Annotated in this window: 49 protein-coding genes (1 of these 49 only partly in view); 17 read left to right on the top strand and 32 right to left on the bottom strand. The window is 73.2% G+C overall.

The genetic code is table 11. The annotated features are described in order from the left end of the window. The 5 genes from FM112_RS15680 to FM112_RS15660 all read right to left on the bottom strand — a co-directional run. A protein-coding gene (locus FM112_RS15680; RefSeq protein WP_087009316.1) for an ABC transporter substrate-binding protein crosses the window boundary here: on the bottom strand, positions 1-1,240 show its 5' portion. It extends 29 nt beyond the left edge of the window; the window shows 1,240 of its 1,269 coding nt (coding positions 1-1,240); the start codon lies at positions 1,238-1,240; the stop codon falls past the left edge of the window. 53 nt (positions 1,241-1,293) lie between these two features. After that, positions 1,294-2,064, bottom strand: a complete 771-nt coding sequence (locus FM112_RS15675; protein ID WP_087009314.1) for an SDR family oxidoreductase — start codon at positions 2,062-2,064, stop codon at positions 1,294-1,296. 9 nt (positions 2,065-2,073) lie between these two features. Then, entirely contained in the window at positions 2,074-3,525 is a 1,452-nt protein-coding gene (locus FM112_RS15670; protein ID WP_087009311.1) for an aldehyde dehydrogenase, read from the bottom strand. Positions 3,526-3,600: 75 nt separating this feature from the next. Then, positions 3,601-4,791: an iron-containing alcohol dehydrogenase gene (locus FM112_RS15665; protein ID WP_176386879.1), complete on the bottom strand. Its 1,191-nt coding sequence runs from the start codon at positions 4,789-4,791 to the stop codon at positions 3,601-3,603. A 144-nt stretch (positions 4,792-4,935) separates the two neighbouring features. Next, on the bottom strand, positions 4,936-5,634 hold the full coding sequence (locus tag FM112_RS15660; protein WP_087009307.1) for a GntR family transcriptional regulator: 699 nt from the start codon (positions 5,632-5,634) through the stop codon (positions 4,936-4,938). A 225-nt stretch (positions 5,635-5,859) separates the two neighbouring features. On the opposite strand from FM112_RS15660, the gene FM112_RS15655 reads away from it, so the two are divergent. Continuing rightward, a complete protein-coding gene (locus FM112_RS15655) occupies positions 5,860-6,636 on the top strand; it encodes an SDR family NAD(P)-dependent oxidoreductase (RefSeq protein ID WP_087009304.1) in 777 nt (258 codons plus the stop codon). A 13-nt stretch (positions 6,637-6,649) separates the two neighbouring features. Beyond that, positions 6,650-7,390, top strand: coding sequence for an SDR family NAD(P)-dependent oxidoreductase (locus FM112_RS15650; protein WP_087009302.1), 741 nt, complete (start codon positions 6,650-6,652; stop codon positions 7,388-7,390). An 87-nt stretch (positions 7,391-7,477) separates the two neighbouring features. Here the strand turns inward: FM112_RS15650 and FM112_RS15645 are convergent, their stop codons facing one another. Further along, positions 7,478-8,188 carry a GntR family transcriptional regulator gene (locus tag FM112_RS15645; RefSeq protein WP_087009300.1) on the bottom strand — a complete coding sequence of 237 codons (711 nt, stop codon included), beginning with the start codon at positions 8,186-8,188 and terminating at the stop codon, positions 7,478-7,480. Between the two features lie 53 nt (positions 8,189-8,241). On the opposite strand from FM112_RS15645, the gene lhgO reads away from it, so the two are divergent. Beyond that, positions 8,242-9,462 (top strand): L-2-hydroxyglutarate oxidase, encoded by a 1,221-nt coding sequence (lhgO, locus tag FM112_RS15640; RefSeq protein WP_087009298.1) that lies wholly within the window; start codon positions 8,242-8,244, stop codon positions 9,460-9,462. A gap of 254 nt (positions 9,463-9,716) precedes the next feature. On the opposite strand, the gene FM112_RS15635 is transcribed toward lhgO, so the two are convergent. Together FM112_RS15635 and FM112_RS15630 are read right to left on the bottom strand one after the other, a co-directional pair. Next, positions 9,717-10,394, bottom strand: a complete 678-nt coding sequence (locus FM112_RS15635; protein WP_254910543.1) for a GntR family transcriptional regulator — start codon at positions 10,392-10,394, stop codon at positions 9,717-9,719. A 146-nt stretch (positions 10,395-10,540) separates the two neighbouring features. Then, a complete protein-coding gene (locus FM112_RS15630) occupies positions 10,541-11,062 on the bottom strand; it encodes a VOC family protein (RefSeq protein WP_087009296.1) in 522 nt (173 codons plus the stop codon). 138 nt (positions 11,063-11,200) lie between these two features. Here FM112_RS15630 and FM112_RS15625 point away from each other — a divergent pair, with 138 nt between their 5' ends. The 4 genes from FM112_RS15625 to FM112_RS15610 all read left to right on the top strand — a co-directional run bounded on the left by FM112_RS15625 (position 11,201) and on the right by FM112_RS15610 (position 17,303). Then, on the top strand, positions 11,201-13,387 hold the full coding sequence (locus FM112_RS15625) for a thiamine pyrophosphate-dependent enzyme (RefSeq protein WP_087009294.1): 2,187 nt from the start codon (positions 11,201-11,203) through the stop codon (positions 13,385-13,387). Beyond that, positions 13,387-14,838 (top strand): 2-oxo acid dehydrogenase subunit E2, encoded by a 1,452-nt coding sequence (locus FM112_RS15620; protein WP_087009292.1) that lies wholly within the window; start codon positions 13,387-13,389, stop codon positions 14,836-14,838. Before FM112_RS15625 ends, FM112_RS15620 begins: the two co-directional genes overlap by 1 nt. A 195-nt stretch (positions 14,839-15,033) precedes the next feature. After that, complete coding sequence (locus tag FM112_RS15615) at positions 15,034-16,215, top strand: ATP-binding protein (RefSeq protein ID WP_087009290.1); 1,182 nt, start codon at positions 15,034-15,036, stop codon at positions 16,213-16,215. Between the two features lie 125 nt (positions 16,216-16,340). After that, on the top strand, positions 16,341-17,303 hold the full coding sequence (locus FM112_RS15610; protein WP_087009340.1) for an arsenic resistance protein: 963 nt from the start codon (positions 16,341-16,343) through the stop codon (positions 17,301-17,303). A 53-nt stretch (positions 17,304-17,356) separates the two neighbouring features. Here FM112_RS15610 and FM112_RS15605 read toward each other — a convergent pair whose 3' ends face one another. After that, on the bottom strand, positions 17,357-18,559 hold the full coding sequence (locus FM112_RS15605; protein ID WP_254910542.1) for an MFS transporter: 1,203 nt from the start codon (positions 18,557-18,559) through the stop codon (positions 17,357-17,359). A gap of 222 nt (positions 18,560-18,781) precedes the next feature. Between FM112_RS15605 and fdhD the strand changes: the two genes are divergently transcribed. Next, positions 18,782-19,633 (top strand): formate dehydrogenase accessory sulfurtransferase FdhD, encoded by an 852-nt coding sequence (fdhD, locus tag FM112_RS15600; RefSeq protein WP_087009286.1) that lies wholly within the window; start codon positions 18,782-18,784, stop codon positions 19,631-19,633. Next, positions 19,627-21,939: an FdhF/YdeP family oxidoreductase gene (locus tag FM112_RS15595; RefSeq protein ID WP_087009338.1), complete on the top strand. Its 2,313-nt coding sequence runs from the start codon at positions 19,627-19,629 to the stop codon at positions 21,937-21,939. Before fdhD ends, FM112_RS15595 begins: the two co-directional genes overlap by 7 nt. 726 nt (positions 21,940-22,665) lie before the next feature. On the opposite strand, the gene FM112_RS17345 is transcribed toward FM112_RS15595, so the two are convergent. The 5 genes from FM112_RS17345 to modA all read right to left on the bottom strand — a co-directional run bounded on the left by FM112_RS17345 (position 22,666) and on the right by modA (position 28,534). After that, entirely contained in the window at positions 22,666-23,550 is an 885-nt protein-coding gene (locus FM112_RS17345; protein ID WP_176386878.1) for a type IV toxin-antitoxin system AbiEi family antitoxin domain-containing protein, read from the bottom strand. A gap of 296 nt (positions 23,551-23,846) precedes the next feature. Next, on the bottom strand, positions 23,847-24,947 hold the full coding sequence (locus FM112_RS15580) for a DUF2207 domain-containing protein (protein WP_176386877.1): 1,101 nt from the start codon (positions 24,945-24,947) through the stop codon (positions 23,847-23,849). Between the two features lie 682 nt (positions 24,948-25,629). Then, a complete protein-coding gene (locus FM112_RS15575) occupies positions 25,630-26,976 on the bottom strand; it encodes a sulfate/molybdate ABC transporter ATP-binding protein (RefSeq protein WP_176386876.1) in 1,347 nt (448 codons plus the stop codon). Next, positions 26,973-27,782 (bottom strand): molybdate ABC transporter permease subunit, encoded by an 810-nt coding sequence (modB, locus tag FM112_RS15570; RefSeq protein WP_087009275.1) that lies wholly within the window; start codon positions 27,780-27,782, stop codon positions 26,973-26,975. Before modB ends, FM112_RS15575 begins: the two co-directional genes overlap by 4 nt. Beyond that, on the bottom strand, positions 27,779-28,534 hold the full coding sequence (modA, locus tag FM112_RS15565; protein ID WP_217874632.1) for a molybdate ABC transporter substrate-binding protein: 756 nt from the start codon (positions 28,532-28,534) through the stop codon (positions 27,779-27,781). Before modA ends, modB begins: the two co-directional genes overlap by 4 nt. A 145-nt stretch (positions 28,535-28,679) precedes the next feature. On the opposite strand from modA, the gene FM112_RS15560 reads away from it, so the two are divergent. Genes FM112_RS15560 through FM112_RS15540 form a run of 5 tightly spaced genes read left to right on the top strand, consistent with a single transcriptional unit; the run spans position 28,680 to position 32,522 of the window. After that, the gene (locus tag FM112_RS15560) at positions 28,680-30,191 is read left to right on the top strand and encodes a HesA/MoeB/ThiF family protein (RefSeq protein WP_087009273.1); all 1,512 of its coding nucleotides are present in this window, start codon (positions 28,680-28,682) and stop codon (positions 30,189-30,191) included. After that, the gene (gene glp, locus FM112_RS15555; protein WP_087009271.1) at positions 30,188-31,429 is read left to right on the top strand and encodes a gephyrin-like molybdotransferase Glp; all 1,242 of its coding nucleotides are present in this window, start codon (positions 30,188-30,190) and stop codon (positions 31,427-31,429) included. The genes FM112_RS15560 and glp overlap by 4 nt, the downstream gene beginning before the upstream one ends. Beyond that, a complete protein-coding gene (moaC, locus tag FM112_RS15550; RefSeq protein ID WP_087009269.1) occupies positions 31,426-31,956 on the top strand; it encodes a cyclic pyranopterin monophosphate synthase MoaC in 531 nt (176 codons plus the stop codon). The genes glp and moaC overlap by 4 nt, the downstream gene beginning before the upstream one ends. A 43-nt stretch (positions 31,957-31,999) precedes the next feature. Then, complete coding sequence (locus FM112_RS15545; RefSeq protein WP_087009267.1) at positions 32,000-32,299, top strand: DUF6457 domain-containing protein; 300 nt, start codon at positions 32,000-32,002, stop codon at positions 32,297-32,299. Then, the gene (locus FM112_RS15540; RefSeq protein WP_087009265.1) at positions 32,292-32,522 is read left to right on the top strand and encodes a MoaD/ThiS family protein; all 231 of its coding nucleotides are present in this window, start codon (positions 32,292-32,294) and stop codon (positions 32,520-32,522) included. The genes FM112_RS15545 and FM112_RS15540 overlap by 8 nt, the downstream gene beginning before the upstream one ends. Before the next feature lie 618 nt (positions 32,523-33,140). Here the strand turns inward: FM112_RS15540 and moaA are convergent. The 5 genes from moaA to FM112_RS15515 form a co-directional block, all read right to left on the bottom strand. Continuing rightward, positions 33,141-34,217: a GTP 3',8-cyclase MoaA gene (moaA, locus tag FM112_RS15535; protein ID WP_087009262.1), complete on the bottom strand. Its 1,077-nt coding sequence runs from the start codon at positions 34,215-34,217 to the stop codon at positions 33,141-33,143. After that, on the bottom strand, positions 34,217-34,636 hold the full coding sequence (locus FM112_RS15530) for a molybdenum cofactor biosynthesis protein MoaE (RefSeq protein WP_087009260.1): 420 nt from the start codon (positions 34,634-34,636) through the stop codon (positions 34,217-34,219). Before FM112_RS15530 ends, moaA begins: the two co-directional genes overlap by 1 nt. Next, positions 34,633-35,205 (bottom strand): isochorismatase family protein, encoded by a 573-nt coding sequence (locus FM112_RS15525; protein ID WP_087009258.1) that lies wholly within the window; start codon positions 35,203-35,205, stop codon positions 34,633-34,635. Before FM112_RS15525 ends, FM112_RS15530 begins: the two co-directional genes overlap by 4 nt. A 114-nt stretch (positions 35,206-35,319) precedes the next feature. Then, positions 35,320-36,693: a D-alanyl-D-alanine carboxypeptidase/D-alanyl-D-alanine-endopeptidase gene (locus FM112_RS15520; RefSeq protein WP_140400727.1), complete on the bottom strand. Its 1,374-nt coding sequence runs from the start codon at positions 36,691-36,693 to the stop codon at positions 35,320-35,322. Positions 36,694-36,828: 135 nt separating this feature from the next. Continuing rightward, a complete protein-coding gene (locus FM112_RS15515) occupies positions 36,829-38,022 on the bottom strand; it encodes a YbfB/YjiJ family MFS transporter (protein WP_176386875.1) in 1,194 nt (397 codons plus the stop codon). An 89-nt stretch (positions 38,023-38,111) separates the two neighbouring features. On the opposite strand from FM112_RS15515, the gene FM112_RS15510 reads away from it, so the two are divergent. Both FM112_RS15510 and FM112_RS15505 read left to right on the top strand, forming a co-directional pair. Further along, complete coding sequence (locus FM112_RS15510; protein ID WP_087009252.1) at positions 38,112-38,963, top strand: universal stress protein; 852 nt, start codon at positions 38,112-38,114, stop codon at positions 38,961-38,963. A gap of 56 nt (positions 38,964-39,019) precedes the next feature. Continuing rightward, the gene (locus FM112_RS15505; protein WP_087009250.1) at positions 39,020-39,859 is read left to right on the top strand and encodes a universal stress protein; all 840 of its coding nucleotides are present in this window, start codon (positions 39,020-39,022) and stop codon (positions 39,857-39,859) included. Between the two features lie 76 nt (positions 39,860-39,935). On the opposite strand, the gene FM112_RS15500 is transcribed toward FM112_RS15505, so the two are convergent. Continuing rightward, entirely contained in the window at positions 39,936-41,549 is a 1,614-nt protein-coding gene (locus FM112_RS15500; protein WP_217874630.1) for a GMC family oxidoreductase, read from the bottom strand. A 42-nt stretch (positions 41,550-41,591) separates the two neighbouring features. After that, entirely contained in the window at positions 41,592-43,094 is a 1,503-nt protein-coding gene (locus FM112_RS15495) for an aldehyde dehydrogenase (RefSeq protein ID WP_087009248.1), read from the bottom strand. 161 nt (positions 43,095-43,255) lie between these two features. Between FM112_RS15495 and FM112_RS15490 the strand changes: the two genes are divergently transcribed. Continuing rightward, positions 43,256-44,257 carry a LacI family DNA-binding transcriptional regulator gene (locus FM112_RS15490; protein WP_087009246.1) on the top strand — a complete coding sequence of 334 codons (1,002 nt, stop codon included), beginning with the start codon at positions 43,256-43,258 and terminating at the stop codon, positions 44,255-44,257. 7 nt (positions 44,258-44,264) lie between these two features. Here FM112_RS15490 and FM112_RS15485 read toward each other — a convergent pair whose 3' ends face one another. From FM112_RS15485 to FM112_RS15435, 11 genes are all read right to left on the bottom strand, one after another. Continuing rightward, positions 44,265-45,431, bottom strand: coding sequence for a DUF993 family protein (locus FM112_RS15485; protein ID WP_087009244.1), 1,167 nt, complete (start codon positions 45,429-45,431; stop codon positions 44,265-44,267). Beyond that, entirely contained in the window at positions 45,428-46,279 is an 852-nt protein-coding gene (locus tag FM112_RS15480) for a sugar phosphate isomerase/epimerase (protein WP_087009242.1), read from the bottom strand. The genes FM112_RS15485 and FM112_RS15480 overlap by 4 nt, the downstream gene beginning before the upstream one ends. Then, on the bottom strand, positions 46,276-47,421 hold the full coding sequence (locus FM112_RS15475; RefSeq protein WP_087009240.1) for a Gfo/Idh/MocA family protein: 1,146 nt from the start codon (positions 47,419-47,421) through the stop codon (positions 46,276-46,278). Before FM112_RS15475 ends, FM112_RS15480 begins: the two co-directional genes overlap by 4 nt. Further along, complete coding sequence (locus tag FM112_RS15470) at positions 47,421-48,770, bottom strand: FAD-binding protein (RefSeq protein WP_087009237.1); 1,350 nt, start codon at positions 48,768-48,770, stop codon at positions 47,421-47,423. Before FM112_RS15470 ends, FM112_RS15475 begins: the two co-directional genes overlap by 1 nt. Positions 48,771-48,879: 109 nt before the next feature. Then, complete coding sequence (locus FM112_RS15465) at positions 48,880-50,031, bottom strand: glycerate kinase (RefSeq protein ID WP_087009235.1); 1,152 nt, start codon at positions 50,029-50,031, stop codon at positions 48,880-48,882. Then, a complete protein-coding gene (locus tag FM112_RS15460; RefSeq protein ID WP_087009233.1) occupies positions 50,012-51,094 on the bottom strand; it encodes an alcohol dehydrogenase catalytic domain-containing protein in 1,083 nt (360 codons plus the stop codon). The genes FM112_RS15465 and FM112_RS15460 overlap by 20 nt, the downstream gene beginning before the upstream one ends. 8 nt (positions 51,095-51,102) lie before the next feature. Further along, complete coding sequence (locus tag FM112_RS15455) at positions 51,103-52,128, bottom strand: aldo/keto reductase (protein ID WP_087009231.1); 1,026 nt, start codon at positions 52,126-52,128, stop codon at positions 51,103-51,105. Positions 52,129-52,156: 28 nt separating this feature from the next. Beyond that, entirely contained in the window at positions 52,157-53,161 is a 1,005-nt protein-coding gene (locus tag FM112_RS15450) for an ABC transporter permease (RefSeq protein WP_087009229.1), read from the bottom strand. Further along, positions 53,162-54,688: a sugar ABC transporter ATP-binding protein gene (locus tag FM112_RS15445; RefSeq protein WP_087009227.1), complete on the bottom strand. Its 1,527-nt coding sequence runs from the start codon at positions 54,686-54,688 to the stop codon at positions 53,162-53,164. Beyond that, on the bottom strand, positions 54,689-55,723 hold the full coding sequence (locus FM112_RS15440) for an ABC transporter permease (protein ID WP_087009225.1): 1,035 nt from the start codon (positions 55,721-55,723) through the stop codon (positions 54,689-54,691). It abuts the gene before it with no gap. A gap of 25 nt (positions 55,724-55,748) precedes the next feature. After that, complete coding sequence (locus tag FM112_RS15435; RefSeq protein ID WP_087009223.1) at positions 55,749-56,858, bottom strand: sugar ABC transporter substrate-binding protein; 1,110 nt, start codon at positions 56,856-56,858, stop codon at positions 55,749-55,751. Positions 56,859-56,898: the final 40 nt, after the last annotated feature.

Genomic DNA, 56,898 nt, shown 5'->3' with positions numbered 1-56,898 from the left:
GCTCGGCCACGGCGACCTCGGACGGGAAGACCGTCCGCAGCTCCCCGTCCTGCCACTGCATGATGTAGTGGTCCGCGAGCGTGTTCTGGTTGTGCTCGTCGAGCTCGTACCCCCACGCGGCGACCGAGGAGCCGACGGGCGCCTTGAACGAGGTCGCGGCCTCGTGGAAGCGGTCCGGGTCGTCGTCGCCCGCGAGCGAGTCGAGCATGTCGAACACCCAGCTCGCGCCCGTGTAGTTGACCTGCGGATAGCCCGCGTCGGGCATCTTGCCGTAGGCCTGCTGGTACCGGTCGAGGAACTCCTCGATGCCGGGCGCGGCGTCGGGGTTGATGAGCGGCTGCGGGAAGTCGGCGTCGAAGACCCCGTCCGCGATGTCGCCGAGCGCCTCGCGGAACTCGGAGAGCGTGTAGCCGCCACCGCAGCCGATGAAGGCGCCGACCTTCACGCCGGCGTCGCGCATCTGCCGGCCGAGGAGCACCGCGTCGGCCGCGTAGGAGACGGCGACCACGACGTCGGGCTGCGCGGCCTTGATGCGCGCGACCGTGGAGGAGAGGTCGGTCTGCTTGGCCGAGTAGGCCTCGTGCTCCGAGATCGTGATCCCGTGCTCGGTCGCGGCCGCCTCCGCGGAGGCGGTCACCGACTGGCCGTAGTTCGAGTCCTCATAGACCATCATCACGTTCAGGTCCGCCGGCGGCTTGCCGAGCTGGGGCGCGAGGTACTCGGCGGCGAAGCGCAGCGCCTGCTGCGTCATCTTGTCCGAGGCCGCGTTGATGCGGTACACGCGGTCGTAGCCGCGCTGGGTGATCTCGGCCGCGACCGCGCCCAGCTCGACGAACGAGTTGCCGGTGCGGGCGAAGACCTCGCTCGCCGCCGTCGAGAGGGCGGAGCCGTAGGTGCCGAGGCCGAGCTTGATGTTGTTGTTGAACACCAGCCGGCGGGCCTCGCTCACGGCCGTGTTGACGTCGGGCACGTCGGCGAGCACGACCTCGAGGCGCTTGCCGCCGACGCCGCCGCGCTCGTTGCGCTCGTTGACGGCCATCTGCACGCCCTCCCAGGAGCTCTGGCCGAGCAGGGCGTTGGTGCCGCTCAGCGGCATGAGCACGCCGATGCGCAGGACGTCGTCCGTGGTGCCGGGAGAGGCGCAGGCCGCGAGCGACGGCCCGGCGATCGCGGCCAGCGACGCCAGCCCGCCGAAGCGGAAGAGATCGCGCCTGGAGAAGGCGGTATCCCGTAGTGACATGGGAACTCCGTTGTTCGAATAGGGGGTGATCGGTGGATGGGCGGCGGGCGCGGCTAGGCCGCGGTCCAGCCGCCGTCGACGGCGATGAGCTGTCCGGTGAGGTACTTCGAGGCGTCCGAGAGCAGGAAGACCGCGGCCCCGGCGAGCTCGTCGGGGTCGCCGAAGCGGCCCATCGGGATGCGCGCGAGCATCTCCTCGTAGCGCTTCGGGTCCGAGAACACCGCCTCGGTGAGCTCGGTGCGGTAGTAGCCGGGGGCGATCGCGTTGGCGCGGATGCCGCGGCCCGACCACTCGGTGCTCAGCTGGCGGGTGATGCCGTAGATGCCCGACTTGGAGGCGGTGTACGCGGCGATGTTCGGCATCGAGATGAGGCTCGTCAGGGAGCCCACGAAGAGGTGGCTGCCGCCGCGGCCCGCCTCGAGCTGGCGCCTGCCGATCTCCTGGCTGAGCGCGAAGGGCGCCGTGAGGTTGACGCGGACGACCCGCTCCCACTCCGAGGCCGAGAAGTACTCGGCCTCCTCGCGGTGCTGGACGCCGGCGCCGTGCACGACCAGGTCGATCGGCGCGCCCGCCGCCTCCTCGGCGAGGTCGACCAGCTCGGCGACCGCGTCGGTGCGGCTCACGTCGAAGGCGATGCCGAGGCCGTCGATCTCCCGCGCGGCGGCCTCGACGGCCGCCTCGGTGCGCGCGACGAGGACGACCCGCGCGCCGGCGTCCGCGAGGCCCCGGGCCATGCCGAAGCCGAGGCCGCGGCTGCCGCCGGTGACGAGCGCGGTCTTCCCCTCGAGCGAGAAGCGGTCGTGCAGTGAGGTGGGTTCGGTCATCGGGAACTCCTAGCGGGTGCGGATCGCGGCGGTCTTGACGCGGGTGTAGAACTCGAGCCCGACACGGCCCTGCTCCTTGTAGCCCGAGCCGGAGTCCTTGAAGCCGCCGAAGGGGTGGTGGATGTCCCAGCCGCTCGTGGGCTGGTTCACCGAGACCTGGCCGGTGTCCACCGCCGCCACGAACTCGCCGGAGGCGGCGAGGCTCGTCGTGAAGATGGAGGAGGAGAGCCCGTAGGCGGAGTCGTTCACCGCGTCGATCGCCTCGTCGAGCGTGTCGAACTCGACGATGCCGAGGACCGGGCCGAACACCTCGGCGCGCCAGATCTCGTGCTCGGTCGAGATGTCCAGCAGGGTGGGCTCGACGAAGGCGCCCTCGGCCGCTGCGGGACCCTCGAGCTCGCGGCGGGCCACCACCGTGGCGCCCTCCTCGAGCGCCCGCGAGACGTGCGCGCGGATGGACTCCTGGGCGCGGAAGTCCACGACCGGCCCCATCGTCACGCCCTCGCCGTCGGCGGGCGCCACCACCAGGCCGCGCACCCGCTCGGCGAGCAGCTCGCGCACGCGGTCGGCGACCTCCCGCTGCACGAGCAGCCGGCTCGTGGCGGTGCAGCGCTGGCCGGCCTGCCCGAAGGCGCCCGCCGCGACGGTGGGGATCGCGACGTCGAGGTCGGCGTCCGCCATGATCACCGAGGCGTTCTTGCCGCCCATCTCGGTCTGGATGCGGATGTTGCGGCCCGCGAGCTGCCGCTGCAGGCCCAGCCCGACCTCGGTCGAGCCGGTGAAGGAGACCGCCTTGACGGCCTCGTGCTCGAGCAGCGCGTCGCCGATCTCGCCGCCGCGGCCGGTGACGGTGCCGAGCACGCCCGCGGGCAGGCCCGCCTCGTGCAGGATCTCGGCGAGCTTGAGCACGATGAGCGGCGTGACCGTGGCCGGCTTGATCACCACGGCGTTGCCGGAGATGAGCGCCGGGCCGAGCTTGCGGCACGGGGTGAGCAGCGGGTCGTTCCACGGCGTGATCAGCACGACGACGCCGAGCGGCTCGACGATGCGCATCGCCACCGTGTGCTCGCGGCCGTCGTGCAGCAGCCCGCCGAACTCGTCGCGGCCCATGCCGCCGTAGAACTCGAGGAACTGCGCGGACTTCTCGACCTCGCCGGCCGCGTCGGCCCGCGTCTTGCCGAGCTCGGCCACGATCGTGTCGCGGAGCTCCTCGGCGCGCTCGCGCATGATCCTCGCGGCGGCGAGCAGCACGGCTCCGCGCGCGAGGCCGTCGGCCGCGCGCCAGGTCTTCGCACCGCGCGCGGCGGCGTCGAAGACGGGGCCGAGGTCGGCGGCGCTCATCGAGGGCACGCTCCCCACGACGGCGCCCGCCGTCGAGGGGTCGGCGACCTCGATGCGGTCGCCGCTCGAGGCGTCGACGAACTGGCCGTCGACGAGGTTGTTCAGGTGACGTGCGGTCATGGCGTTCGAATCTCCATCGATCGTCGGTGCCGGTCGGCCGCGGCGCGGCGCCGGATGGTCGGGGGCGGTGGCGCGTCAGCGCGCGGTGACGGCGAAGGCGCGGTCGAGGTCGCCGGTCTCGACGGCCGCGAACAGGTCGCGAAGCCGCGGCTCGTCCATGGGCTCCGGGTTGGTGGGGCGCTGGTACTCGGCGTTGCAGTAGCTCGCCATCCCGTCCACCTCCTCGGCGCCGATGCGCGCCTCCGCGAGCGTGGTCGGGAGGCCCATCCGGCGCGCGAGCGCCTGCACGGCCTCCGCCGCGTCGCGGAGCGAGCCGCTCTCGCCGCCGGTCAGGGCGAGGGCGATGCGCCGGGCCAGCCGCTCGTCGATGTTCTGGTTGTAGGCGATGCAGTAGGGCAGCGCGAGCGCGCACGAGACGCCGTGCGGCATCGGGGTGGCGTGGGCGAAGGTGTAGGCGATCGAGTGGCCGACCACGACGCCCGCGTTGAGCGCCTGGCCGCCGAGGTGGGAGCCCCACATCGTCAGCCCGAGCGCCTCGCGGTCGCCCTCGAAGGCGCGCTCGAGGTTCGCGACGAGCAGCTCCATCGCGTGGAAGGAGGCGTGCGCCGAGAGCATCGACGCCTTGGTGGACATGAGCGCCTCGACCGCGTGCGCGAGGGCGTCGAGCCCGGTCGCCGCGATGATGCGGGGCGGCAGCGAGTCCACGAGCAGCGGGTCGAGCACCGCGACCGGGGGCACGTAGCGGTCGCACATGCTGGCGCGCTTGGCCCCGTCGACGGTCACCATCGCGATGTTCGTCGCCTCGGAGCCGGTGCCCACCGTGGTCGGGATGAGGATGTGCGGCGCGAGCTCGAGGGTCGGGTCCACCGGGCCGATCCAGTCGGCCGAGGCGCCCCCGTGGCGGAGGATGAGCGCGATGATCTTCGAGGAGTCCAGCACCGAGCCGCCGCCCACGCCGATCACGGCGGCGGCGCCGGCCTCGCGGGCCTCCCGGGCGATGGCGTCGACGATCTCGGCGGTCGGCTCCGCGCCGAATCCGCCGCGCTGCAGCACGGTCGCACCCGCCTGTTCGAGCGAGGCGCGGATGGGGTCGATGTGCCCCGCGTCCGCCACGGCGTCGTCGACGGCGAGCAGCACGGCGCCGCCGTCGTAGCCGGGGAGCCGGTCGAGCAGCTCGGGCAGGCGCTGGGCCGCGCCCTCGCCGCCGATCACCTTGGCGGGGCTCAGGTACTGGGAATCGGTTCGGGCTCGGGGCCACCAGGACATCGTCGTCGAGACCTTTCGGTGTGGGTCGGCGGGAGTGCGGGAGCGGCTAGGACCCTGCTTTGGATCCATTCGCTGCATGCAGCACTCATTTCGATATATGAAACCACCCCCGGCGGGTGCGGTCAACCCATGCGCCCGGCGGAGTCAGTACCGGCGGCCCCGCAGGCCCGCCGGCCGCGGCTCGTGCAGCCACGGGCTCCGCTCCGCGATCCGCCTCGTGCGGCGGATGTGCAGCCGCACCATCTCGCCGAGCCCCTCCCCGTCGCGCTCCGCCAGGTACGAGCAGATGAGCTGATGATCCGCGATCGTCGCGGTGAAGTCGGATTCGAGGAAGCCGGGCACGATCGCGAAGCGGTAGCACTGGGCGCGGTTGCTCAGCTGCTCGATCCGGTCGAGGTACCCGGGGAAGTCGGCCCCCGCGTAGGTCGCGAGGTGGAACGCGCGGTCGACGCGGTGGAACTCGTCGAGCCGCTCGGGGATGCCGGTCACGGCGTGGAGCTCCTCCGCGAGCGCGAGCACCCTCGCGATCTGCGCATCCGTGATGCGCTCCGCGGAGACCCGCGCCACGAGCGGCTCGAGCGATTCGCGCAGCCGGTAGATGCGGATGAACTCCTCGGCGTCGAGCTCGGCCACGCGGGCGCCGACCCGCGGCTCCAGCACCACGAGCTGCTCGGCGGCGAGCTGCTGCAGCGCCGCCCGCACGGGCATCCTGCTCGAGTCGAAGCGCTCGGCCACCGCCTCCTGCCGGATGCGCTGCCCGGGCTTGAGCTCGCCCTTGAGGATGCGCTCGCGCAGCGCCGCGGCGATGCGCTCCCCCTCGTTGCCGGCGCGTTGCAGTGCCATCGCTCCCCCGTCCCTCGCCCGTGCGAGGCCGCCTTCGGCCCCGCATCCAGTATTCCGGAACAACCTTCGATTTCCGTGATTTAGGATCCAAAACGTACACTCGTCCTCTGCACCCGCATCCGCCCGGACGCGGTCCCGCCCGCCGGCCGGCCCCGGGGCGCCCGCGACGACGCGGCCGCGGCGCCCGTGCACGAATCCCGACCGCCCCCGACGAAGGAGTCCCACTTGACCGCACCCACCCCTCCCCGCGTCCTCGCCGTGACCGGCGGCGCGAGCGGCATCGGCCTCGCGACCGCGACGCACTGGCTCGCGCAGGATCCGGCCGCCCGCGTCGTGCTGCTGGACCTGCGCCCCGACACGCTCGACGAGGCGGTCGGCCGGCTCGGCGACCGCGCCCGGGGCGTCGCGACCGACGTCACCGACCGCGCCTCCGTGGACGCGGCGTTCGCGTCGATCGCCGAGACCGAGAGCGCCCTGCACGGACTCGTGAACTGCGCGGGCAACTTCAGCCCGGCGACGACCACCGAGCTCGAGGACGAGGACTGGGGGCGGCTCATCGACATCCACCTCGGCGGCACCCTCCGCGCGAGCCGCGCCGCGCACGACCTCCTCGCCGCGACGCGCGGCGCGATCGTGAACCTCGCCTCGGTGGCCGCCGTGCTCGGCATGCCCCGGCGCGCGAGCTACAACAGCGCCAAGCACGGCATCGTGGGCCTGACCAAGTCGCTCGCGGTCGAATGGGCCGCGCACGGCATCCGGGTCAACGCGGTGGGCCCCGGGTACGTGCTCACGCCCTCCACCGCGATGCTCAAGGAGCGCGGCGAGCTCGACACCGCCCCGCTCGAGCAGCGCATCCCCGTCCGGCGCCTCGCCGGCGCAGAGGAGATCGCGAAGCCCATCGCGTGGCTGCTCGGCCCCGATGCGAGCTATGTGACCGGCCACACCCTGATGGTCGACGGCGGCATGACCGTGGCCGGCGAGTGGTACCCCGACGAGCGATAGGAAGCAGCACGACATGACCTACGACTTCAGCGACAAGACCATCGTCATCACCGGCGCGGCCGGCGGCATCGGCTCCGCCCTCGCGCGGATGCTCGTGGCGGACGGCGCGAGCCTCGTCCTCCACGACCTCGACGCGGCCGGGCTCGAGGCGCTCGCCGCGGACCTCGCGGCGCCCGAGCGCATCCGCGCCGTGGCCGGCGACATCGCCGATGCCGGCGTCGTCGACGCCCTCGTCGAGGCGGCGCGGGCCCTCGGCGGCGTCGACGGCCTCGCCCCGGCCGCCGGCATCTACGAGGAGGTGGCCTTCGCCGACATGACCGAGGCGCAGTGGCGCCGCACCATGACGATCAACCTGGACGCGGTGTTCTCCCTCACCCGCGCGCTCCTCCCGGTGCTCAACGATCGCGCCTCGATCGTGAACTTCGCCTCCATCGCCGGCGAGCGCGGCTCGGCGCGGCACGCGCACTACGCGGCGACCAAGGGCGCGGTCGTCGCCTTCACCCGGAGCCTCGCGCTCGAGCTCGGCCATCGCGGCATCCGCGCGAACTGCGTGGCGCCCGGCATCATCGCCACCCGGATGACCGAGACCGCGATCTCGCAGCAGGGCGAGACGTGGGAGCAGCAGACCGCGCTGCGCCGCAACGGCCGCCCCGAGGAGGTGGCGACCGCCGTCGCCTTCCTGCTCTCGGATCACGCCGCCTTCGTCTCCGGCGCGCAGCTGGATGTGAACGGCGGCCTCTACATGGCGGGCTGATCTCGGTCGCCCACTCTTGCACGTTGCATGCAACACGTGCGAGAGTGGGCGCACCGAATCCATGACCGAAGCTGGAGGCGCCCCGTGCTACTCGCGCAGCCAATCGAGCCGGCGGATCGCCCCCTCGCGGGCGAATTCGCCGTCCTCGGCGGTCTCCTGCCGGATGAGCAGGTCGGCGGTGTTGAGGATGTGCCGGTTCATGGCCCGGCCCGCGGCTTCGGCGTCGCCGTCGACGACGGCGCGCACGAGGTCCGCGTGGTCCTCGTAGCACTCGCGCGCCGTGCGGCTGCGCGGCACCGTGCCGACGCCCGTGCGGAGCACCATGCTGCGCTGGTCGTGCAACAGCCGCGAGGCGCGGGCGTTGCCCGCGATCCGCAGCAGCAGCGTGTGGAGGTCGCGGTCCACGCGCAGGGTCGCGTCCGCGTCCTCCGCCTCGGCGGCCTCGCGGAACCGCTCGTAGCACTCCCGCAGCCGCTCGATGTCGGCCTCCGACCGCACCATCGCCGCACGGCGCGCGAGCGGCACCTCAAGCATGAGCCGCACCTCGAATCCCTCGAGCAGCGAATCGATGCTCGTGGGCAGGATGCGGATGCCCCGGTTGCGCTCGACCTCGACCATCCCGATCCGCGCGAGCTCCTGCGCCGCCTCGCGGATCGGCGTCCGCGACACCCCGATCTCCTCCCCGAGCTCGGTGGCCGAGTAGCGCTCCCCGACCTCGAGCTGTCCGGTCATGATCGCGCGGCGGAGCCGCTCGGTCGCGAGCTCGCTCAGGCTCGGCGGACGAGAGATCGATTCCATCCCGCCAGTATCCCCCATCCCTCGCAGAGCATTCGTAGAACAGGAACCGCACCATGCCCGCTCCCCGCTCCATCGCCGTCGTCGGCGGCGGCATCATCGGCACCGCAACCGCCCGCGAGCTCCACCGCCGCTTCCCGGACTCCCGGGTCGTGCTGTTCGAGAAGGAGCACCGCGTCGCGGGCCATCAGACCGGCCACAACTCGGGCGTCGTGCACGCGGGCCTGTACTACGAGCCGGGCGGCCTCAAGGCGCGGCTGACCCGGCGCGGGGTCGACCTGCTCCGGGAGTTCGCGGAGGCGAACGACGTGCCCTACGAGGCCTGCGGCAAGGTCGTCGTCGCCACCGACGAGCTGGAGCGCGAGCGGCTCGACGACATCCACCGGCGCGCGAAGGCGAACGGCGTGCCGGGCGTGCGGCTCGTCGACCGGGCCGAGCTGCGCGAGATCGAGCCCCGCGTGGAGGGCCTCGCGGCGGTCCACTCCCCCGAGACCGCCATCATCGACTACGGCCGCGTCACCGCGGCGCTCGCGCGGGACTTCGCCGCGAACGGCGGCGAGCTGCGGATGTCCACCGAGGTGGAGCGCATCGTGGACGACGGCGCCACCGTGATCGTCGAGACGAACCGCGGCGGCGATCGCTTCGACGCCGCGGTGGTGTGCGGCGGGCTGCAGTCGGACCGCATCGCGCGCGCCTCGGGCGCCGAGCGCGACCCGGCCATCGTGCCTTTCTTCGGCCAGTACCTGCTGCTCGAGGAGCGCTTCAACGGCGCCACGAACGGCCTCGTCTACCCGGTGCCGGATCCGGCGTACCCGTTCCTCGGCGTGCACATCACCCGCCGCGTGGACGGCAACGTGATGATCGGCCCCAACGCCTTCCTCTCGTTCGCGCGCGAGGGCTACCGCGACTGGTCGCTCAATCCGAAGGACCTGCTCGCGGTCGCCGCGAACCCGGGATTCTGGCGCTTCGCGGGCAAGAACATCGCCTCGGCGTTCGAGGAGTTCGGCGGCGTGCTCTCGACGAAGCGCTTCCTCAGCGGCGCGGCGAGGTTCGTGCCGGAGCTCGCCGATGCGAAGGTCACCCGCCTCACCCGCGGCGTCCGCGCCCAGGCGATGAACTCCGACGGCACCCTGGTGGACGACTTCGTCATCCAGCGCTCGGGCCGCAGCATCTTCGTGCGCAACGCGCCCTCCCCCGGCGCGACCAGCTCCCTCGCGATCGCGGAGCACCTCGCCGACCACCTCTCGGAGGAGCTCTCGCTGGGCTCCGGGCGCTGAGCCGCCCGCGCGGGTGCGGGTGCGGGTGCCGGGCGTGGGCGCCGCATCCGGCCCCGCGCCCGGCCTCTTCCCCGGTCCCGGCTTCTTCCCCGAGGCCGCGCCGCCCAGCTTCGTGCCGCCCAGTCTCGTGCCGACCGGCCTTGCACGGACCGGCCTCGTGCCGCCCGGATCGGGACGGATAGCCGCGTCGAGGCGCGATGACGCTCCGGCGGGCTATCCGTCCCAGTCGGGGCGCCGGCGCCGCCCGGGGACGGCTAGGCCGTGAAGATCTCGGGGTGCTCGGCGAGCTGCAGGCGCGTGCGGCGGATGTGGAACGCGAGCACCGAGCCCGCCTCCTCGGCGTCGCCCGCGGCGATCGCGGCCACGAGCAGCTGGTGGTCGTGGTCCACGACCTCGTCGCCCTCCGCGCGCACGAGGACGGCGAACGCCCGCCGGTAGTGCTGGGTGCGGTTCCACAGCCGGCGCACCTGCTCGCCGAGCCAGATCGTGCCCGCGCCCGAGTAGGTGAGCGCGTGGAATTCGGTGTCGAGCCGCAGGAACTCCTCGGGCGAGACCGCCCCGCCCATCGCGTCGGCGAGGCGGCGCAGCTCGTCGACGACCTCGGGCGTGAGCCCGGGGATGCTCATCGTCAGCAGGAGCGGCTCGAGCCGCTCGCGCACGCGGTAGAGCTCGTCGCACTCGGCGTGGTTGAGCCTCGCCACCCAGGACCCTTTGTTGGGCACGTTGGTCACGAGCCCCTCGGCCTCGAGCAGCCGGAGCGCCTCGCGCACCGGCACCCGGGACGCCTCGAAGCGCTCCGCCAGCTCCTCCTGCCGCAGCCGCGAGCCCGGGGCGAAGCCGCCCTCGAGGATCGCCTCGCGCAGCCGCCGGGCGACGTGGCTGCCGGCGCTGCCGTGGGCGACGCGGTCCGCTCGTGGAATGGAAGTGCTCACAGCACCAATCTAGCGGCGCGGCGCCCGGGCCGTCGCGAACCGGGCGCCGCCGGGAACCGGGCGGTGCCGCGAACCGGGCAGCGCCGCGAGCCGAACCGCGCCGCGAGCCGAACACCGACCCGGCGTGCGCGGAGGAGCAGCGGGGATCAGCGGGCCGGATGCGCCGGATGCCAGAGCAGCACGTCGGCATCCGCCTCGTAGGCCTTCCCCTCCGGGTAGCTCACGAGCTCGAACTGCAGCCCCCACGGGGCCCGGAAGTAGACCCAGCGCTGGCCGGCCGCGGCCTCGGCGCTCGCCACCGGCTCCCCCATCACCTCGACGCCCTCGCCTCGCAGCCACGCGACCGCGGCATCGATGTCGTCGACGTAGAAGGCGAGGTGATGCCCGCCGATGTCGCTGTTGCGGGGCTGGGGGCGCTGCCCGTCCGCCGAATCGTAGGCGAACAGCTCGATGTTCGAGCCGTTGCCGAGCCGGTAGAAGCGGATGTCCGTGATCGTGGTCCGCGGGTGCACGCCGAGCTGCACGGCCATCCAGTCGTCCTCGGCGGATTTCCCGCCGAGCTCGTAGATCGGCACCGCGCCGAGGATGCGGGTGAGGAATTCGTGCGCCTCGGCCATATCGGGAACGGTGATGCCGAAGTGGTCGGTACCGCGGATGCCTGGGATCATGCCTGCTCCTGTCGCTGCTCGTTCGTGCGCGCCTCGCCGTCGTCGTTGCTCTGGAGCGCGCATGTCGCCTAAGATTGTATCCAATCAAGCGGAGCAGTCACCCCGCGAGGGAAGATCGACCACGAAGGCGAGGCAAGGATGCCCACACGAATCCCGCTCGAGACCGGAGTCCCCTGGGTCCGGCTCGAGACCACTCCCGAAGACTGGGAGGCCGCAGACCCCCAGCTGCTCGCCAACATGCTGGGCCGGCTCCACCTCGTCCGCGCGTTCGAGGAGGCCGTCCTGCAGCTCGCCGGCGAGGGCCTCGTCCACGGCCCGGCGCACTCGAGCATCGGCCAGGAGGGCGGCGCGGTTGGATCCATCCTGGGTCTGACCAGCGAGGACGGCGTGAGCGGCTCGCATCGCGGCCATCACCAGTTCCTCGCGAAGGTCATCGGCCACGTCGCCCCCGACCTCGACCTCGGGGCCCTCGTCGGCCCCGAGCTGCGCGAGGTGCTGCAGCGCACCCTCGCCGAGATCCTCGGCCTCGACCAGGGCTTCTCGCACGGCCGCGGCGGCTCGATGCACCTGCAGTGGCTCGAGGCCGGCGCGCTCGGCACCAACGCGATCGTCGGCGGCGGCGCCCCGATGGCCGCGGGCAACGCGTGGGCCCAGCGGCGCGCCGGCACCGACGGCGTCACGATCAACTACTTCGGCGACGGCTCGAGCCAGATCGGCTCGGTGCTCGAATCCTTCAACCTCGCGGCGGCGTGGAAGCTCCCGGTGGCCTACTTCATCGAGAACAACCAGTACGCCGTCTCGACCCACGCGGCCGAGATCGCCGCAGACACCCGGTTCTCGATCCGCGGTCAGGGCTTCGCCGTCCCCTCCTGGCAGGTGGACGGGATGGACCCCCTCGCCGTGCACCTCGCGACCCAGGAGGCGCTCGAGCGGATGCGCGCGGGCGAGGGCCCCGCGATCATCGAGGCCGAGGTCTACCGCTTCTTCCACCAGAACGGCCCCTTCCCCGGCAGCGCGTTCGGCTACCGCAGCAAGGACGAGGAGCAGGAATGGCGGCGGCGCGACCCGCTGCAGCGGGTGGCCGACGAGATGCAGCGGCTCGGCCGCATCGACGAGGAGGGCGTCGCCGCCGTCCGCGCCCAGGCCGTGGATGCGATGCGCGGCATCGTCGAGGCGCTCGTCGAACCCGACCCGGAGTCGAAGACCGGCGCCCGCCGCATCCGCCCCGAGCTCTGGCCCGACCCCGCCTTCGTGGACGTCGGCATCCGCTCCTCGGGCGAGGAGCTCGAGCCGCTGCGCGCGGCCGAGCCCGCCGAGGCCCAGGAGTGGCGCGACATCGCGTTCGTCGACGCCGTGGCCGAGGTCATGGGCGAGCGGATGGCGGCGGACGACCGCATCGTCGTGATGGGCGAGGACGTCCAGCACCTCGGCGGCGGCACGAACGGCGCCACCAAGGGCCTCGTGGACCGGTTCGGCGCGGAGCGCGTCATCGGCACCCCCATCAGCGAGAACGGCTTCTTCGGCCTCGCCACCGGCATCGCGCTCGACGGGCGCTACCGCCCAGTGGTGGAGTTCATGTACGCCGACTTCATGTGGGTGGCCGCCGATCAGGTGTTCAACCAGGCCGGCAAGATCCGCCACATGTTCGGCGGCGAGAGCGACGTGCCGCTCGTGCTCCGCTCCAAGGTCGCGATGGGCTCGGGCTACGGCTCGCAGCACCTCATGGACCCGGCCGGCATCTACGCCGCGCACCCGGGCTGGCGCATCGTCGCCGCCTCCACGGCGGCCGACTACGTGGGCCTCATGAACGCGGCGCTCGCGCTGAACGACCCGGTGCTCGTGATCGAGCACGTGGACCTCTACGGCAAGAAGGACAGCGTGCCCGCGGGCGGGCTCGACTACGTCATCCCGCCCGGCAGCGCCGCGGTGCGCCGCGAGGGCTCGGAAGCCACCGTCCTCACGTACCTGTCGATGGTCGACCGCTCCCTCGAGGCCGTGGAGCGGACGGGCGTGGACGCCGAGGTCGTCGACCTGCGCTGGCTCGACCGCGCCTCCCTCGACTGGGACACCATCGGCGAGTCGATCCGCAAGACCGGCAACGTGCTGATCGTCGAGCAGGGCGCGCGCGGCACGTCCTACGGCGCGTGGCTCGCCGACGAGATCCAGCGCCGCTACTTCGACTACCTCGATCAGCCGATCGAGCGGGTCACCGGCGGCGAGGCCTCGCCGTCGATCTCGAAGGTGCTCGAGCGCGCCGCGATCGCCGGCACCGAAGAGGTCGTCGCGGGGCTCGAGCGCGTGCGCCAGGCCTGGGGAGGGAACTGATGTCGGAGCTCATCCGGATGCCGCAGCTCGCCGCGGGAGGCGAGGATGCGACGATCGTCGCCTGGCTCGTGCAGGCGGGCGACGCGATCGCCGTCGGCCGGCCGCTGGCCGAGATCGAGACGGAGAAGGCCGTCGTGGAGTACGAGGCCCAGCACGAGGGCGTCTTCGCCGGCGCCCTGGTCGAGGCCGGGTCGCCCATCCCCGTGGGCACCGGCATCGCGGTGATCGCCGCGGAGGGCGAGTCGACGGCGGACGCGCTGGCGGAGCACGCGCCGGTCGGGGCGGACGGCTCGGACGGTTCGGACCGACCGGACGGGTCGGGCCGACCGGACGCCGACTCGGCGCCCGAGGCGGATGCGCCCGCGCCCGAGCGCCCCGCGGATGCGCCCGCACCCGAGCGCGCGGCGACCCCGGCCGGGGCCGCGACGGACGCCGCCGCGTCTGCCGCCGCCGCGTCTGCCGCCGGCGCGCGCATCTTCTCGAGTCCGCTCGCGCGCAAGCTCGCGAAGGAGGCGGGCGTCGACGTCGCCGAGCTGACCGGCACCGGCCCGAACGGCCGCATCGTGCGCCGCGATATCGAGCGCCACCTCGCGGAGGGGCCCGCGAGCGCCTCCGTCCCGGCCGCTCCCGCCGCCGGGCACGCCCTCACCGAGTCCGCCCCCTCCGAATCCGCCCCTGCGGATCCGGCCCCCACGGGCCAGGCCGCCGCGGGGCCGGCCGCCACGGGGCCGGCCGCCGTGTCGGGCGCACCGGCGCCGGGCACAGACCGGCCGCACGAGGACATCCCGCACACCGGCATGCGCCGCGCGATCGCCCGGCGGCTCACCGAGAGCAAGTCGAGCGTGCCGCACTTCTACCTGAAGGCCGACCTTCGGGTCGGCGCGCTGCTGGATCTGCGCGCGCGGCTCAACGAGGTCTCGCCGGTGAAGATCTCGGTGAACGACCTCGTCGTGAAGGCGGCAGCCGCCGCCTTCGTCGAGGTGCCCGAGGCGAACTCCATCTGGACCGACACGGCCGTGCGCCGCTTCGAGGCCGTCGACATCGCGGTCGCCGTGTCCGTGCCGAACGGGCTCGTGACCCCGGTGGTGCGGGACGTGCAGCGCAAGTCGCTCTCGGCGCTGAGCGCGGAGATCCGCGAGCTCGCCGGGCGCGGCCGCGAGGGCCGGCTCAAGCAGCACGAGCTCGAGGGCGGTTCGTTCTCGGTGTCGAACCTCGGCATGTACGGCACGGAGGAGTTCTCGGCCATCCTCAACCCGCCGCAGTCGGGCATCCTCGCCGTCGGCGCGGCCGCCGACCGGCCGGTCGTGGGCGAGGGCGGCGCGCTCGAGGTCGCGAAGGTCATGACCGTGACCCTCTCGGCCGATCACCGCGTGCTCGACGGGGCGCTCGCCGCCCAGTGGCTCGCGGCGTTCGTGCGCCGCATCGAGGAGCCCATGTCGCTGCTGGTGTAGCGACCGCCTGCCTGTCGGGGACGAATGGCCCGGCGGAACCCTCATCCGGTTCCGCGGGGCCATTCGTCGCTTTCCGGGTTCTTCGCAAGCCCCGACCGTCGCTCCGCCCCCGATCGGACAGTTGGCCGTTCGCCTGCACAGTGTCAGAAGCCGATAAATAAAAAAACTAAATACCAACGGAGGGACGCCGCTGACGTGATCCGCAACCATCAGCCCAGTCCGTTCAACCCCGGATACGGACGCAAACCCGCGGTATTCGGCGGGCATCGGCAGGCGATCAGCGAACTCTCCGCCGTCTTCGAGACCCTGGATTTCGGAGAAAACCAGTCGGTTCTCGTCTCAGGACTTCGCGGAGCCGGCAAGACGGCCATGCTGTCGCTGCTCCAGGACCATGCTATGGGACACGGCTGGCTCGTCATCAGCGATGATGCGAGCCGTGGCCTCATGGACCGAGTGATGAAGTCGACGATTCCCAGGATCCGCAATGCCTTGTCCGAACCCGCGCACAACCGGCTGTCCTCGTTCAGCATCGGGCAGTTCGGAGTCTCGTGGGAGCAGGCTGGAGCCGCACGGGAAGCCGCGCCTCTGCTTCGGCACGACCTGAAAGCGCTCTCGGATGCGCTCGAAGGCCGCGGAGGTCTGCTGATCACGATCGATGAGGTCTCTTCCGGCAGGACACGGTTGCGAGAGCTGTCGCGTTTCGCTCTCGAAATCCAGCATGCCCTCACCTCAGGAGCGAACATCATGGTCGTCTTCGCAGGCATCCAAGTCGACCTCAACGAGCTCTTGAAGCACGAGCACAACACGTTTCTGCGCCGCTCGCGCCGGCTCGACTTCCGTCGCCTCACCCCGGATGAGACGAGGTATGTGATCGCCGAGACCACCAGCCTCGGCGGACGGTCCGTGGCACCGGCGGCACTCGACCATCTGACCTCGATCTCACAGGGCTACCCCTACCTCATCCAGTTGGTAGGCGACTACGCATGGCGCCGCACACCCGACGCCCCCGTCATCTCGATCGAGGATGCCGACTACGCTTTGGAGCGCGGGATCAAGGCTGTGCAGGACCGCGTCATCAGCAGGGTCTACGACGATCTGTCCGAGAGGGACAAGGACTTCCTCAGAGCGATGGCGCAGGACGAAGGCCGGACGCGCATCGCGGACCTCAAGGCGCGGATGGACGCCTATGACCAGTACGTGCAGGTGTACAAGCGGCGGCTCATCGACACGGGCTATGTGCAGAGCGCGGGTCACGGCTATGTCGAGTTCTCGCTCCCGTATCTCGACCAGTACATCAAGTCGCTGATCGACGAGGAAGCTCGCGGGAGCAGACCCCCAGCCGACCCCTGGGGCGATTTTCCGCCGCCTCGGATCTGAGCACGGCGGCCCGTCCCGCGCCGAGACGCTCAGCACGAAGGGCCGGTCGATGTGCGGGAACGTCAACCATTACGCGAACTTCCACCGATGCCGGGCGAATGCACCGACCTGCGAGAATGGCGAACATGCGAGCGGCCGTGCGGTGGATGGAGCGGCATCAGGTCGCCCTGTACCTGCTCGCCCTCCTCGTCGGCGGGCTCGCGGGCGCGCTGCTGCCGGGGCTGGCCGCGCCGGCAGGATTCGCCGTCACGCCGGTGCTCGGGCTCCTGCTCTACGCGACGTTCCTCGGCGTGCCCTTCGCCGAGATCCGCGGCGCGTTCCGCGACCGGCGATTCCTCGGCGCGGTGCTGCTCGTGAACTTCGCGGCCGCGCCGCTCGTCGTCTGGCCGCTCTCGAGGATCGTGGCCCACGAGCAGGCGCTGCTCGTCGGCGTGCTGTTCGTGCTGCTCACCCCCTGCGTCGACTACGTGATCGTGTTCACCGGCCTCGCCGGCGGTGCGAGCGCCCTGCTGCTCGCGGCCGCGCCGCTGCTCATGCTCGCGCAGATGCTCCTGCTGCCGGTCTACCTCTGGCTGTTCCTGGGCCCCGGATTCGTCGCGGCGGTGGACCTCGCGCCCTTCGCCGAGGCGTTCGCCGCGCTGATCCTGCTGCCCCTGCTCGCGGCGTGGCTCACGCAGCTGGCCGCGCGCCGAAGCCGGGCCGGCCGCGCGCTGCGCTCGGCGGGCCTCGGGGCGATGGTGCCGCTCATGATGCTCACGCTCGCGGCCGTCGTCGCCTCGCAGATCGGCGGCGTGGGGCGCCAGCTCGGTTCGCTGCTGCTGGCGGTGCCCGTGTACCTGCTCTTCGCCGCCGCGATGACCGCGATCGGCGCCGGCGTCGCCCGGTGGACCCGGCTCGACGCGCCCGCCGCCCGGGCGACGGTCTTCAGCGGCGTCACGCGCAATTCGCTCGTGGTGCTGCCCCTCGTGCTCGCGCTGCCGAGCGCCTTCGACCTCGCCCCGCTCGCGGTGGTGACGCAGACCCTCGTCGAGCTGCTGATCATGGTGCTGTTCGTGCGACTCGTCCCGCGCCTGATCCGCGATCGCTGACGGACGCGGCCGGAGACGCGCGGGCCCGTATGGAGCCGCGCGGACGCGCGGCGCTAGCCGATCGTCCGGTCCCGGCCGGAGAGGTAGCCGAAGCCGATGAGCACCGCCTCGACCGCGAGGAGCAGGAGCAGCGCGGGCGTCCAGGAGCCGGTGGCGTCATGGATGGCGCCGAAGGCCACGGGGCCGGCGGCCGCGAAGAGGTAGCCGATCGACTGCGCCATCCCGGAGAGCGAGGCGGCCTGCGCGTGGTGCGCGCTCCGGAGGCCGAGGAAGGAGAGCGCCAGCACGATGCTCGCGCCGCCCGCGACGCCGCCGATGCTCGCCCACACCGCTGATGCGCCGGGCGCGAGGAGCACGCCGAGCGTGGCGATCAGGTAGACCGTCGGGACGAGCACGCCGAGCGCCCGCTGATCGCGCAGCCTGCCGATGGCCGTCGAGCACGCCAGGCTGCCCGCGATGGCGCAGGCGTTGTAGAGGAACTGGTGCGCGCCCGCCACCGCCTCGTCGATCCCGGCGGAGGCCTCGATCGCAGGCAGCCAGGTGATGAAGACGTAGAAGAGCACCGACTGCAGCCCCATGAAGGCGGTGACCTGCCAGCCGAGCGCGCTGCCCCAGGGCGAGCGGACGGCCTGCGCGACCGGGCCGGTGCCCCCGGCCGCCTCCGCGCGCGGCGCCCGGCTCCCGCCGGGACGCACGGGCCCGCGCCGCAGCTGCGGCAGGAGCACGCCGAGGGCGATGAGCGCGAGGCCCGCCCACATCCCCAACGGCAGCCGCCAGCCGAGGGAGGTCGCTCCCGCCACCGGCACCGCGACGCCCGCCGCGATGGCCGCGAACGCCGACTGCACCGCCGAATAGGCGCCCGTGATCTGGCCGATCCGCCGCGGGAAGTCGCGCTTGACGAGCGCCGGGAGCACGACGTTGAGCACCGCGATCGCGATGCCGATCAGCGCCGTGCCGACCCACAGCAGCGCGAGCGGCGGCGTCGAGCGCACGACGAGGCCGACGGCCAGCACCGCCAGGCCGAGCCCGATGGCCCGCTCCAGGCCGATCCGGTGCGCGAGGCGCGGGGCGATGGGCGAGACCGCCGCGAAGGCGAGCAGCGGCAGGCTCACCAGCACGGACGCCGCCACCGAGGAGAGGCCGAGCGCCGCCTCGATGCCGGGCAGCACGGGTCCGACGGTGGTGATCGCCGCCCGCAGGTTGCCCGCGACCAGCAGCAGCCCGGCGACGACGAGTGCGGTGGGAACCGGACGCATGCCGTTCGGAGAGTGCTCCCGCATGCCTTCGCCCTTCCCTCGGAGGATTCGAGAAATACCCCGCTGATCGGGGAATCCTTCCATCGGGAGAATCTAGCAGAGTCCGCGTCGCGCGGCACGTCGGCCGGGTGCCGCCGGAACGTCCCCGAGCCCGTGAGCCGGCGCCCCGCCGCACCCGATAGGCTGGGACGGATCTGGTCTCGAGCGCAGGGAGGCGGAACGATGTCGAGGGTCACGTCGCGTCGTCGCGCCGTGCTCGTGCGCGCGGATTCCGGCGCGAGACCGGTGCGCGAGACGCTCGCGGGCGAGGAGCCGCTCGAGATCCGCGTGAACGGGCGGCCGCTGGCCGTCACGATGCGCACCCCGGGCCACGACTTCGACCTCGTGGCCGGCAACCTCGTCTCCGAGGGTTTCCTCGCCGATGCGCGGGCGCTCGCGACCATGCGCTACTGCGCGGGCAAGGACGAGCGGGGCGAGCAGACCTTCAACGTGATCGACGCCGCCGTGCTCGGCCTCGATCCAGACTCCATCGCCGAGCGGCGAGTCGTCACCACGAGTGCCTGCGGGGTCTGCGGCACCACGTCGATCGACGAGGTGCGGCGGCAGTCCCGCTTCCCCGCCGAGCCCTCGGGGAGCATCGACGTGGATGCGCTGCTCGCGCTGCCCGACCGCCTCCGCGAGGCCCAGGCGCTGTTCGACTCCACCGGCGGCCTCCACGCCGCGGGCCTGTTCGCCCTCGACGGCGAGCTCCTGTGCGCCCGCGAGGACGTGGGCCGGCACAACGCCGTGGACAAGGTCGTCGGCTGGGCGCTCCGCGAGCACCGCCTCCCGCTGCGCGACACCGTGCTGCAGGTGTCCGGCCGCGCGTCCTTCGAGCTCGTGCAGAAGTGCCACCTCGCGGGCATCCCGATCATGTCCGCCGTCAGCGCGCCCTCCTCGCTCGCCGCCGACCTCGCCGACGAGGTCGGCATCACCCTCGCGGGGTTCAGCCGGGGCGACCGCGTGACGATCTACACCCATCCCGACCGCGTCGGGGCCACCCCATCCGCCGTCAGCCGAGGAGCCGCATCGTGAAGCGCTACAAGTCGCCGGTCCAGGACATCAACGAGGACGATCTCGAGGTCGGCAAGCCGAAGCAGGCGGCAGCGGGCGTCAAGGGCGTGACCGTCGCCTTCCAACGCGGTCTCGAGCAGGGCGGCCTCGCACGCACGGCCCGCTCGATGCTCCGCATCAACCAGCGCGGCGGCTTCGACTGCCCCGGCTGCGCCTGGCCCGAGCCCAACGGGCGCCGCAAGACCGCGGAGTTCTGCGAGAACGGCGCGAAGGCCTTCGCCGAGGAGAACACCAAGCGCCGGGCCGACCGGGCGTTCTGGGCCGAGTACTCGATCGCGGACCTCGCGGACAGGACCGAGTACTGGCTGGGCCAGCAGGGGCGCATCACCGAGCCGATGATCATCCGGCCCGGCGAGACGCACTACTCCCCCATCCCCTGGCAGGAGGCCTTCGAGCTCATCGGCGAGCGCATCCGCGCCACCACCCCCGACCGCTGCGTGTTCTACACCTCGGGCCGCACGGCGAACGAGACGGCCTTCATGTACCAGCTCTTCGCCCGCTCCGTCGGCACGAACAACCTGCCCGACTGCTCGAACATGTGCCACGAGTCCTCCGGCAGCGCCCTCAACCCCACGATCGGCGTGGGCAAGGGCACCGTCGACCTCGAGGACATCCACCGGGCGAAGCTCGTGCTCGTGGTCGGCCAGAACCCCGGCACCAACCACCCGCGCATGCTCTCGGCCCTCGCCGAGTGCCGCGAGAACGGCGGCCGGGTCGTCTCGGTCAACCCGCTGCCCGAGACGGGCCTCATGAACTTCAAGGACCCGCAGACGCCGCGCGGGGTCGTGGGCAAGGGCGTGCGCATCTCGGACGAGTTCCTGCAGGTCAGGGTCGGCGGGGATCTCGCGCTCTTCCAGGCCTTCGGCCACCTCCTGCTCTCATTCGAGGAGGCGGCACCCGGCACCATCGTGGACCGCGAGTTCGTCGAGACCCGCACCGAGCACTTCGAGGCCTACCGCGAGGCGCGGCGGACGATCGACTGGGACGAGACCGAGCGCGCCACGGGCCTCGGCCGAGACGAGATCGCGAAGGTCGCGCGGATGCTCGCGGACTCCGACGCGACGATCATCTGCTGGGCGCTCGGCGTCACGCAGCAGCCGCACTCGGTCGACACGCTGCGCGAGTTCGTGAACATCCTGCTGCTGCAGGGCAACTTCGGCAAGCCCGGCGCCGGCGCGTGCCCCGTGCGCGGCCACTCGAACGTGCAGGGCGACCGCACGATGGGCATCTGGGAGAAGCCCGCGCCCTGGCTGCTCGACGCCATCGACGAGGAGTTCGGCATCGCCTCGCCGCGCGAGCACGGCTACGACTCGACCGACTCCATCGCCGCGTTCGAGAATGACGAGGTCGACGTCTTCGTCTCGATGGGCGGCAACTTCGCGAGCGCGAACGCCGAGACCGAGCGGCTCGAGGCGGGGATGCAGCGGGCGGGCCTCACGGTCCACATCTCGACCAAGCCGAACCGCTCGCACGTCGTGCACGGCAGGACCTCGATCATCCTGCCCACGCTGGGCCGCACCGACATCGACGACAAGCATCCCGGCGGCGCCCAGTTCCTCTCCGTCGAGGACTCGATGTCGATGGTCCACTCCACGCAAGGGCGCCTCAAGCCCGTGTCCCCGCACCTGCTCGCCGAGCCCGTCATCGTCGCGCGCATGGCCGAGGCGACCTTCGGCCCCGACCACGTGATCGACTGGCGCGCGATGGCCGACGACTACGACGTCATCCGCGACCGCATCTCGCGCACGCTGCCCGGATTCGAGGACTTCAACCGCCGCGTGCGGCAGCGCAACGGATTCCAGCTGCCGAGCCCGCCGCGCGATACCCGCACCTTCGCGACGCCCACGAAGCGCGCGCAGTTCACCGTGAGTCCGCTCGAGTACCTGGAGGCGCCCGAGGGCTACCTCATCCTGCAGACCATGCGCTCGCACGACCAGTACAACACCACGTTCTACGGGCTCGACGACCGCTACCGGGGCATCAAGAACGGCCGGCGGGTCATCCTCGTGCACCCGGACGACCTCGCCGCGCTCGGCTTCGAGGATCGCGAGCTCGTGGACGTGGTGAGCGTGTTCCGCGGCGAGGAGCGGCGGGCGGATGCGTTCCGCCTCGTCTCCTACCCCACGGCGCGCGGCTGCGCGGCCGCCTACTTCCCGGAGGCGAACGCGCTCGTGCACCGGGACCTCAAGGCGCGGGAGTCGAACACCCCCGGGTTCAAGGCGATCACGGTGCGCTTCGAGCGGGTGCACGCGCCGCAGATGTCCTAGGGTCGGGTCCGGGCCGCTCCTCGCCGGCGCGCGGCGCGTGGCGCGTGGCGAGCCCGGATCCCGACGCTCGACGCCCTATCCTGCACTCGGCGCCCTGCCCTGCACTCGGCGCCCTGCCCTGCACTCGGCGCCCTGCCCTGCACTCGGCGCCCTGCCCTGCACTCGGCGCCCTGCCCTGCACTCGGCGCCCTGCCCTGCACTCGGCGCCCTGCCCTGCACCGGGCGTCCCGCCCGTCCTGCCCTACGCCGAGTCCGGGATGAATAGCCGCCGCATCCCCATACTCGGCGCCGCGCCGCCATGCGCCCCATCCCGGCTTCTGTCGCTTACCTTGCAGCGGGCTCACCGGCGCCCCCGCCCGTAGCCCTCGCCCCCTGGGCACGCCGGCCGAGTCCCTGCAGCCACCGCATGCGGCGGATCGCGGACGGCGATGCGACGAATAGCCGCGGCATCCACCGTTGCTCCGCCGCGCAGCCATGCATCCCCATCCGGCCATCCCGCGCTCCCAGAGTGCAGGGCAGGGTGGTTTCCCGACGCCCGTCCATCCCCATTCGGCCGTCTCGACACGCCCTAATGCGCCGCCCTCCCTGTCCGGCCTGCGCCATCGCCGAAGAACGCCTGCCGCAGGCTGTTCGGCACACACGGCGGAGAGGCTCGGGAGGGCGGCATGCCGCAGCGCACCGGGGTGGACTGTTCGGCGCGCACGGCGGAGGGGCTCGCCGCAACCGTCAGGCCGCGAGCGGGCCGAGGTGCTCCCGCCGCCGGATGAGGGCGAGGACATCGCGGCCCACCTCGTCCAGCCCGTGCATCGCCTCGGCGTAGGTGAGCCGCAGCACCCGGTATCCCATCCGCAACAGCATCCGGTCCCGGGCGCGGTCCTTCGCGTAGGCCGAGGGATCGGTGTGATGCATCCGGCTGTCGATCTCCACGATGAGGCGGTCGCCGATGAGGAAGTCCACCCGGCAGCCGCGGCAGATCCGCGCCTGGGCCCGGAACCGGATGCCGTGGGCGACGAGCCAGAGGCGGAAGCAGGTCTCGGTGCCGGATTCCGCCGTCCCGGCGACCCGCGACAGCACCTCGCCGCCCTTGTAGCCGGCGCGTTCCGCGACCCGGCGGAGCAGACCCCACGTGATCCTCCGCGTGTGCAGCGCCGAATCCGCGAGGATCACCGCCGTATCCCGCGGACGGCTCAGCATCGCGGCGAGCAGCGCGGTGGGCGCCTCGTCGACCGCGCGGACCACCGGCAGGTCCCTCGAGCGCGGCAGCGCATACGGCTCGATCGCCGCGGGTTCCCCTCCGGGTGGCGCCGGGATCGTCAGCCGCGCGACCCGCGCCCGTTCGCGCGCTCGCACCTGGAACGGCTCGCCCGCCGGGATCCAGAGCCCGTGCCTCGCGAGAGCCGCCGAGCCGCTCATCGCGCCGCCCGCCGCGACCGCGCATCGGACATCCTGCTCGACATCGGGCCGGGCGTACCACCCCGGCCGCAGCCTGATCAGCGTCCCGGTCTCGGCCCACCGGCGAAGGTCGTGGCGGGTCGCGCCGAGGCCGCGGAGCTGCGCCGTCGTCGCCACGCCGTCGTGCTCGGCGAGATGTCGGTCGAAGCGTCGGTCCATGGCACCAGTCGACCCGAATCGGGCCATCTTTTCCCGGCGCCGGCTTCGGCCTGTGGAGGACTGCGCATCCCCAGCCGCAGGGGCGAACGCGCGGCAGTCGTTCCCGCGTGTACGATCCGGGCTGCCGGTCCGCCCGCGCCGGGTTGTATGGCCGACGCATCCGAGTATTCGACTCGGCGAGGCTATTCGTCCCGGTCGAGCATGCACCTGGCGTTCAGACCTCGAAGGATGCCGCGACGAGGCGGCCCGTGTCCACGCAGTCCGCCGGCGAATTCGGGTCCCTGCTCCTGTTCGGCTCAGTCGCCGCCACCGCCGCCGTCTCCGCCACCGCCGTCTCCTCCGCCGTCGCCGCCGAGGCCGCCGTCCCCATTGCTGTCGGCGCCGCTGCTCTCGAGGCTGTCCGAGAAGCTGTCCAGGGAGCCGCCGAACGACCCGAGGCCCGTGTCGGGCAACCCGCCGTCGGCGCCCGTGCACCAGTTGGGCTCGCCCTGCCCCGCGGCGAGCGAGAGCCCGCGCACCAGGTCGCCCCATTCGGCGAGGATGCCGAACACCGCCGCGTAGGGCAGGAGCCGCTCGTACAGGTGGAGCAGCTGCCCGGCCGAGTGCGGATCGCGATGCGCCGTGGCCGGGGCCTGCAGCATGCGCAGCCGGTCGACCTCGGCGATCGTCATGAACATCCGCAGTCCCTCCAGGTGCTCGAGCACGGCCCTGCCGTGCTCGGTGGGGCGCCGCGCCCCGTGAATGCGCCGGATCCCGAGCAGCTGCAGCGCGCCGGCCGCCCAGCAGAGCAGTGCGAGGAGCACGTCGAACGGCTCGGGCAGATTGCGGATGATCCACAGGCCGAGGGGGACGTTGCCGCCGAGCGCCAGCACCGCCATGAAGACCGGGAAGAGCATCATGACGCCCGTGTTCGCTGAGCTCGACATGGTCGGGTCCTCGCGGATGTCCCGCACGAGCGTCCGCAGCCGTCGTCTCGTCGCCTGGTCGACGCGGTCGAGTTCGACGAGTGGTGCGGACGGGGAGGGGAAGAACGTGGTGAGCACCGTCCCGGCCTGGCCGGGCAGGCCGTGCGGGAGGGGATGCGCGAGCTCGATCCCCCACCGGGTGCCGCGGCCGGCGCCCCGGGTGAGCGCCACGATCCGGATCGCGCCCAGCACCGCGAGCTCGAGCAGCTCGCCCGCGACGCCGTGCCGGCCCTTCGGGAGCAGTGTGGCCGCCTGCAGGGGCGAGACGCCCTCGGGCGGCTCGTAGCGCGGATAGATCGCGCGGTCCTTCACCGAGAACGCGCGCGTCCGCTGATGCAGATAGACGATGAAGACGGCGATCTGCACTGCCGAGAGGAGCACCGCGGCGATGGCGGCGATCACGAGGAGCGTCGAGTCGACATAGCTGGGCACGGGGTTCCGCCTTCGTGTCGTTCGGCCGAGTCGCCTGATTCTACGAGCCGGCGATGGCCTCGCGCCGGGCGTGCCGGACGGGTTGGGCGTGCCGGGTGCACCGGGCGAGACCTGCGGAGCGAGACGGGATCGATAGAGGAACCAGACGACCGGACAGCGGGGGCGCGGGAGAGAAGGAGGCTGCGGGAGTTGGACAGGGTTTCGGGGATTGGACAGAGTTTCGGGGATTGGGATAGAGCCGCGGGAAAGGAACTAGGGCTGCGCGGATGGGGCGGGGCTGCGCGGATGGGGCGGATGGCCGGGCAAAGCAGCTCTCCGCGTCGGCAAGGCTATTCGCCCCGAACCGGCAGACGCCCCCGAACCAGCAGACTGCCCATCCACCGGCCGCGCCGCAGACCAGAACACTCCCAACCCGAACAGCGACGAATAGCCCCGCGAAGCACACATCTGAGCCCGCGAGGCTATTCGCCCCGAACCGGCAGGCTGCCCCCGAACCAGCAGACCACCAATCCACCGGCTGCCCCGCAGACCAGAACACTCCCAACCCGAACAGCGACGAATAGCCCCGCGAACCATGCATCTGAGCCGGCAAGGCTATTCGTCCCGAACCGGCAGGCCCTCGAACCGGCAGGCCCTCGAACCGGCAGACCGCCCCGGACCGGCAGCTGACCGGTTCAGCGGCTTAGCTACTCAGCCGCTCATCCGGCTCCGGGGCAGCGGGCCGGATCCGACCGCCGAGCACCGAGACCCGCACGGGCGTCCCGGAGGCGGGCGCCGCATCCGCCGGAACCCTGGCGAGCAGCCCGCTCTCGAGCCGCGCCAGCACGGCCGAGCCGTCGCCGACGAGCGACTCGACGCGATCCTCGGCTCCCGGAGCCCCAGCCCGCGCCTCCGAAACACCAGTGGCACCGGGGGTACCGGGAATGCCAGGAACACCGACAGCCATCCCAGCCCTGTCTCGATCCTCTTCGCCGGCGGCCTCCTCGAGCCGCACCTCATCCGGCCGCACCAGCAGCAGCGCCGCATCGCCCGGTTCGAGCCCAGGTTCGGCCACCGGCCCGCGCCTCGGCCCGGAGTCGACACCGTGCCCCAGTCCGGCCTCGGAACCCGTGCCAGGTTCGGCCGCCGATCCCGACTCGGCCCCCGATCCCGGCCCCGGCCCGACTCCATCCCCACCCGCACCTCGCAGCGGGATGCGCACCCCCGTGCCGGTCGCGAAGCAGCCCGCCTCGATCGTCCCCGTCAGCCGCGCGAGCCCGGCGAAGGACGCGGCGAAGCGGCCGGCCGGGGCCCGCGCGAGGTCGCGGGTGCCGAGCGACTCGACCACGCGGCCGCGTTCGAGCACGAGCGCCCGCTCCGCGAGCCGGAGCGCGTCGACGAGGTCGTGCGTGACGAGCAGCAGCGAGAGCCCCCGCGCCTCGACCTGCGCGGCAATGAGCTCGCGCACCTGCACCGTCGCGTCCACGTCGAGCGCGGCGAAGGGCTCGTCGAGGACGAGCAGCCCCGGATCGGTCGCGAGCGCCCGGGCGAGCGCCACCCGCTGCCGCTCGCCGCCCGAGAGCGTGGCCGGTCGCGCATCCGCGAGATGCTCCGCCTGCACCTCGCGCAGCAGCTCGAGCGCACAGGCCCGAGCGTCCGGGCGGCGGGCGCCGGCCGAGCGCGGGCCGAAGGCGACGTTGTCGAGCACCCTCAGGTGCGGGAAGAGCAGACCGTCCTGCGCGAGGAAGCCGATGCCGCGATCCTCGATCCGGGTGCCGCGCAGCGCCCTGCCGCCGAGCTCGAGGGTGCTCTCGGGCGACAGCTCCGCGAGCCCGGCGATGCCCGCGAGCAGCGTCGACTTGCCCGAGCCGTTAGGGCCGATCACCGCGAGCCGCTCCCCGGCGCCCAGCGCGAGCTCCACATCCAGGGCGAACCCTCCCCGGCGCACGATCGCCCGGCCGGCCAGCGTCGGGTCCGCACCTCCGCCGGATGCCGTCGCCGTCGATGCCCGTGCGCCCGGCGCGCCGTCCTCCCGGGTCCTCCCGCTCATACGCCCTGCACCCGCCATCCGCGGACGGCGATGAGCACGGCCACGGCCGAGGCAACCAGGATCACCGCGAGCGCGTAGGCCTGCTCGGGCCCGCCGACCGCGCCGTTGAACACCGAGTAGATCGCGAGCGGCATCGTGCGGGTGACCCCTTCGACATTCCCCGCGAACAGGGCCGTGGCGCCGAACTCAGCGAGCGCGCGGGAGAAGCTCATGGTGGCCCCGGCGAGGATGGCCGGCCGGATGAGCGGCAGCGTGACCCGGGCGAACACGCCGCCGCGCCCAGCACCCAGGGTGCGCGCGACCGGCTCGAGCCGGGGGTCGATGGCGCGCACGGCCTGCTCGACCGAGATCACGAGGAAGGGCAGCGCCACGAAGGTCTGCGCGATCACCACGGCCGGTGTCGTGAACGGCAGCGCGATGCCGAGCGAGGCGAGCAGCCCGCCGACCGCGCCGGTGCGGCCGAACAGCGAGAGCAGCGCGAGGCCGCCCACGAGCGGGGGCATGAGCAGCGGCACGAGCACGAGTGCCCGGCCGAGGCTCGCGGGACGCGGCCGGGCTCGGGCGAGCGCCGTGCCGAGCGGCACGCCGAGCAGGATGCAGGCGATGGTCGCGATGAGCGCGGTGCCGAAGGAGAGCCCGAGCGCGCCGAGCACGGTCGGCGAGGCGAGGATGCCCGGGAACTCGACCCAGTCGACGCGCAGCAGCAGCGCCGCGAGCGGGGCGATGATCGCGAGCAGCGCGAGCCCCGCGAGCACGGCGACGGGCCAGGGCGTACCGCCCCGGTGGAGGCTGCGCGCGGGGGTCACGGCACGATCAGGCCGGCCTCTTCGAGCACCTCGCGCCCCGCCTCGGAGCGGACGTACTCGACGAAGGCGGTGGCGGCGGGGCTGTCGCCGAGCGCGGTGATCGGGTAGCGGTTGACGACCTCGGCGGCCTGCTCGGGCTCGACGGCCTCCAGGTCGCCGCTCGAGGTCACCACGTCGCTGCGGTAGACGAGCGCCGCGTCCACCTCGCCGAGCTCCGCCTTGGCGAGTACCGAGGACACGCTCGTCTCCTCGGTGGCGCCGGCGATCTCGACCCCCGCGAGGCCGAGCAGCTCCTCGGTCGCGGCGCCGCAGGGTACCTCGACCGCGCAGATCGCGATGCGCAGGTCCTCGGCCTCGAGGTCCTCGAGCCCCTGGATGTCGTGCGGGTTGCCCGGCTGCACCGCGATGACGAGCGTGTTCTCGGCGAAGATCGAGAAGTCGGTCTCGACCCCTGCCTCCTCGAGCGGCGCCGCGCTCGGTTCGCTCGCGAGCGCGAGGACATCGGCGGGCGCGCCCTCGATCACCTGCTGCACGAGGTCCTGCGAGCCGGCCGTCACGAGCGGTGCGACCTCGACGTCGGGATGCTCGGCAGAGAAGTCGTCGATGATCTGCGTGAACGCCTGATCGAGCGAGGCGGCGGCGAGGATGTGCAGGGTCTCGCCCTCGCCCCCGTCCTGCGCGCTGCACGCGCTCGTGCCGAGGAGCAGCGCCGCTCCCGAGGCGATGGCCAGTCCGCTGCGGATCGTCTTCATCGTGGTCCCTCTGTCGCGTCTTCGGAACATGCGGCGCGAAGCGCACGGCGGCCGCACCGTCGAGTCTATCCGGCCCGGGGCAGGGCCGAGACCGTGGCCGTCCCCCGCCGGGCGGCGCCCGCACGGGTTCCGATAGGTTGGTGCCATGCCGTCCAGCGCCCCGCAGCAGTCAGCCGGCCCTCTCGCGTCCGCGGAGCGGCGCGAGCGCCAGGCCCGCCACGAGCGGCTGCTCGGCTACGGCGCCCCGGGCCTCGCCCGCGCCGCGGCGGCGCGCGTGGTCGTGATCGGCGCGGGCGGGCTCGGCTGCCCCGCGCTGCAGCTGCTCGCCTCCTCCGGCATCGGCGCCCTCGACGTCGTCGACCACGACGAGGTCGAGCGCTCGAACCTCGCCCGGCAGATCCTCTTCCGCGAGGCCGACCTCGGGCTGCCCAAGGCCGAGGTCGCGGCGCGCGCCCTCGCCGGGCTCGGGCCCGGTGCCGAGGTCCGCCCGATGCGCGTCGTGCTCGACCGCGGCAATGCGGCGGCGCTGGTCGAGGGCGCGGATGCGGTGCTCGACACCACGGACCACTGGCCCACGCGGTTCGCCGTGGCCGACGCCTGCCGCGCGGCGGGCATCCCGCTCGTCTGGGGCAGCGTGCTCGGCTGGGACGGGATGCTCACGGTGCTCTCGGGCCGGCCCGGCGATCCGGGGCTGGACGATCTACTCGACCGCGATCGGCAGCTCGCGACGCCCGGCCCGGACTGCGCCGCCGCGGGCGTGTTCGCGCCGCTCGTGGGCGAGATCGGCGCGGCGATGGCCGGCGAGGCGCTCAAGCTCGTCACAGGCTCGGGTAAGCCGATGATCGGCGTCGTGCGGTCCTGGAACGCGCGCACGGGGCGGGTGCGCGAGATCCCGCTCGTCGCACGGGCGCGAACGGATGCACGGACGGATGCGAATGCGCACGCGCGTGCGAGGGCGGATGCGCGACCGGGACCGGACGCGCACCCCTCGAGCATTCGCGACGCAGGGGATGGACACGCGCATCCGCCCACCCGGCCGGATGCGGACGCGCCGGGGCACGGGGCAGATCCCGCGCTGCCAGCCGCCACGCCGGCGGATCCCGCGCCGCCAGATTCCGCGCTGCCGGATCCCGAGCTGCCGGATCCCGAGCTGCCGGATTCCGCGCTGCCAGATCCCACGCTGCCAGATCGCACGTCACCGGATCCCACGCCTCCAGGTCTCGCGCTGCCCGCGGACGCCCTCATCGTCGATGTGCGCCCCGCGGCCCATCCCGAACTCGCGCTCGACCGCGAGGCCGCGCGCGTACCCCTCGAATCCATCGCCGAGGCGCTCGCCTCCGGCCGCGACCTGCCCGGACTCGATCTCTCGCGGCCGCTCCGAGTCGTGTGCGCGCAGGGCCCCCGCGCCCGGTACGCCGTCGGGTTGCTCCGCGAACTCGGAGCGGAGCGCGTCGAGGCGCTGCCCGGCGGGATCCCCGCGCTCGCGCCCCTGCTCGCCGGGTCCCCGCAGCCGCGCCCGGCGCCGGCCCCGGCTCAGGTCCCCTCCGGTCCTCGGAACCCCTCGGCTTCCCAGAGCCTCTTCGCTTCCCAGATCCCCTCCGAATCCCAGGCCCCGCCCGAGGCCCGGCCCGAACCCCCGCATCAGGAGTACGCATGATCCCCTTCGACGGCCAGCTCGCCGCGGTCATCGCCGCCGCCGAGCCCCTCGCCCCGAGGCGCGTGCCGCTCGCCGAGGCGCGCGGCCTCCGCCTCGCAGAGCGCGTCGTCTCGAGCGTGCCGCTGCCCGGCTTCGACAACTCCGCGATGGACGGCTTCGCCGTACGGCGCGAGGATGTGCTGGGCGCGGGCGAGGACGCCCCGGTCGAGCTGCGGGTGGTCGCCGACGTCCCCGCCGGCTCCGGCGCGAATCCGCCGCTCGGCCCGGGCGAGTGCGCGCGCGTCATGACCGGCTCGCCCGTGCCCGCGGACGCCGACGCGATCGTGCCTTTCGAGGCCACCGCGCAGGGCGTCGACGTGCGCGCCGAGGCCGCGTCGGCCGTCGCTGTGCTGGCCGAGCCGAAGCCCGGCGCCCACATCCGCCGCCGCGGCGAGGATGCGCCCGTCGGCGCGGTCGTCGCCGAACCGGGCGAGCGGCTGGGTGCCCGCGTGCTCGCGGGCATCGCCGCGGTCGGGGTCGCGGAGATCGCCGTACGCCCCCGCCCGCGGGTCGCGCTCATCGCGACCGGCGACGAGCTCGTGCGGCCGGGCGGGGAACTCGAGCACGGACGGCTCTACGACTCGAACACGACGCTCGTGCGCGGGCTCGTCGAGGAGGCCGACGCGGAGCTCGTCGGCGAGTTCCGCGCCGGCGACGGGGGCGGGGAGTTCGCGACCGCGGTGGAGCGCGCGGCTGGGCTCGCCGACGTGATCGTGACCACCGGCGGGGTGAGCGTCGGCGCCTTCGACGTGGTGCGGATCGAGCTCGAGGGCGCGGCGGATGCGACGGCCGGCGTCCGCTTCGACAAGGTCGCGATGCAGCCGGGCAAGCCGCAGGGCTTCGGCCGCCTCGCCTCGGGGGCCCTCGTCTTCGCGCTGCCCGGCAACCCCGTGAGCGTGTTCACCTCGTTCGAGGCGTTCGTGCGGCCCGCGCTCGGCGTGCTCCGCGGCGACGGCCCCGAGCCCCGCCGCGTCTCCGAGGCCGAGGCGGCGGAGGGCTGGCGGTGCCCTCCGGGCCGGTTGCAGTTCATGCCGGTACGATTCTCGGCACCGGGGCGTGTGGTCCCCGCCACCGCCGGCGGCTCGGGGTCGCACCTCGTGAGCCGCCTCGCGGCCGCCGAGGCCATCGCCCTCGTACCCGCCGAGGTCGACGCCGTCCGCGCGGGCGACCGACTGACGATCTGGGAGATCCTGCCATGACCGCATCCGACTTCACCCACCTCGACCGCTCGGGCCATGTGCGCATGGTCGACGTCACCGACAAGGAGCCGACCGTTCGCAGCGCCACCGCCCGCGGCTTCGTGCGCTGCTCGCCCCGGGTCGTGGAGGCGCTGGGCGACCGCGCCGTGCCGAAGGGCGACGTGTTCGCGGCCGCGCGCATCGCCGGCATCGCCGGCGCCAAGCGCACCGCCGAGCTGCTGCCGCTCGCGCACATCATCGGCGTGCACGGCGCGACCGTGGACCTCTCGCTCACCGCGGAGGGCGTGCAGCTGCGCGCCACCGTCCGCACCGCCGACCGCACCGGCGTCGAGATGGAGGCGCTCACCGCGGTATCCGTGGCGGCGCTCTCGATCGTCGACATGGTGAAGGGCATCGACAAGGGCGTCGCGATCGAGCGCATCGAGCTCGTCGAGAAGACGGGCGGCAAGTCCGGCATGTGGCGCCGCCCGAGCGACCAGTCCTCGCCGCTGACCGGTGCGATCCCCACCATCCCCGTCGAGGACTGAGCCGAGCATCGCCCGCCGCCGACCGCACCGACAAGGAGCCGCCATGAAATCCCTCCCCGAAGGCCTGCAGGAATGGGTCGACCGCTGCGCGCCCGCGCTCGGCCTCGACCCCGCCGACGTGCCGATCGCCGAGCTGCTCGGCATGACCGGCGTGGTCGCGCACGGCGTCGTGCGCCCCGCCGCGCCGGTCACCGCCTACCTGCTCGGCCTCGCGGTGGGCCGGGGCACGGTGCCCTCGGATGAGGCGGGGGATGCGGCGATCCGCGCCCTCGTCGCCTCGCTCGAGGCCGAACCCCTTCTCGCGGGCGAGGCGCGGCCGGACGGGGAATTGCGCGATGCGTGAGGTCCGGCTCTTCGCCGCGGCGGCGGATGCGGCCGGGCTCGAGGAGACGCGCGCCGAGGCCGGCACGGTCGAGGCGCTGCGCTCGGAGCTCGCCGAGCGCTTCGGGCCCGAGTTCGCGCACGTGCTCGAGCAGTGCTCCCTGCTCGCCGAGGGCAGGATGATCGACGCCGGGCCGCTGCCGCCCGGTCGGGTGGACGTGCTGCCGCCCTTCGCCGGCGGCTGAGCACGCCCGCCGGTCTCCGCGGTCCTGGCCTCCGCGGTTTCCAGGTCCCGGGCCCCGTGGATTCCAGGTCCCGGGCCCCGTGGTTTCCAGTCTTCGAGGTTTCCGGGTCCCGGCCTCCGCGGTTTCCGGTCTCCGCGGTTTTCAATCTCCGCGGTCCAGCGCCTCGGGCTACTCCCGGCGCCCGGATTGCGACGGATAGCCGGGCGAGCGCCCCATCCTCCTCGGCGGAGTCATGCGTCCCGATGCCGCAGCAGCCCGGCCGCACCGGACGACGGACCGCGCCGGACGACGCCGGCCCGGCTCCCAGCACGGCGGCCCGGTCCCTCCCGCGCTGGGACGAATAGCCCGCCGGAGCCCGCATCCGTCATCGCGGCGCCATGCGCCCCACAGCGGCCGCGCGTCGCGCGTGGAGACCCGCGCCAACCTCCCGGAGCCCCGACAGCAACACCGCGCCTCCAAACAGGCACCGCATCACGCCCCGGGAGCCCCGACCGCAGACACCACGCCTCCAAACGGGCACCGCGCCACACTCCGGGCCCCGGCGGACAGCCACCGCGCTGATAATGCAGACCCGCGCCCCCGCAAGCGTGCACCCCGCCCGCGGCCGGTCGGCTCCGGCTAGCCGCCGATCGCCGACATCGGGCGCTGCGGCTGCAGGAAGCCGGGCTCGTCGATGCCGTGCCCCGGCCGCTTCGCCGCGATCGAGCCGCGGATGATCCGCGCGATCGCCGCGTCCCGCCCCGGCTCGTCGAGCGCCTCGTCGCGCAGCACGGCGCGGAGGTCCGACTCCTCGCGGGCGAAGAGGCAGTTGCGGATCTGCCCGTCGGCGGTGAGCCGGACGCGATCGCAGGCCCCGCAGAACGGCGCCGTGACCGAGGCGATGACGCCGACCGTGGCCGGCCCGCCGTCCACGGCGAACACCTCGGCGGGCGAGGCGCCGCGCCCCGCGACCCGCTCGAGCGAGAACTCGCGCCGCAGCTCGGCGAGGATCTCCTCGCCCTCGACCATCGCGTCGCGCCGCCACGTGTGGCCCGCGTCGAGCGGCATCTGCTCGATGAACCGCAGCTCGGCCTCGTGCTCGACCGCGAAGCGCAGCAGGTCGCGCAGCTCGTCGTCGTTGACGCCGCGCATGGCCACCGCGTTGAGCTTGAGCGGCCGCAGCCCGCTGGCCCGCGCCGCCCGGATGCCCTCGAGCGCGTCGTCGAGGCGGTCGCGCCGCGTGAGGTCCCGGTACTTCTCGCGGTCGAGCGTGTCGATCGACACGTTGAGCCGCTCGAGCCCCGCGTCCACGAGGTCGTCCATCATCTTCGGCAGCGCGAGGCCGTTCGTGGTGATCGAGACGCGCATCCGCCCCGCCTCCGTCTCGATCGCCGCGAGCCGCCGCACCACCGTCACGACGTCGGGCCGCAGCAGGGGCTCGCCGCCGGTGAGGCGCATCTCGACGATGCCGAGCGAGGCCGAGACCTCGGCGACGCGCACGAGCTCGTCGGTGGTGAGCAGCGTGTCCTTCGGCAGCCACGGCACCCCGGTCACCGGCATGCAGTACGTGCAGCGCAGCGAGCACCGGTCGGTGAGCGAGATGCGCAGGTCCCGGTGCGCCCGCCCGTAGCGGTCGACGAGCGGCCCGTCCTGGGGCACCTCCGCCGGGGCCGGCTCCGCGGCGCGGATGAGGGGGATGCCGAGCGAGACCGCCATCAGGAGATCCCGACCCAGTGCGAGGCGCCGTCGGCGGTGCGCTGCCGCTTCCACACGGGCAGCTCGCGCTTCACGAGCTCCACCAGCTCGCGGCAGGCGTCGAAGGCCTCGGCCCGGTGCGGCGAGGAGACGAACGCGGCGATCGCCGCATCGCCCACCCGCAGGGCGCCGACGCGGTGCGTGACGGCGATCGTCAGCGCCGGCGCGTCGACGCGCCCGGCGAGCTCTCGCAGGCGCCGCCCGGCCTCGGGATGCGCGGAGTATTCGAGCAGCTCGACCGCGCCCTCCGCCTCGGGGTCGTGGTCGCGCACGACGCCCACGAAGGACGCGACGGCCCCGGCGTCGGGGCGGCTCACGGCCTCGAAGTGCCGCCCGATGTCGAGCGGCTCGTCGGCGAGGGCGGCGATCGCGACGCTCATCGGTCGACGACGCTCCCGCCGGCCGCCCGCACCTCGGCGAGCGCCGCGGCGCGCGACTCCTCGCCCACGGCGGAGGTGAGCCCGTCGAGCACGCGCACATCGAGGCCGGCCTCGAGGGCGTCGAGCGCGGAGGCGCGCACGCAGTGGTCGGTCGCGATGCCGACGACGTCGAGCTCGCGGATGCCGCGCTCGGCGAGCACCTCCGCGAGCCGCTGCCCGGATTCGGTCCTGCCCTGGAACGCGGAGTAGTGCGGGGCGCCCTGGCCCTTGAAGACCTCGACGTCGATGAGCGCGCGGTCGAGGCCCGGGTGGTAGTCGGCCCCGTCCGTGCCGGCCACGCAGTGCACGGGCCAGGTGTCGACGTAGTCCGGCTCGGCCGCGAAGTGGCCGCCGTTGTCGCCATCGGCGTCGTGCCAGTCGCGCGAGGCGAGGACGAGGGCGTACTCGTCCCGATGGGCGCGGGCGTGGGCGGTCACGTCCGCGGCGACCTGCGCGCCGCCCTCCGTGCCGAGGGCGCCGCCCTCGGTGAAGTCGTTCTGCACGTCGACGATGAGAAGCGCTCGAGCCATTCGCCCATTGTCCCGCATCGGCGCCGGATCCGCACCCGGCTCGGACTCGGGCTCGGGCGCGACCGGATGCCGCCGCTCGGGGAGCCCCCGGTGCCGACCGCCGGGATCGATCGGCTAGTAGTTCGAGAGCCGGCCGCCGCAGTGCCACACGGCGGTGGCGATCGCATCGAGCTGGTTGCGATTGGCCACGCCCGCCTTCGCGGAGCCGTCGGGGTCGGCGACCGGGGTGAAGATCGCGAACAGCAGCTCGGTGCCGTCCTCGGCCTCCATGGTGCCCGCGAGCGAGTAGACCTGGTCGATCCAGCCGGTCTTGGCGGTGATCGCCCCCTCGGTCACGCCCGGCAGCCGGTCCTTCAGGGTGCCGTCGATGCGGTTGCGCGGCAGCAGGTCCATGAGCCCCGCGAGCTCGGGGTCCTCCTGCATCCGCTGCAGCACCTCGATGATCGTGAGGGAGGAGGCGCGGTTGTCGCGCGAGAGCCCCGAGCCGTCGGCGCCGTGGAAGCCCGGCGCCTCGACGCCGAGCTCGGCGAGCGAGGCGTCGGCGGCCTCGCTGATCGCGTCGAAGGTGTTCCCGGTGCCGCGCTCGATGGCGACGAGCCGGGCGAGCGCCTCGGCCACGACGTTGTCGCTGTCGAGGAGCACGTAGTCCACGAGCTCGGACACGGGCTGCGACCAGACCTCGGCGATGGGCTCGGAGCCGGGCTCGATGCCGATGCCCGGGTCCACGCTCGCGCCGAGCGCGTCGGCGAAGGCCGCGGCCGCGTCCTGATCGGGCGTGCGGCTGCGCTCGGAGTAGATCTGCGCGGGGTTCTCGCGCCCCGCATCCGTCATCAGGCCGGTGATCGGCGTGACGTAGCCGTCGCGCCGGTCGGAGTCGTTCCAGCTGGGATGCCAGGCCTCGCCGCCGAACACCGACGAGTCGTAGCCGACCGCGGTGGCCCCGCCGGCGCCCTGCACGGCCGCGGCGAGGTCGAGCACCGAGGCGGTGGCGCCGGAGTAGTAGCTGGTCGTCGAGGACTTCAGCGTGGGGTCGCCGCCGCCGACGATGACGACGCTGCCGGGCTGGTCTCCGGGGTACACGCGGGTGGGGATGCGCGTATCGGGGCCGAGGGTGACGAGCGCGCTCGTGGTCGTGATGAGCTTCATCACGGATGCGGTGGGATGCGTCCCCGTCGGGTCGCGCTGGAACAGCACCTCGCCCGTCTCGTTGTCGAGCACGAGGCCGTGGAAGTCGAGAGCGGCAGGGTCCGCGGTCTCCCCGTCCACCGAGCACGTCCGCGGCGCGGCCGCGAGCGCCGCCTCGGGCTGCGCCGCCGCCTCGAGCAGCTGCGCGGGCCTGGGCGCGAGGTCCTCGGCGGGCGGTTCGACGCGCAGCTCCTGCGCGGCGAGCGCGCCACCCGCGGCCGAGCCGATGCCGAGCACGGCGATGACCGCGGCGCCGATGAGACGGCGCAGCATCCCGCCCTGCGACGAACCGTGTTTGCCCACGGCGCTCCCTCCGATGGTTCCGGGCGCGACCGCCCGCGATTCCGAACCAGCACCATCCTAGGCGGCGGAGCGCGCCCGCGGGAGGCGGAACGGCCCCGGGGATCGGCGGGGCCCGGGACGCGCGCCGATCCGCGCTCAGTCCGCCGCGCGCTCCCCGCCGCGGCGCCGCAGCGAGAGCACGAGCGCGAGCCCGAGCAGCAGCGAGGCTCCGTTGATCGCGGCCGCGACGACGAAGGCGCCGGTGTAGCCGTCGTCGAGCAGCGGCACCACCGCGAGCGGCCCGAGCAGCTGCCCCAGGCTGTACAGCGCGGTGAGCTTGGCGGCCGCCGCACGGACCCCCAGATGGATCATCCCGGTGGCGAGCATGACGGCGGCGGTGAAGGTGCCGCCGTAGAGCGCGGCCGAGACGACCGTGGCGGCCACGCCGCCCACCAGCACCGGCAGCACGCCGGCGACCACCTGCAGCACGAGCGTGAGGGCGTAGGCCGCCGCCGGGCCGATGCGGTCGGCGATGCTCCGCCACAGCGCCGTCGAGGGCACCGCCGCGAGGCCGGCGACCACCCAGAACCAGGAGCCGAGCCCCTGGCCGAGCTGCGTGTCGACGAGCACCACGAGGAAGGTGCCGAGGATGATGTAGCCCGCGCCGAGGAGCCCGTAGCTGCCGAGCAGGAGCGGCCAGGACGCGCGGGGCGGGCGCTCGCGCCTCGCCGGCCCGGGGGTCGGCGCCTGGGCGCGCTCGGGCTCTGCCGACGCGGGACGGGTCGCGGTCGGTGCGGAAGGGGTCGCGGCCGGCCGCGGGTCGAAGCCCCAGACGACCGCGGCGGCGAGCAGGAGGAAGCCGAAGGCGACCCACCACTGCGTCTGCCAGGGCATGTCGGCGGTGATGCCGCCCACGAGGCCGGTGAGCGCCACCCCCGCGCCGAGGCCGGCGTAGACGCGCCCGGGGTCCACGCCCTGGCTGCGCCTCGATGCCACGGCCTGCGCGACCGAGACGAAGACGATCGCGCTCGCGATGCCGGCGAGGATGCGCGCGACGAACCACAGCGCGATCGAGGGCGAGGCCATGAGCGCCAGCGTGGCCGCGAGCGCGAGGAGCGAGAGCCGGAACGGCCAGGGCCGCTGCAGCCGTCGCCCGACGAGCATGACGAGCGCCCCGACGAGGTATCCCAGATAGTTCGCCGAGGCGAGCGCCGCACCCGCCTCGGCGCCGATCGCGCCCTGCGCGGTCATGGCCCCGAGCGCCGGGGTATAGACGAATCTCCCCACCCCCATCGCCGCGGCGAGCGCCATCGCCCCCTGCCACGACGCGAGGTTCGCTTCGCGTCTCACAGGGGCGACCCTACCCCGCCGCACATTCGGCTCCAAGTTGCGCATCCTACGATGGGAGAAAGCACCCGGACCTCATAGAGGAGGACGTCATGACCAGTCGAATCGTCGTCGGAATCAATGGTTCCCATGCGGATGGCAGCGCGGTCGCATGGGCCGCCCGTCTCGCGGCTCGGGAGGGCGGCTCCCTGCTCCTGTTCACCGCCGTCGACCCGCTCCCCCGCGTCGGCACCGTGGAGGGCGTCGAGAGCGTCGAGGAGTGGGCGAACGATCTCCTGTCGGGTCACGCCGAGGCCGCCCGCAAGATCGCTCCGGATGTCGAGCTCCGCACCGAGGTGCAGCGCACGTCGAGCCTCCCCGCCACGTTCGAGGAGGTGTCGAGCCGCGCGAGTCTGCTGGTGATCGGCAGCGACGCGGGCGATGAGCTGCGGGGCAGACACCCGGGCAGCATCCGCATCGCGGCCGTCAGCAAGTGCCCGGTCGTGGCGGTGCCCGACGAGGACGTCTCGGGCCGCCGGGGCGTCGTGGTCGGCGCGGACGGCTCCGACACCTCCGCCAAGGCGATCGACTTCGCCGCCGCCGAGGCCGCCGCGAGCGGCGAGCCCCTCATCGCCGTGATGTCCTGGCAGAGCGACGTGGCGTACGGCTACGGCTACGGCTACGCCTTCGCCTACGTGGACGACTTCCAGCAGGCGATGGAGGCGAGCTGCCAGGAGGAGCTCGACGTCGCGCTCGAGCGCGTCACCTCCACCTACCCGGATCTCGAGATCCAGCGGGTGATCGCCGAGGGCCGCCCGTCGGCCGTCCTGAACGAGGCCGCGGCGGCGGCGCGGATGCTCGTGGTCGGCTCGCACGGCCGCGGCGCCTTCCGCCGCCTGCTGCTCGGCTCCGTGAGCCACGAGCTGCTCGGCTCGATCGTGGTGCCGACCGCCGTCGTCCGCTAACCGAAACCGCCCGCGGCCGGCGGGAGCCGGCCCCGCCAGAACCGAGGAGGCCTCTCATGACCACCCGCATCGCCGTCGGGATCAACGGCTCCCCCGCGGATGCCCGCGCCGTCGAGTGGGCGGCGCGCCGCGCCGCCCGCGACGGCGCCGCGCTGACCGTCTTCGCCGCGATGAACCCGCTGCCCGAGGGCGGCACCGCCGTCGAGGTGAAGAACCTCGAGCACTGGGTCGACGGCCTGCTCTCCGAGCACGCGGCCGCCGCCCGGGCGCTGGAGCCCGACGTCGAGGTGCACACCGAGGTCGAGCGCTCCACGAGCCTGCCCGCCGCGTTCGAGAAGGTGTCGAGCCGCGTCGACCTGCTCGTGATCGGCGGCGACACCGACGAGGAGCGCGGGGAGAAGCGGCCCGGCACCGTCCGCATCGCGGCCGTGAGCGAATGCCCCGTCGTCGCCGTCCCGGATGTGGACGTGTCCGGGCGCAGCGGCGTCGTCGTCGGCGTCGACGGCTCCGAGGTCTCCGCCAACGCGCTCGAGTTCGCCGCGGCCGAGGCCGCCGCCGTCGGGGAGCCGCTCATCGCCGTCATGGCCTGGCAGAGCGACATCTCGTACGGCTACGGCTACGCCTCGGTGGAGCGCTTCCAGCTGACGCTGGACGGCCACTCGCGGCAGGAGCTCGAGACGGCGCTCGAGTCGACGGCCTCGAACCATCCGGGTCTGGAGATCCGGCGCGTGGTCGCCGAGGGCCGCCCCGCCGCGGTGCTGAGCGCCGCCGCCGAGAACGCCCGGCTGCTCGTCGTCGGCACCCACGGCCGCGGCGCCTTCCGCCGGCTGCTGCTGGGCTCGGTGAGCCACGACCTGCTCTGGAACGTCGCGCTGCCGACGGCGGTCGTCCGGTAGCCGCCCGGCCGACGAGGAGGGGCGTCCCGCTTCTGCGGGGCGCCCCTTCCTCCGTGCGCACCGGTGCGCGCCGTCGTTACGAGACCCGCATGAGATCGGCCGCCTTCTCGGCGATGGCCACGGTCGGGGCCTGCGTGTTCGAGGAGTTGATCGAGGGCATGACCGAGGCGTCGACGATGCGGAGCCCTTCCATCCCGTGCACGCGGAGCCGTCCGTCCACCACCGCCTCGTCGTGGTCGCCCATCTGGCACGTGCCGACCGGGTGGTATCCGGTGCGGCCGAAGCGGCGGGCGAAGCGGATGTAGTCGTCCTTCGTCCGGAAGGAGAACTCGTCGTCGATGAGCTCCCGCGCGATGTGCTTCGCCATGGCGGGCTCCTGCATCATCTCGCGCGTCTGCCGCACCCCCTCCGCGCTCATCTCGACGTCGTAGTCGTCGGCGAGGTAGTTCGGGTCGATCTTCGGCATCACCCGGGGATCCGCGGAGGCGATGGCGACCGTGCCCCGGCTCCGCGGCCGGAGGAAGTAGGAGTTGATGGTGACCCCGCGGCCCACCGGCGCGGAGGCGATGCCCGCCTCCGACCCGGATGCCGGCAGGAAGTGGAACTGCAGGTTCGGCCTCGGGTCGTCCGGGTCGCCCTGGCTGAAGGCCCCGCCCTCGACGCCGGTCGAGGTGAGCGGGCCCGAGCGGAAGGCGAGGTACTGCAGCCCGGCGGAGACCATGCCCGGGCCGACGCGCTGGATGCGGTCGAGCGAGCCGAACTCCTTGAGCTCGTAGATGATGTCGAGGTCGCAGTGGTCCTGCAGGTTCTTGCCCACCCCGGTCAGCGCGTGGCGGGTCTCGACCCCCGCGGCCGAGAGCACGGCGGGGTCGCCGATGCCGGAGAGCTGCAGCAGCCGCGGCGTCCCGATGGCCCCCGCGGTCACGACCACCTCGCGGTCGGCCTCGAACCGGCGGGCCTCCCCGCCGACGATCGCGGTGACGCCCGTCGCCCGCCCGCCCGAGAGTTCGATGCGCCGCACGTCAGCGCCGGTGAGGACGGTGAGGTTCGGGCGGCTCCGCACCCGGCGGGGCAGGTAGCCGGTGGCGGCCGAGCATCGCAGCCCGTCCGGGGTGGTGGTCCGCTGGTAGAATCCCGCGCCGATCGGATCCCCGCTGTTGAAGTCGCCGTTGAACGGCAGCCCGTGCTGCTGGGCGGCCTGCACGAACGCCTGCGTGAGGGGGTGCGGGGCCATGAGGTTCGAGACCTTGAGCGGGCCGTCGTTGCCGTGCAGCGGCCCGGAGAGGTGCTCGTTGCCCTCGGATCTCACGAAGTACTCGAGCAGGTGCGCCCAGTCCCAGTCCTCGTAGCCGGACTGCTCGGCCCAGCCGTCGTAGTCGGACGGGATGCCGCGCGTGTAGACCTGCGCGTTGATCGATCCGCCGCCGCCGAGCACGCGGCCCTGCGAGAACGGCACCCGCTTGGCGTCCGCGTGCACCTGCGGCACCGTCTCGTAGCCCCAGCCGTATCTGCCCGAGGACAGCTTCGCGAACCCGAGCGGGATGTGGATGAACGGGTGCCGGTCGGCGCCGCCCGCCTCGAGCAGCAGCACCGTCACGTCCGGCCGCTCCGTGAGCCGGCTCGCGAGCACGCACCCTCCGGTGCCGCCGCCCGCGATGACGTAGTCGTACGATTCCTTCAGCTTCGACAAGGTCTTCTCTCCTTCGAGATCGATATCGGTCCGGCGCCGGCGCTACTGCTCGACGCCGAACACGGGGGCCGCGGGCGCGAGCCGCACCGTGATGGTCTTGGGCTCGGTGAACTCCTCGTAGCCGGCGCGGCCCATCTCGCGGCCGTACCCGGAGCGCTTCAGCCCGCCCGTGGGCATCTGCGGCGCGTTCTCGAGCGTGGTGTTGACCCACACGGTGCCCGAGCGGATGGCGCGGGCGACCGGCAGCGCGGTCTGCATGCCCGCGGACCACACGGTGTTCGCGAGGCCGTAGTCGACGTCGTTCGCGAGGGAGATCGCCTCCTCGGCCGTCGAGAAGCGCGTGACGGCGAGCACCGGGCCGAAAATCTCCTCCTGGAAGATCGGGTCGCGGCGATCGACGCCGTCGATGAGCGCGGGGCGCACGAAGTAGCCGTCCGCGAGCGGGCCCTCGGCGAGGGCCTCGCCGCCGAACACGATGTCGAGTCCGCGCGCCCGGGCGTCCTCGACGTAGCCGAGCACCGTCTCGAGGTGGCCGGCGTGGATCATCGCGCCGACGTCGGTGGACTCGTCCTTCGGGTCGCCGACGCGCACCCTGGCGAAGGCCTCGACGAGCACGGCGAGCAACTCGTCGGCCACGGATTCGTGGACGAGCAGCCGGGTCGTCGCGACGCAGCACTCCCCCGAGTTGTACATGGCGCCGGTGATGATGCCCGTGGCCGCCTGCTCGAGGTCGGCGTCCGGCAGCACGATCGCCGCCGCCTTGCCGCCCAGCTCCATCGAGAGCCGCTTCGTGGTGCTCGCCGAGGCCCGCGTGATCTCGGCGCCGACCTCGGTGCTGCCCGTGAAGGAGAGCACGTCGACGTCGGGCGACTCGGCGAGGGCCGTCCCGACCACCGAGCCGCGCCCGGTGACGATGTTCACGACGCCGGCCGGGATGCCGGCCTCCTTGCAGAGCCTCGCCACCTCGACGGTCGTGCCCGCCGTGACCTCGGCGGGCTTGACCACCGCGGTGCAGCCGGCGGCCAGCGCGTACGGCAGCTTCTGCATGAGCTGCAGCAGCGGGAAGTTCCAGGGCGTGATCATGCCGATGACGCCGGCGGGCTCGCGCACGACCATGGACACGACGTCGGCGTCCACGTTGTCGACGACCTCGCCCGTCTCGGTCTGCGCGACGGCCGCCGCGTACCGCGCCATGGCGATCGAGCCGGCGACGTCCCCGCGCGCCAGGCGGATGGGCTTGCCCACCTCCTCGGTCTCGATCCGCGCGAGCCGCTCCGCGTCGCGCGCCATGAGGTCCGCGAGCCGGAGCAGCGCGGCCGAGCGTCGCGGCCCGGTCCACCGCGGCCAGTCCCCTTCGTCGAACACCCGCCTCGCCTCGGCGATCGCGCGCTCGACGTCCTCGCGGGAGGCCCGCGCGAATCGGGCGACCTCGCGGCCGGTCGCGGGATCGCTCCGGGTCGAGGTCTCCGCGCCCGGCTCCTCCTCGCCGGCGATGATGAGCCCGTAGGACCGGATAGTATTTTCGCTCGCTGCCGAGATCGACATGTTCCTCCTCCTCGAGGTTGCAACGTTCCCCGGACCAGATTGAGAAAACGCTTTCTCAAACGATAGCAGAGGGATTCCGCGCCGCAAAACCTCGAGTCTGGGCGACACTGGTCTTGCGGTAGATTCCGACACGACTCCGAATTTCTCGAGGAGGAAATCCTGTGAGCCCACCCAAACGAACGACGATCCACGATGTCGCCAACCGGGCGGGCGTGTCGATCGCGACGGTCTCCCGGGTGCTGGGGGGCTCCCAGAAGGTGAACGAGGAGATGTCCCGGCGCGTGCTCGACGCCGCGGCGGAGGTGGGCTACCGCCCGAACGCCGCCGCCCGGAGCCTCGTCAGCGGCCGGTTCCGCACCATCGGCCTCGTCATGCCCGATGTCGGGAACGCGTACTTCCAGGACATCCTCAAGGCGGTCGTCACCGAGGCGAAGAAGGACGGCTACCGCGTGGTCGTGATCGACTCCATCGGCGACGCCGACGAGGAGTACGAGGCCTGCCTGCAGCAGGTGCCGAACGTCGACGGCATCATCCTCCTCTCGCCGCGCATGTCGAAGGCGCAGCTCGCGGACGTCATCGCCAAGGCCGGCGCGGTCTCGATCGTGAACCGCCTGGAGCCCGGCATCAGCGCGCCCATGATCGTCACGGACAACGCCGGGGCCTGCTGGGAGATCCTCGAGCACCTCGCCTCGCTCGGCCACCGCCGCCTCGTCCACGTGTGCGGGCCGACGGAGTCCTGGCAGGCCCGCACCCGCATCACCGCGCTCCGGCGCGGGGCGCAGCGGCTCGGCCTCGAGCTCGCCGTCCTCGAGGCCGAGCAGGGCGTCGAGGCCGGGTACGCGATCGCCGACGAGGCCCTCGAGACCGGGGCGACGGCCGTGATCGCCTTCAACGACCTCCATGCGTTCGGGGTCATGACGCGGCTGCACGACCGCGGCATCCGCGTGCCCGAGGACGTGTCCGTGACCGGCTTCGACGACATCGAGCTCGCGCGGTTCTCGCGCCCGGCCATCACGACCGTGGGCACGCCCAAGCTGGAGCTGGGCGAGCAGGCCTGGATCGGCCTGCTCGCCCAGCTGCGGGGCGACGGGGTCCCGCCCTCGACGCCCATCTCGACCCCGCTCACGGTGCGGGGCTCGACCGGCCCCGCCGCCGGGGCCTGACCGGCCGCTACCCGATCGCGACGCCGACGCCGCGGAGATAGGCCGCCGCGCGCGCCGCGGTCGCCTCCGGGTCGTCGAAGACCCCGAGCTCGCCGGCGAGGGCGAGCACGTCGACGAGGTGCGCGATGCTCCGCCCCGCCTCGAACCCGTCGAGCATCCGGAAGTGCTCCTGCCAGCCGTTCAGGTAGGCGAGCCAGGCCACGCCCGTCTTGTAGTACATCGTGGGCGCCTCGAAGACGAGCCGTGCGAGCGCCTGCGTCGGGCCGAGGATCTCGCGGAACCCCTCGACGTCGCCGGCGTCGAGCGCGGCGAACGCCGCCGACGCGTGGCGGGGCACCGCGGCGAACGCGCCGAGCAGCGCATCGCTGTGCCCCTCCTCGTCGCCCGCGATGAGGTCCGCGTAGTGGTAGTCGTCGCCCGTGTAGAGGCGCACGCCCGCCGGCAGGCGACGGCGGAGGCCGACCTCGAGCTCCTCGTCCAGCAGCGAGAGCTTGATGCCGTCGATGCGGTCGGCGTGCGCGTGGATGAGCTCGAGGACCGTCTCGGCGGCCGCCTCCGCATCCGCCGCGCCCCAGTACCCGCGCAGGGCGGGGTCGAACATCTCGCCGAGCCAGTGCAGCACCACCCCGCGCTCCGAGCGCGCGATGACGTCGCCGTAGACGCGCAGGTACTCCTCCCGCGAGGACGCGGCCACGGCGAGCTGGCGACTGGCCATGAGCACGACCCGGCCGCCGGCGGATTCGATTCGGCGCAGCTGCGCGATGTACGCATCCGCGAGCTCGCGGAGGTCGGCGGCCGACGAGTCCAGCCCGTCGGTCGTGACGCCCACGACCGCCTCGGCGCCGCGCGCCGCGGCCTCGCGCACCGTCGCCTCCCCCAGCCGCAGCGCCTGCTCGGCGGACAGCCCCATGCCCCGCTGCGCGGTGTCCATGGACTCCGCGACCCCGAGGCCGAGGTCCCAGAGGCGGTGCCGGATCGCCATGGTCGCGGACCAGTCGACGGCGCCCGCGCCGCGGCTCGCCCCGAGCGGCTCGGCCACGACGTGGGCGGCGGAGTAGACCCGTCGGCGCCGCGGCTTGCCGTCGAGCGGCACGAGTCCGCCAGACCCCCGGATCGTGAACTCGCGCGCGGTCCCGTCGATGAACCGGGTGGTGAGGCGGGTTTCGTTCGTCATCGTGCTCGCTCCTCGATCTCGATGCCCGGGATGCTCGCCGCGGCCGAGGAGCGCATCCGGTCGATGATCTCCTCGAGCGGCAGCGCCCAGATGTCCTTGTTGAATACTTCGACCTCGACCGGTCCGGAGTACCCGGCCTCGGCCACCCAGGAGGAGATCGACCGCAGATCGATCCACCCCTCCCCGGGCATGACCCTGCCGTTCGCGTAGTCGGGCGTCGGGAGCGGCAGGACGAAGTCGTCGATCTGGTACCCCCGCAGCCGCCCCTGCGCGCCCGCGAGCAGGATCGCCTCGCGGAGCTCCGGATCCCAGTGCGTCGCCCAGGCGTCCACGAGCACGCCGAAGCGCTCCGCGGGCAGGCCCTCGATCACGCGCAGGGCCTGGGCCACCCGCGAGATCACGGAGCGGTCGCACACCTGCAGCGGGTGGAGCGGCTCGACCGCGAGCGCGACGCCCGTGCCGGCCGCGTGCGGGGCGAGCCGCTCGAGCGCGTCGCGGACGCGGGCCTCGCCCGCATCCGTGCTCTGCCGTACCGGCGCGCCCAGGCCGCCGGGGATGAAGGCGAGATAGGGCACCTCGAGCTCGGCGCACACGTCGAGCGCCCGCTTCGAGGCGTCGATCGCGGCCTCGAGCTCGACGCCCTCCTTGTCGGCGACGAAGCCGACCCGGCTCATCGAGCTCGGGGCCATGCCGGTGTCCCGGAGGATCCGCCCCGCCTCGGCCGTGCCGACCTCGGCGACGGATTCGAGCCAGAGGCCGATGTCCCGCACGCCCGCCGCCGAGGCGGCGCGGGCGGTCTCGGCGAGCCCGTAGGGCCGCGTGGTGGCCTGGTTCAGGCTGAGCCTCATGCGCCGGTCACCGCCTCCGCGGGCGCCGCGCCCGCCGTCGCCGCGAGGTGCTCGAACTCGGGTGCGTCATCGGGCCCGGGGATGCGCACCGCGCGCCCCGTCCGCGCCGATTCGTAGATCGCCTCGATGACGTGCAGCGAGCGGATCGCGTCCGCGCCGGTCACCGCCGGGCTCCGGCCGTGGCGCAGCGCGTCGACGAAGTCGTCGAGCTGCCGCGCGTGCAGCGGCTGCAGGTCGGCGTTCACCTCGTCCACCGTCTTATCGGCGCGGAAGCCCGCGGCGAGCGGCGCCTCCCCCGCCTCGAGCGCTCCGGGCACCGCCCAGAACTCGATCCGCGCGTCCGAGCCCTCCGGGTATTCGGAGAGCCGGACCGTGGCGCCGTTCGAGCCGGTCAGCGTCAGCGACATGCCCATGTTCGGGGACGCCGACACCGTGGCCGCGACGGTGGCGATCGCGCCCGAGGCGAAGGTGACGACCGCCGCCGCCGTGTCCTCCACCTCGATCGCGTCGCCGTGCGTGAAGTTCCCGGCCTTGGCCGAGACCTCGACCGGCGCGCCGAAGTACCAGGTGAGCAGGTCGATGTAGTGCACCGACTGGGTCATGAGCGCCCCGCCGCCGTCCGCCGCCCACGTGCCGCGCCACGGCGCGGAGTCGTAGTACTCGGCCCCGCGCGAGAGCAGCACCTGCACGCCGCCGAGCATCGGCGTGCCGAGCAGGCCCTCGTCGAGCGCCGACCGGATGCGCCGGGCGGCCTCCCAGAACCTGCGCTGGAACACCGTGGCGAGGACGACGCCGTGCTCGGCGGCCGCGTCGATCATGCGCGCGACGGAGCCGCTCGTGATCGACAGCGGCTTCTCGCAGAGCACGTGCACGCCGTGCTCCACCGCCTCGAGCACGACGGCCTCGTGGGTCGGATGCGGGGTGCAGACGCTGATCGCGTCGACGCCGAGCCCGATGAGCTCGCGCACCGACCCCACGGCGGCGGGGATGCCCCGCGCCGCGGCGAACTCGCGCGCCCGCGCCGGCTCGACGTCGCACACCGCGGCCACCTCGACGGCCGGGTTGCGCCGATACGCCTGGAAGTGGTTGTCCGAGATCTTGCCGCAGCCGACGATGCCGATGCGCACCCGCGCCGCCGGCATCAGCGCTCTCCGTCCGCGGTGAGGGCGGCGTCGGCGGCGCGCCGGCCGAAGACGAATCCGAAGACGATGCCGCCGACGTAGCGGAGGTCCTGCGCCCCGCCGGCGTCGGCGCCCGCCGCGTAGAGCCCGGCGACGGGGGCGCCGTCGCGGTCGAGCACTCGCGAGGAGGCGTCGACGCGGAGCCCGCCGAAGGGGATGGTCATGCAGGGCTGGATCTCGAGGGCTCGGAAGGGCCCCCGGGCCAGCGGCGAGGGGCGCTCCGGCAGCGGGGCGTCGAGCGCGACCGGCTCGCCGTCGGCGGCGCGCCGGTACTCGTCGAGCGTCCGCGCGAGCGCGGCGCCGTCGACGCCCCAGCCGCCGATCGTCTCGACGAGCTCCTCGAGCGTGTCGGTCTCGGCGGTCCGCGCGCCGATCTTCTTCGCCTCCCCATGCCGGTCGAGCACCATCCCCGAAGGGTAGGGCTCGGCGAGCGCGCGCTCCCGCTGCACCGAGTCGTCCCAGATCAGCACGCCGCGCTGGCCGGTCTGGCCCAGGAGGCGCTGGTTGGTGACCTCGTCCCCGAGCGACTCGTCGGTGAATCGGCGGCCCTCGCGGTTGACCGCGATGCCGTAGGCCGAGAAGTAGAGCGTCAGCCGCAGGAACACCTCGGCGGTCACCGGCACCGGGCTCGGGAGGGTGTGCCCGTAGAAGCGCGACAGGTGCGTCGACGCGCCCGCGCCGGCGCGCTTGCCCAGCCGGAAGCCGTCCCCGACCGAGTGGGGGTTCGAGCGCACGGCCACCTCGTCGGCGCCCGGGCCGATGAGCTGGGCCCGCAGCTCCGGGTCGCCCTGGAATCCGCCCGTCGCGAGCACGACGCCCTGCGCCGAGGCCTCGACGGTCGCCCCGTCCCCCGCCGTGTAGCGCACCCCGACGACCCGCCGCGAGGCGGTGAGGAGCTCGACGTCGGCGACCTCGAAGTCGATCCGGCCGGAGCCCTCGATCTTGCGCTGCCAGGCGCCGAACAGCGCCGGGATGTCGATCTTGCAGGCCCGGCCCCATTCGAGGTGGTCGTGCCACTCCTCGGAGACCGCGACGCCCGTCTTCTCGACGTCGGACTTCACGAGGTCGTAGTCCCGGACGACCGCCGCGCCGAGCTCCGCATCGCCGTTCGGCTGGATCCGGCGGAGCACCTCGAGGTCGGGCGCCGTCCACAGGATCCCCGCGGAGAGCATCGCGGAGCCGCCCACGGCGCCGGACTTCTCGAGCACCAGGACGCGCGCGCCGAGGTTGACCGCGCGGTTGGCCGCGGCCAGCCCGCCGGCGCCCGCGCCGACGACGATGAGGTCGAATTGATCTGAAGTGCTACCCATGCCACTCCCCTTTGAGTTGTTGTTCGGTTTCCGGGAACGAGCTCAACGCTAGGTGAGAAAACGTTTTCTCGCAATACGCGGAGACAGGAGCCCGCCGCGCGGACGGCTCTCAGCCGGCCCGGCTGCGCCGGTCGCGCGCGATGATCCGGCCGAGCTCCCGCAGCAGCGGCAGCGGCCGCTCGATGCAGCGGCGCACGTCCGGCTCGAGCTCGACGAGCTCGAGAACGCGCGTCGCGCCGAGCTCCTCGGCTCCGAGCTCGCTGCGGCCGCACACCGCGTAGACCGGCAGCCCCCGTTCCCGCGCGAGCGCGATCACCGCCGCGGGGCCCTTGCCGTGCAGCGTCTGCCGGTCGAGGCGCCCCTCGCCGGTGACGACGAGATCCGCGCCGTCGAGCGCCGACTCCAGTCCGACCAGGTCGAGGACCATCCCCGCGCCGGATTCCAGCCGCGCGCTGCAGGCGGCGAGCAGGCCGAATCCCAGGCCGCCGGCCGCACCCGAGCCCCGGGCGAGCGCGTGCGCGCCGCGCTCGACCCGCAGCACGTCCTCGACGAGCTCCGCGAACCGCCCCAGCGCGGCATCCGCGGCCGCCGCCTCGGGAGGCGCGAGCCCCTTCTGCGGCCCGTAGACGCGGGCGGCCCCCGAGGGGCCGCACAGGGGGTTGTCCACATCGGCCGCGAGCACGAGCTCCGTCTCCGCGAGCCGCGGATCGAGCCCGCGCAGGTCGACCGCGGCCGCGTCGAGGAGCCCGCGCGCGCCCTCGCCGACCGGCGCGCCGCGATCGTCGAGGATGCGCGCGCCGAGGCCCCGGAGCAGGCCCGCGCCGCCGTCGGTGGAGGCGCTGCCGCCCGCCCCGATCACGACCGTGCGGGCGCCGAGGTCGAGGCAGTGCCGGATCAGTTCCCCGACGCCGCGCGTCGAGGCGCGCATGCCCGAGTCCCCGTCCACCTGCGGCACCAGGTCGAGGCCGCAGGCCTGCGCCGCCTCCACGATGGCGACGCCGGGCGCCGCGAGCCACGCGAAGGAGGCCTCGACGGGCTCGCCCAGCGGGCCGCGCACCCGGCGCTCGACGCGGGCGTGGCCCGCGCTCACGGCCGCGTCCACCGTGCCCTCGCCGCCGTCCGCGATCGGCGCGACGCGCACCCGCAGGCCGGCCTCGGCCAGCCCCTCCGCGAGCGCGGCGCACGCCTCGAGCGCCGAGGCCGATCCCTTGAACTTGTCGACGGCGACGACCGCCGTCGACTCAGCCCGCGCCGCCGACATCGATCGCGATCTTCATGTGGTCGCCGGCGCGGGTCCGAAGCGTCTCGATCGCCTCGACGGTCCGCTCCATCGGGTAGACGGCCGTGAGGAAGTCGTCGGTCGGGAAGTCGCGCTCCTGGAGCAGCCGGATGGCGGTCGGATGGTCGTCCGCGTAGCAGATCGTCCCCAGCAGCGTCACCTCCTTCGTCGTGACCGGCAGGAAGTGCACCTCGGCGGGCCGGGCGGAGATCGCGACGTTCACCACGACGCCCCGCGGCCGCACCGCCTCGATGCAGGTCTGCAGCGTCGCGGCGTGCCCGGCGCAGTCGAACGCGAGCCGGGGCGCGATGCCCCACGCCGTCAGCTGGGCCCGCACGTCCGTCCCGCCGGGGTCGATCGTGCGCGTGGCGCCGAACCGTCGCGCCGCCTCCCGCCGCCGCGCGCCCGGCTCGACCACGACGACCTCGGCCGCGCCCATGGCACGGAGCACCCAGGCGACCAGCGCGCCGATCGGCCCCGCCCCCGCGACGAGCGCGGTTTCGCCCTCGATCGGGACGCCCGCGCGGGAGACCGCGTGCACCGCCACCGCGATCGGCTCGATCGCGACCGCCGTGCGGGCGGGAATCCCGCCCACGTCGAAGGCGAGCCGCTCGTCCACGGCGATGAACTCCGCGATGCCCCCGCCGCCGCCCTGCAGGCCGATGGTCGCGGCCGAGGGGCAGCAGTTGCGGTATCCCCCGCGGCAGGCCTCGCATTCGCCGCAGGTCCGCCGGGGCTCGACCGCGACGCGCGCGCCGAGCGGGATCCGCGTCGCGGATTCGCCCCGCGCGACCACCCTGCCGACGAACTCGTGGCCGAAGCCGACGGGCGGGCGCTCCCCGGTCAGCGGGTCGGGCCGCGCCTCGGTGGGCGAGAAGATGGGGCCCTCGACGTACTCGTGCACGTCCGTGCCGCAGATGCCGCAGAGCTCGAGCCGGATGAGCACCTGATCGGCTTCGGGCTCGGGCACCGGCGCCTCCTCGATCCGCAGGGATCCGGGGCCGTAGTACCGCGCGGCGGTCATCCGCCGCTCGTCCTCGCGCATCCGCTCCCCTACTTCCCCGCCGGGACGGGCGCGTCCTCGCGGATGAGCCCCTCGGCGCGCAGCGCCTGCCAGAGCTCGGCGGGGAGCGCCCGGCCCATGAGCTCGATGGTCTGCCGCTGCTGGGCGGTGGTCCGCGAGCCGATGCAGAGGCTCTGCACGACGGGATGGGCGGCGGCGAACTGCAGCGCGGCGGCGGGCAGCGGCACGTCGAACCGCTCGCAGACCGCCTGGATACGCGCCGCCCGCTCGAGCACCTCGCGGGGCGCGGGCCCGTAGTTGAACTTCGCGCCCTCGACCGGCCCGGTCGCGAGCACGCCGGAGTTGTAGACGCCGCCGAGGATCACGCTCACGTCGCGGTTGCCGCACAGCGGGAAGAGGTCGTCGAGGGGCTCCTGCTCCAGCAGGGTGTAGCGCCCCGCGAGCAGCACCACGTCGGAGTCGGTGCGCCGCACCGCCTCCGCCAGCACATCCGCCTCGTTCACGCCGAAGCCGATCGCGCCGACCACGCCCTCGTCGCGCAGCCGCTCCAGCGCGCGGAAGCCGTCCCGCGTGGCCGTCTCGAAGTGCTCCGGCTGCGCCTCGCGGCCGTGCGTGTAGACGTCGACGTCGTGCATGAGCGCGATGTCGAGATGGTCCGTGAGCAGGCGCTGCATCGCGTCCTCGGCCGAGCGCAGCACGCCGTCGTAGCTGTAGTCGTATTCGGCCGCCATCGGCGCGGGCTCGGCCCAGAGCCCGGCGTCGAAGGAGCCGCGCGGGGCGGGCCTCAGCACCCGGCCCACCTTCGTGAGCAGCGCGTACTCGTCCCGGGGGCGCTCGTAGAGCGCGTGGCCCAGGCGGTACTCGCTCAGGCCGTGCCCGTAGAGCCCCGCCGTGTCGAAGTAGCGGACGCCGGCCTCCCAGGCGTCGTCCACGAGCTCCCGGGCCCGCTCCTCGGCGATCGGGCGCATGAAGTTGCCGATGATCGTCGCGCCGAATCCGAGCGCGGTGACCCGCACCTCGGTACTGCCGATCTGGTGTCGTTGCGTGGGATCCACGGTGGTTCCTCTCGTTTCGTGATGATGGCTAGGCGACCGAGACGCCGCGGTTCCGGTCCGTGGTCGCCGCGACGGTGAGGATGATGAGCACCCCGAAGATCACCGGCTGCAGCGCGGACGGCACGCCGGCGAGGTCGAGGCCCACGCGCAGCACGCTGATGATGAGCACGCCGATGAGCGTCCGGCCGATGCCGCCCAGGCCTCCCGAGATGGCGTTGCCGCCGATGAGCACCGCCGCGATGCTCGGCAGCAGCAGCGAGTCCGCCGTCGTCGCCCCCGAGGACTGCAGCTGCGCGACCTGCACGGTGGCCGCGAGCCCGCAGAGCGCGCCCGAGAGCGCGAAGACCGTCATCACGACGGCGCCGGTGCGCACGCCGGAGAGCCCCGTGGCGCGCTCGTTGAACCCGATGCCCCGGAGCGACCGGCCGATCGGGAAGAGCGCGAACACCGCCATGAGGATGCCGCTCACCACCAGCAGCAGGAGGAAGGAGAAGGGGATGCCGTAGAGGCGCCAGTTCAGCCAGGCGATGGTCTCGTGCCCGGTGGCGACGAAGACCGAGTCGGCCCCGGACACGGCCAGCGCCAGGCCCGAGAACAGGCCCATCCCGCCCAGCGTCGCGACGAAGGAGGGGATCTGCGCCGTCACGTGGGCGATCCCGATCACCAGGTTGAGCAGCGTGCAGCCGACGACGACGATCGCGACGCCGAGGAGCCCGAAGCCGGGGATGAGCAGCGCGAGCGTCACGCCGCCGAGCGAGGTGAGCGCCGCCGTGGCGAGCGAGATCCGCCCGGTCATGATGACGAGCGCCTGGGAGAGGGCGATCAGCCCGAGCACCGTGGACTGCTCGAGCAGCGCCCGGAGCGAGCGCCACTGGAGGAAGCTCGGCTCGTAGATCGCGAGGGCGACGACCAGCAGCGCCAGGATGAACAGCGCGGTGAATCCCCGCTCGTGGAACCAGCGGAGGTTCCGCCGCTCGCTCTCGACCTTGAGCGTCTGCGTGTCGAGCGACGCGGTTGCCGTGGTGGTAGTCATCTAGATCATCTTCTCCAGAACTTCTTCGCGCGTCGGCTTCGTCGTCCGGGTGCACGCGAACTCCGCGCTGACCCTGCCGTCCTTCATGGCGAGCACGCGGTGCGACATCGACAGCCCTTCCTCGAGGGTGTCGGCGATGAGGATCACCGCGACGCCCTCCCGGGCGAGGCGGCGGATGAGGCGGTACACGTCGGCCTTCGCCCCGATGTCGAGGCCGCGCGTCGGGGTCTCGAGGATGATCGCCTTGAGCCCCGAGTCGAGCATCCACTTCGCGAGCACGACCTTCTGCTGGTTGCCTCCCGAGAGGAAGCGCAGCGGCGCCCAGACGGAGGGGATCTTGATGTGCAGGCGCTCGACCCAGGAGTCCACGGTCTTCCGGCCGCGGACCGGGTCGAGGGCGCCCAGCCTCGAGACCGCCTCGGGGTGCGCGAGCACCATGTTGTCCTGCACGGACAGCGAGAGCACGCAGCCGTCGGTCTTGCGGTCCGAGGGGACGTAGCCGACCCCGCGGCGCACCGCCGCCGTCGGGCTGCCGGGCGAGAAGCGCCGGCCGTCGATCTCGATGCTGCCGCGGGCCACCGGCACCGCGCCGAACAGCGCGCGGGCCACGTGGTCGGCGCCGGAGTCCTGCACGCCGAGCAGCCCCAGCACCTCGCCCTCGTGCACCGTGAACGAGACGTCCTCGAACCCGCGCCCGCTGAGCCCGCGCACCTCGATGCGCGGCCGCTCGGCGGCCTCGGCCCGGTCCTCCTCGTGGTAGTAGTTGTCCACGAACTCGCGGCCCACCAGCAGCGAGTAGAGCTCGTCCTCGTCCACCCGCTCGGGGTCGCGCTCGGCCACGACCTCGCCGTCGCGCAGGATGTACACGCGGTCGCAGACGTCGAGGACCTCGTTCATCCGGTGCCCGACGAAGACCACCGAGGCCCTGGTGCGCAGCTCCCGGATCACGTCGAAGAGACGGGCGATCTCCTCGTCCTCGAGCACCGAGGTGGGCTCGTCGAGCAGCACGACGGGCTCGACCCCGGCGGCCTCGCAGCGGGCGAGGGCCTTGGCGACCTCGACCATCTGCCGCTTCGCGAAGCTCAGCTTCGAGGTCTGCTCCTCGGCGCGCACGTTCGTGCCGACGAGGTCGAGGAAGTGCTGCGCCTTCTCGCGGAGCCGCGGCCAGTGCATGATGCCGCCGCGGACGCCGGCGCCCTCGCTACCGAGCAGCACGTTCTCGGCCACGCTCACGTTGCTGATGAGCGACTGCTCCTGGAACACCATCGCGATGCCCTTCCGGGCGGCGTCGCGCACGCCCTGCAGCACGACCTCCTGCCCGCGCAGCCGCATGGTGCCCGCGGTGGGCCGCTCGAGCCCCGCGAGGATCTTCAGGAGCGTCGACTTGCCCGCGCCGTTCTCGCCGATGAGCCCGAGCACCTCGTGCGGCCGGATCTCGATCGAGACGTCGCTGAGCGCGTCGTGGCCCCGGTAGGACTTGACCACGCCGTCGAGCTCCAGCACCGGTTCGATTGCTGTCGTATTCATCTACTTCACTACCCTCAGTCGTTCGCGCAGGTGCCACATGGTCACGACGGCCGCGACGATCACGACCCCGCCCTGCACCGCCTGCTGGATATAGGGGTCGACGCCGCCGAGCACCATGGCGTTCGAGATCGCCACGACGATGAGCACGCCGACCACCGAGTGGAAGACGCCGCCGCGCCCGCCGGTGAGGTACGTCCCGCCGATGACGACGCCCGCGATCGTGGTGAACAGCAGGTCCCCGCCGATGTTCACGTCGCCCACCCCGCCGCGGGTGGTGACGAGCACCGCCGCGAGCGCCGAGCAGGCGGCCGCGATGATGAAGCCGGCCAGCCGGTAGCGCCGCACCCGGATCCCGGACTGCAGCGCGATCTCCTCGCTGTCGCCGATGACGAAGGCGTAGCGGCCGAAGCGGGTCATCGTCTGCAGCAGCGCGCCGAGCGCCACCACGACGAGGCCGATCCACACGATGCCGGGCAGGCCCAGGATCGGCGCCGAGACGGCCGTGCGCAGCGCCGCGTCCTCGATCTGCGGCGGCGCCGCCGCGAAGAGCAGCTGCCCGATGCCGAGGCCGATCTGCCACGTGCCGATCGTCACGATGAAGGAGGGGATCTTCAGCCACCCCACCGAGAACCCGGCGACGGCGCCCAGGCCGGCGCCGAGCGCGACCGCGATGCCCACGCCCAGCAGCCCGAAGTCGTTGCCGTTCTGGTTGTTCGCGATGAGGCTCGCCACGCACATCGAGCTCGCGGCCATGATGCCGGCCACGGAGAGGTCGATGCCGCCCATGAGCACGACGAACGTGAGCCCGACGGCGATGACGACCGGCGCGACGGATTGCTGCGCGATCGACACCAGGTTCTCCCCCGAGAGGAAGCGCGGGTTGATGGCGGTCATGATCACCGCGATGGCCAGGAGGATGAGTATTCCGGGAACGGGCACCCGTTCGCTTCTCAGCAGCTCGCCCCATCCTCGTCGGCCCGCCTCCTTCGGCGGTGCCTTGGGCGCCGGAGCGGCGCTCGTCGTCTGTTGCGTCATCGTCGACCTCGTGTGCTCTTTCCTGTCAGTCCGTGATCGGGTCGCCCGCGTACTGCCACGGGTCCTCGAATTCCAAGAAGGTGGTGTCCATCGCGTCGCGGATGGTGTTCACGTTCTCCCTCGTGACGACCGGGAGGTCCTCGAGGTAGAACTCGCGCTGCTCGGGCGGCAGCGAGGCCGGATCGACCTCGCCCGTCGCCGCCGCGTAGGCGATCGCCAGCCCGTAGGCGCCCTGGAGCACCCCGGTGGACTGGGTGGTCGCGACGTAGAGGCTGCCGCTGCCCTCGGCGACCAGCTGCTGCGCCTGGCTCAGCCCGTCGACGCCGGTCACCGGCGCCTCGATGCCGGCGTTGAGCAGCGCCTCCCGGGCGCCGAGCGCCATGTCGTCGCCGGCGGACCAGACGCCGCCGATCTCGTCGCCGTGCGCGGTGATCCACGTCTCGGTGATGTTCTGGGCCTCGGTGCGGTCCCAGCCCGCGGTCTGGTTCTCGATCATCTCGATGCCGGGGTACTCCTCGAGCGCCATCTGGAAGCCCTCGAACCGCTCCTTCGCCGGCGGGTTGTCGAGGATGCCCTGGAGCACGACGACGCTGCCCTCGCCGCCCATCTCCTCGAAGAGCGCCTTGGCGGTCTCGTAGCCCTGGGGCACGCCGTTCACCGACATGTGCGCCACCCAGTGCGGGCTGCTCGTCAGCGGGCTCGAGCCGTCGGGCTTGTTCCACTGCGTCACGAGCCACGCGCCGTAGCTCTCGACCTCGTGCACCAGGGCGGGGACGATGGAGGACTCGTTCGCGTCGATGTTGAGCACGGTGCAGTGCCCGTGCTTGGCGAGGATCGCCTTGATCTGCGAGAGCTGCTTCGACGAGTCGCCGTCGCTCGAGATCCACTGGTACTGGTCGAGCATGCCCATCTCCTCGGCGAAGGCCTTGGCCCCGGCCTCGACCGCGACGTAGTACTCGTTCTGCAGCCCCCGCCCCGAGTCCACGAGGAAGATGTCCTCCGGCGCGCACGTGCCCGCGTCGACGCCCTCGGCGCCCGTGGTGATGGCGGGGCCGCACCCGGACAGCGCGAGGGCGAGCGATGCGGCGACGGCCGCCGCCATCGGCCCGCGCCGTCTCCTCGATTGTTCGTTCATCCTGAACCGTCCTCTCCGTTGAGGTAAGAAAGCGTTTTCT

This window comes from Gulosibacter sp. 10 (assembly GCF_900163695.1).
In the GTDB taxonomy this organism is placed as follows: Bacteria; Actinomycetota; Actinomycetes; order Actinomycetales; family Microbacteriaceae; genus Gulosibacter.
This window is presented reverse-complemented; position numbering and strand designations above follow the sequence as displayed.

Bases quoted from the DNA above. Each gene is read 5' to 3' on its own strand.
- FM112_RS15540 (WP_087009265.1), top strand. From the start codon at position 32,292: ATGCGTGAGGTCCGGCTCTTCGCCGCGGCGGCGGATGCGGCCGGGCTC.
- FM112_RS15620 (WP_087009292.1), top strand. From the start codon at position 13,387: ATGTCGGAGCTCATCCGGATGCCGCAGCTCGCCGCGGGAGGCGAGGAT.
- FM112_RS15460 (WP_087009233.1), bottom strand. From the start codon at position 51,094: ATGCGCGAGGACGAGCGGCGGATGACCGCCGCGCGGTACTACGGCCCC.
- FM112_RS17345 (WP_176386878.1), bottom strand. From the start codon at position 23,550: ATGGACCGACGCTTCGACCGACATCTCGCCGAGCACGACGGCGTGGCG.
- moaA (WP_087009262.1), bottom strand. From the start codon at position 34,217: ATGGCGGTCTCGCTCGGCATCCCCCTCATCCGCGCCGCGGAGCCGGCC.
- FM112_RS15525 (WP_087009258.1), bottom strand. From the start codon at position 35,205: ATGGCTCGAGCGCTTCTCATCGTCGACGTGCAGAACGACTTCACCGAG.
- FM112_RS15630 (WP_087009296.1), bottom strand. From the start codon at position 11,062: ATGATCCCAGGCATCCGCGGTACCGACCACTTCGGCATCACCGTTCCC.
- FM112_RS15660 (WP_087009307.1), bottom strand. From the start codon at position 5,634: ATGGCACTGCAACGCGCCGGCAACGAGGGGGAGCGCATCGCCGCGGCG.
- FM112_RS15465 (WP_087009235.1), bottom strand. From the start codon at position 50,031: ATGTCGGCGGCGCGGGCTGAGTCGACGGCGGTCGTCGCCGTCGACAAG.
- moaC (WP_087009269.1), top strand. From the start codon at position 31,426: ATGACCGCATCCGACTTCACCCACCTCGACCGCTCGGGCCATGTGCGC.
- FM112_RS15470 (WP_087009237.1), bottom strand. From the start codon at position 48,770: ATGGGTAGCACTTCAGATCAATTCGACCTCATCGTCGTCGGCGCGGGC.
- FM112_RS15545 (WP_087009267.1), top strand. From the start codon at position 32,000: ATGAAATCCCTCCCCGAAGGCCTGCAGGAATGGGTCGACCGCTGCGCG.
- FM112_RS15485 (WP_087009244.1), bottom strand. From the start codon at position 45,431: ATGACGAACGAAACCCGCCTCACCACCCGGTTCATCGACGGGACCGCG.
- FM112_RS15480 (WP_087009242.1), bottom strand. From the start codon at position 46,279: ATGAGGCTCAGCCTGAACCAGGCCACCACGCGGCCCTACGGGCTCGCC.
- FM112_RS15645 (WP_087009300.1), bottom strand. From the start codon at position 8,188: ATGGAATCGATCTCTCGTCCGCCGAGCCTGAGCGAGCTCGCGACCGAG.
- FM112_RS15445 (WP_087009227.1), bottom strand. From the start codon at position 54,688: ATGAATACGACAGCAATCGAACCGGTGCTGGAGCTCGACGGCGTGGTC.
- FM112_RS15450 (WP_087009229.1), bottom strand. From the start codon at position 53,161: ATGACTACCACCACGGCAACCGCGTCGCTCGACACGCAGACGCTCAAG.
- FM112_RS15625 (WP_087009294.1), top strand. From the start codon at position 11,201: ATGCCCACACGAATCCCGCTCGAGACCGGAGTCCCCTGGGTCCGGCTC.
- FM112_RS15670 (WP_087009311.1), bottom strand. From the start codon at position 3,525: ATGACCGCACGTCACCTGAACAACCTCGTCGACGGCCAGTTCGTCGAC.
- FM112_RS15475 (WP_087009240.1), bottom strand. From the start codon at position 47,421: ATGCCGGCGGCGCGGGTGCGCATCGGCATCGTCGGCTGCGGCAAGATC.
- FM112_RS15675 (WP_087009314.1), bottom strand. From the start codon at position 2,064: ATGACCGAACCCACCTCACTGCACGACCGCTTCTCGCTCGAGGGGAAG.
- lhgO (WP_087009298.1), top strand. From the start codon at position 8,242: ATGCCCGCTCCCCGCTCCATCGCCGTCGTCGGCGGCGGCATCATCGGC.
- FM112_RS15435 (WP_087009223.1), bottom strand. From the start codon at position 56,858: ATGAACGAACAATCGAGGAGACGGCGCGGGCCGATGGCGGCGGCCGTC.
- FM112_RS15575 (WP_176386876.1), bottom strand. From the start codon at position 26,976: ATGAGCGGGAGGACCCGGGAGGACGGCGCGCCGGGCGCACGGGCATCG.
- FM112_RS15530 (WP_087009260.1), bottom strand. From the start codon at position 34,636: ATGAGCGTCGCGATCGCCGCCCTCGCCGACGAGCCGCTCGACATCGGG.
- FM112_RS15510 (WP_087009252.1), top strand. From the start codon at position 38,112: ATGACCAGTCGAATCGTCGTCGGAATCAATGGTTCCCATGCGGATGGC.
- FM112_RS15440 (WP_087009225.1), bottom strand. From the start codon at position 55,723: ATGACGCAACAGACGACGAGCGCCGCTCCGGCGCCCAAGGCACCGCCG.
- FM112_RS15495 (WP_087009248.1), bottom strand. From the start codon at position 43,094: ATGTCGATCTCGGCAGCGAGCGAAAATACTATCCGGTCCTACGGGCTC.
- glp (WP_087009271.1), top strand. From the start codon at position 30,188: ATGATCCCCTTCGACGGCCAGCTCGCCGCGGTCATCGCCGCCGCCGAG.
- fdhD (WP_087009286.1), top strand. From the start codon at position 18,782: ATGTCGAGGGTCACGTCGCGTCGTCGCGCCGTGCTCGTGCGCGCGGAT.
- FM112_RS15605 (WP_254910542.1), bottom strand. From the start codon at position 18,559: ATGCGTCCGGTTCCCACCGCACTCGTCGTCGCCGGGCTGCTGCTGGTC.
- FM112_RS15650 (WP_087009302.1), top strand. From the start codon at position 6,650: ATGACCTACGACTTCAGCGACAAGACCATCGTCATCACCGGCGCGGCC.
- FM112_RS15505 (WP_087009250.1), top strand. From the start codon at position 39,020: ATGACCACCCGCATCGCCGTCGGGATCAACGGCTCCCCCGCGGATGCC.
- FM112_RS15610 (WP_087009340.1), top strand. From the start codon at position 16,341: ATGCGAGCGGCCGTGCGGTGGATGGAGCGGCATCAGGTCGCCCTGTAC.
- modA (WP_217874632.1), bottom strand. From the start codon at position 28,534: ATGAAGACGATCCGCAGCGGACTGGCCATCGCCTCGGGAGCGGCGCTG.
- FM112_RS15665 (WP_176386879.1), bottom strand. From the start codon at position 4,791: ATGTCCTGGTGGCCCCGAGCCCGAACCGATTCCCAGTACCTGAGCCCC.
- FM112_RS15560 (WP_087009273.1), top strand. From the start codon at position 28,680: ATGCCGTCCAGCGCCCCGCAGCAGTCAGCCGGCCCTCTCGCGTCCGCG.